55 protein-coding genes (2 of these 55 running past the window's edge) are annotated in these 57,210 nt (G+C 69.1%); 14 read left to right on the top strand and 41 right to left on the bottom strand.

Features of this window, described 5'->3' with window-relative positions; genetic code table 11:
* The 3 genes in view from DEU36_RS09830 to DEU36_RS09820 are tightly spaced (at most 54 nt apart) and all read right to left on the bottom strand, a layout consistent with a single transcriptional unit that may run on beyond the window.
* On the bottom strand, positions 1-51 hold the 5' end (the start) of the coding sequence (locus DEU36_RS09830) for a cation diffusion facilitator family transporter (protein ID WP_120263982.1). It extends 894 nt beyond the left edge of the window; only the first 51 of its 945 coding nucleotides appear in the window; it begins with the start codon at positions 49-51; its stop codon lies off the left edge, out of view.
* Entirely contained in the window at positions 51-449 is a 399-nt protein-coding gene (locus DEU36_RS09825) for a helix-turn-helix transcriptional regulator (protein WP_120263981.1), read from the bottom strand. The genes DEU36_RS09830 and DEU36_RS09825 overlap by 1 nt, the downstream gene beginning before the upstream one ends.
* A 54-nt stretch (positions 450-503) precedes the next feature.
* Positions 504-893, bottom strand: a complete 390-nt coding sequence (locus DEU36_RS09820; protein WP_120263980.1) for a DUF2256 and DUF3253 domain-containing protein — start codon at positions 891-893, stop codon at positions 504-506.
* Between the two features lie 92 nt (positions 894-985).
* Here DEU36_RS09820 and DEU36_RS09815 point away from each other — a divergent pair, with 92 nt between their 5' ends.
* The 7 genes from DEU36_RS09815 to DEU36_RS09785 all read left to right on the top strand — a co-directional run bounded on the left by DEU36_RS09815 (position 986) and on the right by DEU36_RS09785 (position 8,030).
* On the top strand, positions 986-1,936 hold the full coding sequence (locus tag DEU36_RS09815) for a RimK family alpha-L-glutamate ligase (RefSeq protein WP_120263979.1): 951 nt from the start codon (positions 986-988) through the stop codon (positions 1,934-1,936).
* A gap of 61 nt (positions 1,937-1,997) precedes the next feature.
* Positions 1,998-3,545: a cryptochrome/photolyase family protein gene (locus tag DEU36_RS09810; protein ID WP_120263978.1), complete on the top strand. Its 1,548-nt coding sequence runs from the start codon at positions 1,998-2,000 to the stop codon at positions 3,543-3,545.
* Between the two features lie 9 nt (positions 3,546-3,554).
* The gene (locus DEU36_RS09805) at positions 3,555-4,484 is read left to right on the top strand and encodes a hypothetical protein (protein WP_120263977.1); all 930 of its coding nucleotides are present in this window, start codon (positions 3,555-3,557) and stop codon (positions 4,482-4,484) included.
* Positions 4,485-4,550: 66 nt separating this feature from the next.
* A complete protein-coding gene (locus DEU36_RS09800) occupies positions 4,551-5,399 on the top strand; it encodes a UbiA family prenyltransferase (protein ID WP_120263976.1) in 849 nt (282 codons plus the stop codon).
* Positions 5,396-6,808, top strand: a complete 1,413-nt coding sequence (locus DEU36_RS09795; RefSeq protein WP_120263975.1) for an NAD(P)/FAD-dependent oxidoreductase — start codon at positions 5,396-5,398, stop codon at positions 6,806-6,808. Before DEU36_RS09800 ends, DEU36_RS09795 begins: the two co-directional genes overlap by 4 nt.
* A 35-nt stretch (positions 6,809-6,843) precedes the next feature.
* Complete coding sequence (locus DEU36_RS09790) at positions 6,844-7,179, top strand: hypothetical protein (protein WP_120263974.1); 336 nt, start codon at positions 6,844-6,846, stop codon at positions 7,177-7,179.
* 44 nt (positions 7,180-7,223) lie between these two features.
* Positions 7,224-8,030 (top strand): type II CAAX prenyl endopeptidase Rce1 family protein, encoded by an 807-nt coding sequence (locus DEU36_RS09785; RefSeq protein WP_120264481.1) that lies wholly within the window; start codon positions 7,224-7,226, stop codon positions 8,028-8,030.
* Position 8,031: 1 nt separating this feature from the next.
* Here DEU36_RS09785 and DEU36_RS09780 read toward each other — a convergent pair whose 3' ends face one another.
* From DEU36_RS09780 to dnaB, 6 genes are all read right to left on the bottom strand, one after another.
* Entirely contained in the window at positions 8,032-8,226 is a 195-nt protein-coding gene (locus DEU36_RS09780) for a hypothetical protein (RefSeq protein WP_120263973.1), read from the bottom strand.
* Between the two features lie 55 nt (positions 8,227-8,281).
* Positions 8,282-9,616, bottom strand: coding sequence for an APC family permease (locus DEU36_RS09775; RefSeq protein ID WP_120263972.1), 1,335 nt, complete (start codon positions 9,614-9,616; stop codon positions 8,282-8,284).
* A 182-nt stretch (positions 9,617-9,798) separates the two neighbouring features.
* Positions 9,799-10,827 (bottom strand): AbaSI family restriction endonuclease, encoded by a 1,029-nt coding sequence (locus DEU36_RS09770; protein ID WP_120263971.1) that lies wholly within the window; start codon positions 10,825-10,827, stop codon positions 9,799-9,801.
* A 32-nt stretch (positions 10,828-10,859) separates the two neighbouring features.
* Complete coding sequence (locus tag DEU36_RS09765; RefSeq protein WP_259455298.1) at positions 10,860-11,762, bottom strand: ATP-grasp fold amidoligase family protein; 903 nt, start codon at positions 11,760-11,762, stop codon at positions 10,860-10,862.
* On the bottom strand, positions 11,759-12,106 hold the full coding sequence (locus DEU36_RS09760; protein ID WP_120263969.1) for a hypothetical protein: 348 nt from the start codon (positions 12,104-12,106) through the stop codon (positions 11,759-11,761). Before DEU36_RS09760 ends, DEU36_RS09765 begins: the two co-directional genes overlap by 4 nt.
* 73 nt (positions 12,107-12,179) lie before the next feature.
* Positions 12,180-13,550 carry a replicative DNA helicase gene (gene dnaB, locus DEU36_RS09755; protein ID WP_036304736.1) on the bottom strand — a complete coding sequence of 457 codons (1,371 nt, stop codon included), beginning with the start codon at positions 13,548-13,550 and terminating at the stop codon, positions 12,180-12,182.
* A 462-nt stretch (positions 13,551-14,012) separates the two neighbouring features.
* Between dnaB and DEU36_RS09750 the strand changes: the two genes are divergently transcribed.
* The gene (locus DEU36_RS09750) at positions 14,013-15,131 is read left to right on the top strand and encodes a hypothetical protein (protein ID WP_120263968.1); all 1,119 of its coding nucleotides are present in this window, start codon (positions 14,013-14,015) and stop codon (positions 15,129-15,131) included.
* Between the two features lie 80 nt (positions 15,132-15,211).
* Complete coding sequence (locus DEU36_RS09745) at positions 15,212-16,840, top strand: chaplin family protein (RefSeq protein WP_120263967.1); 1,629 nt, start codon at positions 15,212-15,214, stop codon at positions 16,838-16,840.
* 396 nt (positions 16,841-17,236) lie between these two features.
* Here the strand turns inward: DEU36_RS09745 and rplI are convergent, their stop codons facing one another.
* Genes rplI through rpsF form a run of 4 tightly spaced genes read right to left on the bottom strand, consistent with a single transcriptional unit; the run spans position 17,237 to position 18,910 of the window.
* A complete protein-coding gene (gene rplI / locus DEU36_RS09740) occupies positions 17,237-17,689 on the bottom strand; it encodes a 50S ribosomal protein L9 (RefSeq protein ID WP_120263966.1) in 453 nt (150 codons plus the stop codon).
* Between the two features lie 11 nt (positions 17,690-17,700).
* Complete coding sequence (gene rpsR / locus DEU36_RS09735) at positions 17,701-17,955, bottom strand: 30S ribosomal protein S18 (protein ID WP_023953545.1); 255 nt, start codon at positions 17,953-17,955, stop codon at positions 17,701-17,703.
* A 59-nt stretch (positions 17,956-18,014) separates the two neighbouring features.
* A complete protein-coding gene (locus tag DEU36_RS09730) occupies positions 18,015-18,548 on the bottom strand; it encodes a single-stranded DNA-binding protein (RefSeq protein ID WP_120263965.1) in 534 nt (177 codons plus the stop codon).
* Between the two features lie 5 nt (positions 18,549-18,553).
* Positions 18,554-18,910 (bottom strand): 30S ribosomal protein S6, encoded by a 357-nt coding sequence (gene rpsF, locus DEU36_RS09725; RefSeq protein ID WP_036305492.1) that lies wholly within the window; start codon positions 18,908-18,910, stop codon positions 18,554-18,556.
* Between the two features lie 175 nt (positions 18,911-19,085).
* On the opposite strand from rpsF, the gene DEU36_RS09720 reads away from it, so the two are divergent.
* From DEU36_RS09720 to DEU36_RS09710, 3 genes are all read left to right on the top strand, one after another.
* Positions 19,086-20,072: a hypothetical protein gene (locus DEU36_RS09720; RefSeq protein ID WP_120263964.1), complete on the top strand. Its 987-nt coding sequence runs from the start codon at positions 19,086-19,088 to the stop codon at positions 20,070-20,072.
* On the top strand, positions 20,069-21,292 hold the full coding sequence (locus DEU36_RS09715; RefSeq protein WP_120263963.1) for a hypothetical protein: 1,224 nt from the start codon (positions 20,069-20,071) through the stop codon (positions 21,290-21,292). The genes DEU36_RS09720 and DEU36_RS09715 overlap by 4 nt, the downstream gene beginning before the upstream one ends.
* A 243-nt stretch (positions 21,293-21,535) precedes the next feature.
* Positions 21,536-21,934: a VOC family protein gene (locus DEU36_RS09710; RefSeq protein WP_120263962.1), complete on the top strand. Its 399-nt coding sequence runs from the start codon at positions 21,536-21,538 to the stop codon at positions 21,932-21,934.
* Between the two features lie 27 nt (positions 21,935-21,961).
* Here the strand turns inward: DEU36_RS09710 and DEU36_RS09705 are convergent, their stop codons facing one another.
* The 8 genes from DEU36_RS09705 to DEU36_RS09670 all read right to left on the bottom strand — a co-directional run bounded on the left by DEU36_RS09705 (position 21,962) and on the right by DEU36_RS09670 (position 30,068).
* Positions 21,962-22,636: a helix-turn-helix domain-containing protein gene (locus DEU36_RS09705; RefSeq protein ID WP_120263961.1), complete on the bottom strand. Its 675-nt coding sequence runs from the start codon at positions 22,634-22,636 to the stop codon at positions 21,962-21,964.
* Between the two features lie 108 nt (positions 22,637-22,744).
* A complete protein-coding gene (locus tag DEU36_RS09700) occupies positions 22,745-23,464 on the bottom strand; it encodes an SDR family oxidoreductase (protein ID WP_120263960.1) in 720 nt (239 codons plus the stop codon).
* Positions 23,461-24,255 carry an SDR family NAD(P)-dependent oxidoreductase gene (locus DEU36_RS09695; RefSeq protein ID WP_120263959.1) on the bottom strand — a complete coding sequence of 265 codons (795 nt, stop codon included), beginning with the start codon at positions 24,253-24,255 and terminating at the stop codon, positions 23,461-23,463. The genes DEU36_RS09700 and DEU36_RS09695 overlap by 4 nt, the downstream gene beginning before the upstream one ends.
* 27 nt (positions 24,256-24,282) lie before the next feature.
* On the bottom strand, positions 24,283-24,906 hold the full coding sequence (locus DEU36_RS09690) for a hypothetical protein (RefSeq protein WP_120263958.1): 624 nt from the start codon (positions 24,904-24,906) through the stop codon (positions 24,283-24,285).
* A complete protein-coding gene (locus DEU36_RS09685) occupies positions 24,903-25,826 on the bottom strand; it encodes a carbohydrate ABC transporter permease (protein ID WP_120263957.1) in 924 nt (307 codons plus the stop codon). Before DEU36_RS09685 ends, DEU36_RS09690 begins: the two co-directional genes overlap by 4 nt.
* Positions 25,823-26,764 carry a carbohydrate ABC transporter permease gene (locus tag DEU36_RS09680; RefSeq protein WP_120263956.1) on the bottom strand — a complete coding sequence of 314 codons (942 nt, stop codon included), beginning with the start codon at positions 26,762-26,764 and terminating at the stop codon, positions 25,823-25,825. The genes DEU36_RS09685 and DEU36_RS09680 overlap by 4 nt, the downstream gene beginning before the upstream one ends.
* Positions 26,765-26,825: 61 nt before the next feature.
* On the bottom strand, positions 26,826-28,136 hold the full coding sequence (locus DEU36_RS09675; protein WP_120263955.1) for an ABC transporter substrate-binding protein: 1,311 nt from the start codon (positions 28,134-28,136) through the stop codon (positions 26,826-26,828).
* A gap of 72 nt (positions 28,137-28,208) precedes the next feature.
* The gene (locus DEU36_RS09670; protein WP_259455297.1) at positions 28,209-30,068 is read right to left on the bottom strand and encodes a glycoside hydrolase family 2 protein; all 1,860 of its coding nucleotides are present in this window, start codon (positions 30,066-30,068) and stop codon (positions 28,209-28,211) included.
* Between the two features lie 159 nt (positions 30,069-30,227).
* On the opposite strand from DEU36_RS09670, the gene DEU36_RS09665 reads away from it, so the two are divergent.
* Entirely contained in the window at positions 30,228-31,220 is a 993-nt protein-coding gene (locus DEU36_RS09665; RefSeq protein WP_120263953.1) for a LacI family DNA-binding transcriptional regulator, read from the top strand.
* 81 nt (positions 31,221-31,301) lie between these two features.
* Here the strand turns inward: DEU36_RS09665 and DEU36_RS09660 are convergent, their stop codons facing one another.
* From DEU36_RS09660 to DEU36_RS09575, 17 genes are all read right to left on the bottom strand, one after another.
* Positions 31,302-32,153: a CoA ester lyase gene (locus DEU36_RS09660; RefSeq protein WP_120263952.1), complete on the bottom strand. Its 852-nt coding sequence runs from the start codon at positions 32,151-32,153 to the stop codon at positions 31,302-31,304.
* Entirely contained in the window at positions 32,150-33,337 is a 1,188-nt protein-coding gene (locus DEU36_RS09655) for a CaiB/BaiF CoA-transferase family protein (protein ID WP_183045336.1), read from the bottom strand. The genes DEU36_RS09660 and DEU36_RS09655 overlap by 4 nt, the downstream gene beginning before the upstream one ends.
* Positions 33,334-35,280 (bottom strand): SUMF1/EgtB/PvdO family nonheme iron enzyme, encoded by a 1,947-nt coding sequence (locus DEU36_RS09650; RefSeq protein WP_120263951.1) that lies wholly within the window; start codon positions 35,278-35,280, stop codon positions 33,334-33,336. The genes DEU36_RS09655 and DEU36_RS09650 overlap by 4 nt, the downstream gene beginning before the upstream one ends.
* The gene (locus DEU36_RS09645; protein WP_120263950.1) at positions 35,277-36,209 is read right to left on the bottom strand and encodes a ribokinase; all 933 of its coding nucleotides are present in this window, start codon (positions 36,207-36,209) and stop codon (positions 35,277-35,279) included. Before DEU36_RS09645 ends, DEU36_RS09650 begins: the two co-directional genes overlap by 4 nt.
* Complete coding sequence (locus DEU36_RS09640; RefSeq protein WP_120263949.1) at positions 36,206-37,579, bottom strand: ADP-ribosylglycohydrolase family protein; 1,374 nt, start codon at positions 37,577-37,579, stop codon at positions 36,206-36,208. The genes DEU36_RS09645 and DEU36_RS09640 overlap by 4 nt, the downstream gene beginning before the upstream one ends.
* Positions 37,576-38,745, bottom strand: a complete 1,170-nt coding sequence (locus DEU36_RS09635) for an ADP-ribosylglycohydrolase family protein (RefSeq protein ID WP_120263948.1) — start codon at positions 38,743-38,745, stop codon at positions 37,576-37,578. The genes DEU36_RS09640 and DEU36_RS09635 overlap by 4 nt, the downstream gene beginning before the upstream one ends.
* Before the next feature lie 66 nt (positions 38,746-38,811).
* Positions 38,812-40,101, bottom strand: coding sequence for an ABC transporter substrate-binding protein (locus DEU36_RS09630; protein WP_120263947.1), 1,290 nt, complete (start codon positions 40,099-40,101; stop codon positions 38,812-38,814).
* A 43-nt stretch (positions 40,102-40,144) separates the two neighbouring features.
* Positions 40,145-40,984, bottom strand: coding sequence for a carbohydrate ABC transporter permease (locus tag DEU36_RS09625; RefSeq protein WP_220118278.1), 840 nt, complete (start codon positions 40,982-40,984; stop codon positions 40,145-40,147).
* Positions 40,981-41,925 (bottom strand): carbohydrate ABC transporter permease, encoded by a 945-nt coding sequence (locus DEU36_RS09620; RefSeq protein ID WP_120263946.1) that lies wholly within the window; start codon positions 41,923-41,925, stop codon positions 40,981-40,983. The genes DEU36_RS09625 and DEU36_RS09620 overlap by 4 nt, the downstream gene beginning before the upstream one ends.
* Positions 41,922-42,971 (bottom strand): LacI family DNA-binding transcriptional regulator, encoded by a 1,050-nt coding sequence (locus DEU36_RS09615; RefSeq protein ID WP_120263945.1) that lies wholly within the window; start codon positions 42,969-42,971, stop codon positions 41,922-41,924. Before DEU36_RS09615 ends, DEU36_RS09620 begins: the two co-directional genes overlap by 4 nt.
* Before the next feature lie 201 nt (positions 42,972-43,172).
* Positions 43,173-43,619 (bottom strand): TMEM175 family protein, encoded by a 447-nt coding sequence (locus DEU36_RS09610; protein WP_259455356.1) that lies wholly within the window; start codon positions 43,617-43,619, stop codon positions 43,173-43,175.
* Between the two features lie 16 nt (positions 43,620-43,635).
* The gene (locus DEU36_RS09605) at positions 43,636-44,778 is read right to left on the bottom strand and encodes an ABC transporter permease (RefSeq protein WP_120263943.1); all 1,143 of its coding nucleotides are present in this window, start codon (positions 44,776-44,778) and stop codon (positions 43,636-43,638) included.
* A complete protein-coding gene (locus tag DEU36_RS09600) occupies positions 44,775-45,464 on the bottom strand; it encodes an ABC transporter ATP-binding protein (protein WP_120263942.1) in 690 nt (229 codons plus the stop codon). The genes DEU36_RS09605 and DEU36_RS09600 overlap by 4 nt, the downstream gene beginning before the upstream one ends.
* The gene (locus DEU36_RS09595; RefSeq protein WP_147374377.1) at positions 45,461-46,126 is read right to left on the bottom strand and encodes a hypothetical protein; all 666 of its coding nucleotides are present in this window, start codon (positions 46,124-46,126) and stop codon (positions 45,461-45,463) included. The genes DEU36_RS09600 and DEU36_RS09595 overlap by 4 nt, the downstream gene beginning before the upstream one ends.
* A 191-nt stretch (positions 46,127-46,317) precedes the next feature.
* Positions 46,318-46,803: a hypothetical protein gene (locus DEU36_RS09590; protein WP_147374376.1), complete on the bottom strand. Its 486-nt coding sequence runs from the start codon at positions 46,801-46,803 to the stop codon at positions 46,318-46,320.
* An 898-nt stretch (positions 46,804-47,701) separates the two neighbouring features.
* Positions 47,702-48,112, bottom strand: coding sequence for a DUF779 domain-containing protein (locus tag DEU36_RS09580; protein ID WP_120263939.1), 411 nt, complete (start codon positions 48,110-48,112; stop codon positions 47,702-47,704).
* A 19-nt stretch (positions 48,113-48,131) separates the two neighbouring features.
* A complete protein-coding gene (locus tag DEU36_RS09575; RefSeq protein ID WP_120263938.1) occupies positions 48,132-49,679 on the bottom strand; it encodes an aldehyde dehydrogenase family protein in 1,548 nt (515 codons plus the stop codon).
* A 290-nt stretch (positions 49,680-49,969) separates the two neighbouring features.
* Between DEU36_RS09575 and DEU36_RS09570 the strand changes: the two genes are divergently transcribed.
* Positions 49,970-54,247: a family 43 glycosylhydrolase gene (locus DEU36_RS09570; protein WP_183045335.1), complete on the top strand. Its 4,278-nt coding sequence runs from the start codon at positions 49,970-49,972 to the stop codon at positions 54,245-54,247.
* A 64-nt stretch (positions 54,248-54,311) separates the two neighbouring features.
* Here DEU36_RS09570 and DEU36_RS09565 read toward each other — a convergent pair whose 3' ends face one another.
* The 3 genes from DEU36_RS09565 to malQ form a co-directional block, all read right to left on the bottom strand.
* Positions 54,312-54,827: a DUF2231 domain-containing protein gene (locus tag DEU36_RS09565; RefSeq protein ID WP_094260757.1), complete on the bottom strand. Its 516-nt coding sequence runs from the start codon at positions 54,825-54,827 to the stop codon at positions 54,312-54,314.
* Between the two features lie 13 nt (positions 54,828-54,840).
* Positions 54,841-55,350: a DUF2231 domain-containing protein gene (locus tag DEU36_RS09560; protein ID WP_120263937.1), complete on the bottom strand. Its 510-nt coding sequence runs from the start codon at positions 55,348-55,350 to the stop codon at positions 54,841-54,843.
* Positions 55,351-55,435: 85 nt separating this feature from the next.
* Positions 55,436-57,210, bottom strand: partial view of a 4-alpha-glucanotransferase gene (malQ, locus tag DEU36_RS09555; RefSeq protein ID WP_120264478.1) — the 3' portion only. It continues 382 nt past the right edge of the window; only the last 1,775 of its 2,157 coding nucleotides appear in the window; its start codon lies off the right edge, out of view — the gene reads right to left on this strand; it ends in the stop codon at positions 55,436-55,438.

Here is a 57,210-nt window from a genome sequence, read left to right as displayed (position 1 = left end):
CTGTCCCGCCTGGGCCGCGTCCACGGGGCCGTGGTCGTGTCCGGCGCCCATCAGCTGGCCTCGGCCTCGGGGGCGACGGAGCGGGGCCGCCGGAGGTGCCCGCACAGCGTCGCGCTCGTCCCCGTCGCGCCCAGCAACGCCTCCGCCGCGTTGATGAGTCGCGCGGTCGCCTCGGGCTCGGCGAGCGCGTACCACGACGATCTCCCGTCGGGCCGCACCGAGACGAGCCCGCACTCGAGCAGGAAGGCGACGTGCTTGCTCACGGTCGACTGTGCGAGCCCCACGTGCTCGACGAGATCGCGCAACCGGTGCTCGCCGTACGACAGATGCTGCAGCACGGCGAGCCGGGTCGGGTCGGCGAGCGCCTGGAAGAGGTGCGCGTAGACCTCGGTCGCGCGCGCGTCCAACTCCACCGGGACACGACCCTCGAGAGCTTCATTCATCGCCATAAAGCGATGATATCGCGTGGAACCGATATGAGATAGAAGTTCGGCGCGCCGGCGTCAGCGGGCGCGACGGATGCGGATCGGTCCCTTCGCCGTCGATGGGTCCACCACGATGCCGCGCTGCGTGATCTCGACCTCGCCGTCGGCGACGAGCCGCCGCGCGGCGCGACGCGCAGGCTCCATCAGGTCGCGCCACTCCTCGCCGCCGACGGCGCGCGCGGCCTCGGACGGACAGATCGTCGCGTCCGCCGAGCGGGCGCTCAGCAGCTCCAGGATCTTCTCGCTCAGCTGCGCGTCGACGGGACGGATGCCGCGACGGCGGCAGGCATCCGAGCAGTAGCGGACCTCGTCCCAGTTCTTTGCCCACTTCGCACGCCACTGCATCTCGCGCCCGCACGACGCACACGTCTTCGGCGGCGGGGTCGCGGCGGCGGCAGCTCGGGGCATGCGTCCAGTCTGCGCGCGTTCCGGGCGTGGACGCGCGCTGTTGACAGACGCCGGGTGCGCCCGGGCCCGCCTCTCCGGCTTAGCCTGGCGGGATGTCGTTGTCGCCGAAGGTGTACGTGATCCACGAGAACCCCGAGTGGTGGGCGCCCTTCGCGGCCGCGTTCGCCGCCGAGGACGTCCCCGCCGAGCAGTGGCTGCTCACCGACGGCTCGATCGACCTGTCGGCCGAGCCGCCGCAGGGGGTCTTCTGGTCGCGGCTGTCGGCATCCGCGCACACCCGCGATCACGCGCAGTCGAAGGAGTACGGCCGCGCAGTGCTGCGCTGGCTCGAGTCGTGGGGCCGCCCCGTGATCGGCGGCAGCCACGTCCTCGAGTTCGAGGTCAGCAAGGTCGCCCAGCACGCCGCCCTGCGGTCGAGCGGCATCGACGTCCCGCGCACCGTCGCCGTCTTCGGCACCGGTGACCTGAAGGAGCGCGCACGCGAGTTCCCGGTGCCGTTCATCAGCAAACACAACCAGGGCGGCAAGGGTCTCGGCGTCCGCCGCTGGGACTCCCACGACGAGTTCGACGCCTGGGTCGACGGCCCCGAGTTCGAGGCATCCCCCGACGGCATCACGCTCATCCAGGAGTTCCTGTTCGCCCGTGAGCCGTTCGTCACCCGCGCCGAATACGTCGGCGGCGAGTTCGTCTACGCCGTGCGCGTCGACACGAGCGCGGGCAGCTTCGAGCTCTGCCCCGCCGATGCGTGCGTCGTCGACCCCGCCGCGGGCACGGACGCCGCCCCGGCCTATCCGCCCTTCGCGCTGCGCGGCGAGATCACCGCCGACCACCCGCTGGTCGCGCAGCACCGCGACTTCCTCCGCGCCGTCGACATCCGCATCGCCGGGATCGAGTTCGTCGAGACGATCGACGGGCGACTCGTCACCTACGACCTCAACACGAACACGAACTACAACCCCGACGTCGAGGCCTCGGCTCACGCATCCGGGCCGGGCGAGATCGCCCGGTACCTCGGCGGACTGCTCGGCGAAGCACGCAACTAGCGCAGGCCCGCCTCACGCACAACCGATAGGCCGCACCCGAGGCCCTTCCTACGCTGACACCGTGCTCCGAAACCTCGTGATCGTCCTGGGCGACCAGCTCGACCCCGACGCGAGCGCCTTCGACGACTTCGACCCCGCGCAGGATGCCGTCTGGATGGCGGAGGTCGCCGAGGAGTCCACGCATGTCTGGAGCTCGAAGCCCCGCACCGCGGTGTTCCTCGCGGCGATGCGCCACTTCGCCGAGGACCAGCGCGACGCCGGGCACGCCCTGCACTACACGGAGCTCGACGCGCGGGGGAACTCGGGCACTTTCGCCGGCCAGCTCGCCGCCGACCTGGAAAAGCTGAAGCCCGAGGCGCTCGTGATGACCGAGCCCGGCGAATGGCGGGTGCGGGAAGCGCTGGAGCAGACGGCGGGAGCCGCCGGCATCCCTCTCGACATCCGCATCGACCGGCACTTCTTCTCGACCATCGCCGAGTTCGCCGAGCACGCCGAGGGCCGGGCGACCCTGCGGATGGAGTACTTCTATCGCGAGATGCGCAAGCGGCACGGCATCCTCATGACCGGGCGCGGGCAGCCCGTCGGCGGCGAATGGAACTACGACGCCGACAACCGCAAGGCGTTCCCGAAGCAGGGTCCCGGCCTCGTGCCGCCCCGCGCGACCTTCGCGCCCGATGAGATCACGCGCGAGGTGATCGCGCTCGTCGAGACCGAATTCGCCGAGCACCCCGGTTCGCTCGACACGTTCGCGTGGCCGGTCACTCGCGCGCAGGCGCTCGAAGCGCTCGACCTTTTCATCGACGAGCGGCTGCCGGGCTTCGGCGACGCTCAGGACGCGATGTGGCCGGGCGAACCCTGGCTGTGGCACGCGCACCTGTCGTCGTCGATGAACCTGAAGCTGCTGCATCCACGCGAGGTCGTCGCGGCCGCTGAGGAGGCGTACCGGGCGCAGCGTGCGCCTCTTGCGGCGGTCGAGGGATTCATCCGGCAGATCCTCGGCTGGCGCGAGTACGTGCGCGGGATCTACTGGACGCAGATGCCCGGCTACCTCCAGCGGAACGCTTTCGAGGCGTTCGAGCCGCTACCCGACTGGTACTGGACCGGCGACACCCCGATGGCGTGTCTCGCCGATGCCGTCGGCACGACGCTCGAGAACGGGTACGCGCACCACATCCAGCGCCTCATGGTCACCGGGCTCTACGCGATGCTGCTCGGCGTCGACCCGCGCGAGGTGCACGCCTGGTACCTCGCCGTGTACGTCGACGCGGTCGAATGGGCCGAGCTCCCGAACACGCTCGGCATGAGCCAGTACGCCGACGGCGGGCTCATGGGAAGCAAGCCCTACGCAGCGACCGGCAAGTACATCGACCGGATGAGCCCGTACTGCAAGACGTGCCCGTTCGATCCCGCGAAGCGCATCGGCGACGACGCCTGCCCCTTCACCACTCTCTACTGGGACTACCTCATCCGCCACGAGGAGCCGCTCGCCGAGAACCACCGCATGGCGCTGCAGGTGAAGAACCTGGCGCGCCTCGACGACGACGAGATCACCGCGATCCGCGACCGAGCTGACGCCATCCGGCGGGGCGACGTGGCGGCGTCTCGATAGTCTGCGCGGATGAGCAGCATCGACCGCCCGCCACTGTCCGGCGCCGCCTGGGTTCTCGTCGGGGCCGGGGGCGCGGTCGTGGGTCTGCTGCCCTGGCTGATCACCGGCGCGCGGCTGCCGCTGCAGAATCTCGCCGCAGACCAGACCGACCTGACGACGCCGTTCTCGCTGCTGCCGTTCAGCCAGTACTACCTCACGACGATCGTCTCGCTGCTCGTCGTCGGCGGCGCCGTCGCCGGCCTCGCAGCGCGCATCCTGCGCCACCGCCGCTCCCGCCGAGCGACAGGCTGGCTCACGCTCGGGGTGGCCGTGATCCAGGTCATCGCGATCGCGCAGTCGTCGGTCGTGACGGTGTCGATGCTCGAGGATTCGAGCCGCCGCGTCGTGTACGCGGCGGCCGTGATCGCCGTCATGGTCGTCTCGCTCCTGATGAGCGTGCTCGTGCTGCTTCTCGCCGCGCGTGCCCCGGTCCCCGGCGCTGCGATCGCTCTGTCGCTCGCGGCGCTCACCGTTCCCGGATGGATCGGGCTCCCGCTGCAGAGCTATCTGTCGCTCGCGAACGACCCGGTCACCTCAGCTGTCCTGCTGCTGCTCCGGTGGCTGCCGGCCGTTCTCGTCGGCGCCGTGATCGCGTGGTGCGGGTTCCGCACGGCCGGGCGCGTCGCGGCCGTCGTCGTGAGCCTGGCCGCGCTGTGGATCGGACCGGCCTTCTTCACCGCCGTCTCGTCCGCCGCGGGCACGCGCGTGCTGGCGCCCTACCCCGCCGAGATGGCCGACTACGGCATCGGAGTCTTCGCCATGGCGCTGACCGCTGTCGAGCTCGTCGTGCCGCCGCTCATCGTGGCGGCGTGCATCGGTGCTGTCGGCGCACTGGTTCTGACCGCTCTTCGTCGCCGACCCCGCAGCGAGAGCAGCGGCGCCGTGGCCGATCATCGCTGAGGTACCGTGAGGCGTGAGCATCCGCGTGAACGACGATACGAAGCGCCTCGACCGGACGAATCTCGGATGACGCCGATCGCGCGCCTCGTCCACATCTCGCGGCCCGTCCTGTGGATCAACACGATCGGCACCGGCGCGCTCGGCATGTGGCTGACCGGCCAGCTGATCGACCTCGCCGCCATCCCCCTCCTGATCTGGCTCACACTGCCGTTCAACCTGCTGATCTACGGCGTGAACGACATCTTCGACCAGGACACCGACGCGCTGAACCCGCGAAAGGGCTCGATCGAGGGCGCGCGTATCGATCCGCGCGAGGTGAAGCTCATCGCGTGGGCGGTGGCGATCACCAACATCCCGTTCCTCGTCTACTTCGTCATCGCGCTGCCGGTAGCCGCCGTCGGGCTGATCCTGCTGTACGCGGGTGTCTTCGTCTTCTACTCCGCCCCGCCGTTGCGATTCAAGGCGCGACCCTTCCTCGACTCGCTGAGCAACGCCGCCTACGGCCTGCCGTTGCTGATCCTGCCGGTCGCCCTCGAGGCACCGCCGGTCTGGCCGGCCGTCGTGGGGCTGCTCGCCTGGAGCGTCGCGAAGCACGCCTACGACGCCGTGCAAGACATCGAGGAAGACCGTGAGGCGGGCATCACCACCACCGCTGTCCTGCTCGGTCCGCGCGGCACGGCCCTGTGGAGCGGCGCGTGGTGGCTGGTCTCGACGGTGCTGTTCGCGCTCGTCAGCCTGCCCGTCGCCCTGGTCAACCTCGCTCTCGCGGGAACACTCGTCGTGTGGATGCTGGTGCGTCCGACGCCTGCCACCGGCCGCACGCTGTATCCCCTGTCCATCGCGTTCCCGTACATCGCGGGATCGGTCGCCAGCGGGCTGCTGCTCGCCGCCATCTTCCTCGGGATCTATCCATGAGTCGTATCGTCGTCGTCGGCGCAGGCCTCGGCGGGCTCGCGGCATCCGCCCTTCTCGCCCACGCCGGCCATCGGGTGACCCTGCTCGAAGCGGCCGAGACGGTCGGCGGCAAGAGTCGGCGCATCGAGCTCGACGGCGAGCGCATCGACACCGGTCCGTCGCTCGTGACCTTCCCCTCCGTCTGGGACGAGCTGCTGCGCCGCCTGGACGCGGGGTCGCGAACGGGCGCGGATGTCGCGGGCCTCGACCTCGTCCGTCTCGATGAGGTCGGCCGCTACTACTACCGCGGCGAAGAGGTCTCGCTGCCCGTGCCGGAGGGGCATCCCTGGCACCCCGCGTGGAAGCGGTTCAGCGACGAGCATGCGCCCCTCGCGGGCGACGTGGCCGCGCTGCTCGTCGCCGACCCGCTCGATCGCTCGTCGCTGCCTGCACTGCGGCGGCTGCTCGCCGTGTACGGCCGGCGCCTCAGCACCCGCGCCTACCTCGACAGCCTCACCTGGATGCCCGAGGGGCTGCGCGAGATCATCGCGATCCACACCCTCAACGCCGGCGTCTCTCCCGACCGCACTCCCGCGCTGTACGCGAGCATGCCCGCCGTCATGGCCGCCGATGGGGTGTGGGTGCCGCGCGGCGGCGTGTTCGAGATCGTCATCGCGTTGCAGCGACTGGCGGATGCCGCGGGCGTCGAGATCCGCACCAGTGAGCGCGTCACGCGCATCGAGCGCGGGCGGGTCACGACCGAGCGCGGCGTGCACGAGGCGGATGTCGTCGTGAGCGGTCTCGACGCCTCGCGGCTCGACGTGCTGCTCGGCCGTCGTCGGCTCGCTCCCGGTTCGCCGTCGCTGTCGTGCTCGGCCGTCGCGATCTACGGCGTGCTCGAGAGGCCCCTGCCCGAGCGGATCTCCGCGCACAGCGTCATCCTGCCTACGAAGCCCGATGCCCTGCACCGCAGTCTCGCCGCTGGCGACGAGCCCGCCGACACGATGGCATTCGTCAACCATTACCGCGCCGGCGAGATCTACCCGAACGACCGCAGCACGCTCGCCGTCCTGCTGACGAGCCCCGCCGACGGACAGGGCTACTCGCTCGATCACCCGTTCGTGACGCGGGAGATCGAACGCATCTCACGCGTCATGGGCCTCGACGAGCCGCTCACCGACGGGATGACCGAGACGACCGTCCTCGACCCGCGCTACTTCGGCACATTCGGCGAACCGCACGGCGCCCTCTACGGGGCGTCGCGACCGCTGTGGATGAGCGGTCCGCTGCACCAGCCCGCGCAGCACGACCTCCGCGCGCCCTGGCTCTGGCGTGTCGGCGCGTCGGTGCATCCGGGCGGCGGGATCCCCGCCGTTCTCGGCGGCGCGATGATCGTCGCCTCGAAGCTGCTGAAGCGGCATCCGGCCTGAGCAGGCGAACGCACCCGTTGCGTCAGGATGGGGTCGTGCGTATCGCGGCAAGCATCGTCCTCACCCTGGCTGCGACCGTGGCGGGCCTTTCGGGACTTCTCATGCTCGGCCTGGCGGGCCTCTACTGGGAAGGCGGCTTCGTCCTTCGAGAGTTCTCCGACTCCGACGATCTCGAACGAACGGTAGGCGTCGCGATGGGGATCGCGGGCCTGGCGGGATGGGCCGGTCTCTCGGCTACCGCCGCATTCGTCGGCCTTCGCGGTCGATATCCGTCTCGCGCGGGGTCGGTGGCTGTGTGCGCTTCCCTTGCGTTCAACGCGGCTGTCCTGCTGGGAGCGATGGTGTTCGTCCTGACGTCGAACCACCCGTGATCCGCTCGGCAGTGCGCGCAGCCGCGGGGCTCTACGGTGGTGGCATGAGGGATGTCCGGATTGCGCGGCAATTCGTCGCGCTCACCTTCGTCATCGCCTACGGATTCGCGGGTGCGCTGATCGTGGCCGCGACGTTCGGGTACCGGGTGAACAACGTCGTCACGACATTGCCGGAGTTCGCCGCGAACGTGCCTTTCGCCCTCTACATCCTTTCGCCGGCGATCGCGTCGTACATCGTGTTGCGTCGCAACGGACGGGTATCCCACCTCGGGGAATGGTTGCGATGGGTGTTCGCCGCGCGTGGACCGCTGCGAGGGTACGTCCTCATCGCGCTCACGCTGACCGTGTACTTCATCCTGCACGTCGCCGTGTCGGGACCGTCAGCGACCGCCGTGCCCTGGTACATGTTCTTCCTGTCCATCCCCGGCAACCTCATCATCGGAGGCATGGAGGAGTCGGGCTGGATGACGTCGCTCCAGCCCGCGGTCGACCACCGATGGGGATACCTGCTTTCCTCCTTCATCGTCGGCCTCATCTGGCTCGCTTGGCACGTGCCGCTCTTCTTCATCCCCGGCACGAATCATCAATCGGGAGCCATCGACTTCGCGATGTTCGCGCTGCAGATCATGGCGTTCCGCTTCTTCTATGGCGCCGTTCTCCGGGTATCGAGCGCGAATGCGGTTTTTCTGTGCATCGTCGCGCACACCGCATTCAACGCGATGAGTTTCACCGTCGGAGTTCCGCCGGCGACCTGGCCGGGCACCCTCGTCGCGAATGCCGCCGTCGTGGCCATCGCGCTGGCATCGGTCGCCCTGTTCGGCCGGAAAGCCGAGGACACAGTTCGAACCTGATTCAGTCCGCGGCGCTCGTACCGCTGCGCTTCTCGCCGCGATGCTCGACTGCACTGATCAGGAACGGGATGGCGACGGCAGCCGAGGTGATGAGCAGCCCTCCGGTGAACACGAGGCCGGGGAACTCGGCGACGTTGAAGGCGGCACCCATCAGGTAGATGCCCCCGAGGAACAGAACCAGGAACAGCACGATCACGCTGACGTCCTCCTTCTCGTGGAGATCATGAGCCTACTAAAGATATGCCCACGAATCATCTTGGCGATGTCTTCTCCTGCTCGCCACGACCCCGCGCCCAGCGCGCCACGAAGAACAGCACGATGCCGCCGGCGATGAGGATGGCGCCGAAGATCCACACCCGCAGCGTCTGCTGGCTGAGCAGCAGCAGGCACGACGCGATGCCCAACACGGGAACGAACGTCCATACGCGGAAGTGATCATGCTCGACGCGGTCACGGCGCAGAACGAGCACGGAGATGTTCGCGCTCAGGAAGACGAAGAGCAGCAGCAGGACGACCGTCTCGGCCAACAGCGCGAGGTCGCCGACGAGCGTCAGCAGCATCGCGACGAGCGTCGTGGCGAGGATCGCCACCCATGGCGTCTGCCTCCCGGGCAGCACCCGCGACAGAGCGCGCGGCAGCAGCCCCTGCTCAGCCATGCCGTACGTGAGACGGCTCGCCATGATCATCGTGAGCAGGGCGCCGTTGGCGACGGCGATCAGCGCGATGAGGCTGAACAGCCATGACGGGATGGCGACGCCGCTCGCCTCGACGACGGCGAGGAGGGGACCGCTCGAACTCGACAGCTCTTCGGGCGGCAACGCGATGCTGCTCGCGAGACCGACCAGCACGTAGACGAGCCCCGCCGCGCCGAGGGCCGCGAACAGCGCGCGGGGGTACATTCTCGACGGTTCCTTGACCTCCTCGATCATGTTCGCCGACGTCTCGAAGCCCACGAAGGAGTAGTACGCGATGATCGCTCCGGCGAGGACCGCCGTCGCGACTCCGGTGCCATCGGGCACCTGGGTCACGCGCGAGACGTCCCCGCCGCCCCCGGCGAGGAGGACACCGACCACGACGACGACGATCACCAGCCCCGACACCTCGATGGCCGTCATGACGAAGTTCGCGCCCATCGACTCCCGGATGCCGCGGGCATTGAGCGCCGCGAGCACGGCGAGGAACACGATGGCGACCGGCACCACGGGAACCTCGACGAACATCTGCAGATACTGACCGGCGAAGGCGATCGACAGCCCCGCCGCGCTCACGACGCCCGCGGCCAGCATGCAGAAGCCGACGAGGAACGACACGAGCTTGTTCTTGAACGCCCGCTCGGCGAAGACGGCGGCGCCGCCGGCGCGCGGGTACTTCGTCACCAGCTCGGCGTACGACCCGGCCGTGAGCAGCGCGAGCACGAGGGCTGCGAGCAGCGGTGCCCACAGCATCCCGCCGACGCGCTCCGACAGCACCCCCATGAGCGCGTACACACCCGCCCCCAGAACGTCACCGAGGATGAAGGCGAACAGCAGCGGTCCGCCGATTCCCCGCCGAAGGCGGGTGGGCGCGGGGATGTCGGTCTTGCTCATTCCGCGAACGCTAGGTCGCGGCACCGCGAAACCCGTAGCGGCTTGACAAGCGTCTGCGATCCGGCGGCGCGAGCGGAATACTCGGGGCGTGACGAACGAGCATCACGCCCCCGATCGTGTCAGCGACGAGGCGATCGCCGATCTGCGCGAACGCCCGAGCCGTCGGCGGCTGCAGCGGCCCCTCATCTTCCGATGAGGGGGAAGCGGGTCTCGGATCGGCGGTAGACGCGCACGGCGCCGTCCACGGAGTGGGGCCGGAAGAGTCCGACGAAGCGGTAGCCGCTGCGCCCGGTGACGGGGTCTTTGACCTTGAGGAAGGTGATCCGCGGATGATCCGCCGCAGCGCGGCCGGCTTTCGCCCTCTCCGCGTCACTTCGCCGGTCATGCTCCCGCAACTCCTGTCCGTCGGGAGAGATGGTGTTGCCCCATGCGGCTCGGGCTCCGGAAACACGCACCTCTGAGGGGCACCACAGCTTGACATCGGACAGATCGTTCGACGACCGCCGCGTCGCCGCGAGCGATCGCGGAGTGAAGTAGCCGCGGGTGCGGGTGAGGCCGGAAGAGTAGCCGGCGCCGAGCAGAACGTTGCAGATCTCGCCGATGGTCGAGAACACCACGGCATCCTCCACCGCGAACTCCGTGCGCTCGCGGTAGAAGAGCTCCGGCTCATCGCGGGCGTCCAGCTCGTTCCAGCTCACGAAGCCGCTTCGCGAGCGCGCCTCTCGCGAAGCGGCTTCGATCTCTGCCACCTGCGCGTCGATGGCCTTCTCGAACGCCTCGAGGCTGAGCGTGTGGGCGGGTGCGGATACGGCCGGACCCTTTCCGGCCGCCTTCGGCGCCTCCGGAACCGGAACGCGGAGAATTCGGCAGCCGGCGTCGGCGGAGATGGCCGTGATGGTGGCGAAGACATCGGGGTCTTCCACAGGATCCAACGTCGCACGCACGCTGCTCTCGCGCAGGGTGTCGTCCGCCTTCTGACGGAGATGATGCAGCTCATCGCATTCCACGGCGATGTTGAGTTGGGGAAAGAAGAGGTCGAGGTAGAAGAGCCCTCCGTCGCTCGCGCGGACCGTCTGCTGCGACACCGGCTTGATGTGCGCGCGGGTCTCGGCCGAGAGCCGGTTCCACACGGCGCCGAGCACGTAGTTCTCGTAGTCTTTGCGCTTGGTGCGCGACAACGTCCGCGCGAGATACAGCAGACGATCGGTCATGGTCGAGAGCGTATCGGCGTCGCGGGCACCGCTCAGCGGTAGCGCCGCGGCACGGTCCAGGGTCGTCCGAACTCGGCGTTGTACGACTCCGGCTCGAACGGGCTGTCGCCGCCGGCCGGGAAGCTCGTGAGTTCGCCGAACACGACGCGACCGGCGACGTCGTACAGATCGACGCGCACGAAGTCCGTGCCCTCGCCGAGGCGCTCGGCGATGTCGATCATCTCGTCGAGATGCGCGGGTCGCGAGCGCTCGGGATCAGCCCAGGGCGGGCCGCCGCTCATCGGGATGCGGGTCCAATCGGGTCGGAAGAAGTCCTGCGTGCGCGCGCCGAAGCGTCCGCCGTCGACCTGGATGAAGTGGCATCGTCCGTGGAAGACGAAGAGCTTGTAGTCGTCCGGGACGCCGCCATCGCCACCGACCAAGAACTCTTCGACGATGACGCGGCGCGGCACCTGCCCGTAGACCCACTCGCGGTTCGGCCCCTGGCCGTAGAGCTTCTCGAGCCAGCCCGCGGCGATCGCAGCGATCTCGTGCGGGTTCGCCTGTTCCGGCCGCACGTGCCGGTAGACCCACCCCCAGCGCGCCTCGGGGAGGCGGGCGTCGGCCGGCGCGGTCGGCGAGACGACGAGTGCGGCACCGCTGCCGTGCGTCGGCTTCACGACGTACGACTCGGGCCAATCGAGGTTCAGCAGTCGCTGCGGGCCGTCGACGATCGCGTACACCCGGGGCAGGTACTGCTCGCCGACGAGCGAAGCGACATGATCACGGACGGCAGCCTTGTCGGCGAAAGTGACGATGAGGCTACGGCGGTCGCGCAGCATCTTGTAGCGCACCTTCTCGCGGAACGTCGTCGGGTTGCGGGTGCGCCACAGGCGCAGCATCCGTACCAGCCGACTGCGCTCGCGCCAGCGGACGTGAGGCGTTCGGACGGTCACGACTCGTCGAGGTCGTCTTCCTCGTGACCGAGCGATTTCGCCTCGAGGAACGAACAGAGCTCGGCTGCGACAGTGAACTCGGCGGCCAGCGCGTGCATCTGGAAGCTGCTCAGGATCGTGAAGTCGGGTTGCGGCTCGATGGTGATCCGCCAGCGCGCGTCACCGATCTCGATGGGTTCCATGAACACCGACACGGACGAGTTCGCGAGCGGCACGACGACGAGCCCGGTATCGGATCCCTCGGAACCGTCCTGAACGAGGACACGGATCAGTTCACCGGCTCCGCGCTGATCGTGGAACTCGTCGAGCCAACGCTCGAGCGTCTCTTTACTGCGGAACGGCATCAGACTCCCAACGGGCCGCGGCGGGATGCGCGCGATTCCGCGCATTGGACTATAACGGTCGTCGGCTGACCGTTCAGTCCATCCCGACCGCCATGTCCGTGAAGCGCGAGAAGTGGCCCTGGAACGCCACAGTCACCGTGTCGGTCGGACCGTTACGGTGCTTCGCGACGATCAGGTCGGCCTCACCGGCGCGAGGGCTGTCCTTCTCGTACGCTGCTTCACGGTGCAGCAGGATGACGATGTCGGCGTCCTGCTCGATCGAGCCCGACTCACGCAGGTCGCTGATCGCGGGTTTCTTATCGGCACGCTGCTCGGCACCACGGTTCAGCTGCGACAGTGCGATGACGGGAACCTGCAGCTCCTTCGCGAGCAGCTTCAGCGCGCGCGAGAACTCCGAGACCTCCTGCTGACGCGACTCGACGCGCTTACCGCTCGTCATCAGCTGCAGATAGTCGATCACGACCATCTTGAGCCCCACGCGCTGCTTGAGCCGGCGGCACTTCGCCCGGATCTCGACGAGCGTCATGTTGGGGCTGTCGTCGATGTAGAGGGGGGCATCGTTGATGCGGCCGCGGGTGGCAGCGACCGTGGTCCAGTCGCGCGAGTCGAGCGTTCCCTTACGCATCGACTGCAGCGGCACGGCACCCTCGGCGCTCATGAGGCGCATCGCGATCTCACTGCGACCCATCTCGAGCGAGAAGAAGATCGTCGGCGAGTTGTTCTTGATCGCCGCCGCACGGGCGAAGTCGAGCGCGAGCGTCGACTTACCCATGGCGGGTCGTGCCGCCACGACGATCATCTGACCGGGATGCAGGCCGTTGGTCAGCTGGTCGAGACCCGAGAAGCCGGTCGGGATGCCGGTCATCTGACCGTCACGGCCACGCGCGGCCTCGATGTCGTCGATGGCCGCGGTGACGGCGACCTCGAGGGGGACGTAGTCTTCGGCCTTCTCGGCACCGGTCACCGAGTAGATCTCGGCCTGCGCATTGTTGACGAGGTCGACCGCGTCGCCCTGACCGTTGTAGCCCATCTGGACGATGCGAGTTCCAGCCTCGACGAGGCGGCGCAGCAGCGCGCGCTCGTTGACGATCGTCGCGTAGTAGCCGGCGTTCGCCGCGGTGGGAACGATCGAGGTGAGGGTGTGGAGGTAGTCGGCGCCGCCGGCCCGCTGCAGTTCGCCGTTCTTGATGAGCTCGTCGGTGACGGCGACGACGTCGGTCGGCTCGCCGTGGGAGTACAGCGAGAGCAGCGCCTCGTAGATGAGTTCGTGCTTGGGCACGTAGAAGTCGGTGCCTCGGAGCGTCTCGATGACGTCGGCGACGGCATCCTTCGACAGCAGCATTCCGCCGAGCGTGCTCTGCTCGGCCAGCATGTCGTGCGGCGGGGTGCGATCGGGTTCGCGCCGTCCGCCGAGCCTGTCGTCAGAGATGTCCGCGATCGACATCCGCACCCCCGCATCCTGGCCTGTGACCGAGCCGGAGTACACGGTATGGAGGGCGTCCGACACCCGCAAACCGACCTGTGGATAACTCTGTGGAGAGGATGCGGGAAACGCCGCGACGGTTGTGAAGAAGTCCTGTGGAAAACGCCCGGGGATACGTGGAAACTTCGTAATTAATAGCCTCTTGATCAGGGTTTTTAGTTTCCCCAGCCTGTGGATGGCGATCCCAGTTGAAGTCTGACTTGAAGGTTGTTCATCTGGGGACTCGCTTGTGTAAAACGACCGCCTTGTCAAGTCGGCCCGAGCGCTCCGGCGAGTCCGCCTCAGCGAAAGCTCATGATGAACTCAGGGAAACCTAGACACGACGGATCGACAGGAGTATGTTTTTGCGCCAAGCAGTACCCGAAGGCACGGGTTGTCCCGTGCCAACGATGACGACGCTCTCGGGGGAGGTGATCGCTCGTCATGGAACAGCACCGCCGCGCTCCGCGCTGGGTGCCGATTCTCGGCACCGGCCTCGGCCTCGCCTTCGCTTGGACGGCGCTCTCTCTCGCGTTCGCGCCCACGACCTACGCCGCCGATGACGAGAGCAGCCCGCTGCAGGGCATCGTGTCAGCCGTCACCGCGCCCGTCGATCGGGCGGTGGACGATATCGTCGCGCCCGTGCTCGACACGGTCGTCCAGCCCGTCGCGCGCGTCGCGGAACCCGTCGTGCAGGCCGTCGCCCCCGTCGTCTCGTCGGCGCCGCCCGTCGTGGCGCCGGTCGTCGAGCCCGTCGTTCGCGATGTGGTCGAGCCCGTCGTGCAGAACGTCGTCGCCCCGGCAGTTCAACCGGTCGCCGACGTCATCGAGCCGGTCGCGAGCACGGTCGCCCCGGTCGTGGAGAAGGTGTCGGATGTCGCTGCGCCCGTCACCGAGGCGGTCGCGCCCGCCGTGGCTCCGGTGGTCGCCTCGCTGTCGCCGCTGACCGAGACCGTCGGCGCCCCACTGGCTCCTGTGCTCGGCATGGTCGAAGGTGCTCTGGCGCCCGTCACGTCGGCACTCACTCCCGTGACCGACGCCCTGATGCCGGTCACCGACGCACTGTCGCCCGCCATCATCCCGATCACGGATGCCGTCCTGCCCGGCGGTCACCAGCCGATGATTCCGCTGATTCCCGGCAACGACCTCGAGCCCGGAGTCGCGACCGGTTCGCCCGTGAACGCGGTCGCCACGGCCGCGGACGGCATCCTCGAGGCTGCGGCGACGCCGACCTCAGGGGGCGATCGGTCGGGCATTCTCGCGACGCTCGTGGCGTCGGCGCACGCGCTCGCGCCCGCATCCGAGGCCGTCGGGGCCGCCATTGGCGCCGCGCCGTCCATCGGCGAGCAGGTACTCGCGCTCGACATCCCGATGTCCGGCGGACTTCCCGTCAACGTTCCCGGCTCGGCTTCCGCCGGCGCGGCGGGTGCCGCAGGCGGTGTCACCGCAGCCCTCTTCGCGTTCGGAGCGACGGCCGTTCTGCTGCCCCGCCTTCGCGGACGCCTCATGGACTCGACGGGCCCGATCTCGCCCGTCTACCCCACTGACGTCTCTCCTGACTGACGAGCGGTCGGCCGCATCAACGCGGCACGACCCCCGGCGCTTCGCGCCATTCATTCGTCAGTCTCAAGGAGAGAACAATCATGAACACCATCGTCTCGCGTGCCGTCTGGGGCACGCTCCTCGCCGGGGGGATCACGATCCTCGGCGCATCGGTCGCCCACGCGGCCGACACCTCGGGAGAGGACGGGCTGCTCTCGGGCACCCAGGGCCTCATCTCCGTCGACGTGCCGATCACGGTCAGCGGGACCTCCCTCGCCGTCCTCGGTGACGCTGACAGCTCGGCCTCGGGGGCGAGCGCACCGCAGTCGGCACCGGCCCCCAGCGGCTCGACGAGCGGCGCGGATGGCGTCGGCTCGGGGTCGCAGGCGCTCATCAGCGTCTCGGTGCCGGTGACGGTCGAGGGCACCTCTGTCTCCGTCATCGGTGACAGCACGTCATCGGCGGACGGCGGCAGCGGGTCGGCCGAACCGGCTCCCGCACCCGCGCAGCCCGCCCCGGCACCGGCTGCCGAAACCGACGGGACAGATGGCGTCGCCTCCGGCACTCAGGTCGTCGCCCCGGTGAACGCGCCGATCGACCTCAGCGGCACCGCCGTCTCGGTCATCGGCGACGCCACCACCGACACCACCACCAGCGGCGCGAGCGGCGGCACCACGGGCACGGGAACCACGGGCACCTCGCCCGAGGCAACCACCGACGGCACCGACGGGATCCTCGGCGGCACCCAGGTACTCGCCCCCATCACCGCACCGATCGACCTCAGCGGCACCGCCGTCTCGGTCATCGGCGACGCCACCACCGACACCACCACCAGCGGTGCGACCGGCGGCAACGGCGGCACCACGGGCACCACGCCCGCGGCGACCACCAACGGCACCGACGGGATCCTCGGCGGCACCCAGGTACTCGCCCCCATCACCGCACCGATCGACCTGACCGGCACCGCCGTCTCCGTCATCGGCGACGCCACCACCGACACCACCACCAGCGGCGCGACCGGCGGCACCACGGGCACCGGAACCACGGGCACCTCGCCCGAGGCAACCACCAACGGCACCGACGGGATCCTCGGCGGCACCCAGGTACTCGCCCCCATCACCGCACCGATCGACCTCAGCGGCACCGCCGTCTCGGTCATCGGCGACGCCACCACCGACACCACCACCAGCGGCAACGGCGGTGCGGGTTCCACGCCGGGCGCATCGACCAGCGGCTCGGACGGCATCCTCGGCGGCACCCAGCTGGTGCTTCCGATCACGGCGCCGATCTCACTGACCGGAACCGCGATCTCGGTGATCGGCGACTCGACGACCGAGGTCGTCACCCCGGCCGGCCCGGGCACCGACCCCGGAACTGACCCGGGCACCGACCCCGGAACTGACCCGGGCACCGACCCGGGAACCGACCCGGGAACCGACCCCGGCACCGAACCGGGAACCGACCCCGGCACCGACCCGGGCACGACGCCCGGCACCGACCCGGGCACGACGCCCGGCACGGATGGCACCGACGGAACCCCGGCGGTCTCGACGACGTCGAGCATGAACGGCACCACCGTGGTCGGCACGTCGGCCTCGGCGGCGTCGGCTCGGCCGCTGGCGCTCGCCAAGACCGGTGGTGAGACCCCGGTGGCACTCGGCCTCGGCGCCCTGGCGCTCACGCTGATGGGGCTCGTCCTCGTCGCGCTGCGCCGTCGCTCCACCGTCTGACACACCGCCAGCTCGGACACAGCGGATGCCGCGGGCCCACAGCCTGCGGCATCCGCTCCGGCCTGCCCTCGGGCGGATGCCGCGCTCACGGCGCCGCGCCGCGATGCAAGGGATCGTCACCGACACGCGGGGCCACGGCATCCCTCACCGGGGTGTCGGACCAGAACCATTGCATCCGCGCGCGCCGGGTCGTCCGGGCCGTTCGGGTCGTCCGGCTCCCGGTGGTGCAGCGGGCCGGGATGCAACGGATCGACACCGACACCCCGGCTCACGCCATCCGTTGACGGGGTGTCGCGTCTGAAACCTTGCACGCGCGCACGCGCGGCGACACCCACCCGGAAACGACGGATGCCGCGAACCCGAAGGTCCGCGGCATCCGTACGGGTGCGCCAGGTATTACTTGGCGGCGACCACCTGCAGGGTGATCACAGCGGTGAGGTCGTCACGCAGGCGAATGGTCGCCTCGTGCTCGCCCACGGCCTTGATCGGCGAGGTGATGTGGATCTTGCGCTTGTCGAGGTCGCCCAGACCAGCAGCCTTGACGGCGTCTGCCACGTCGGCGGGCTTGACCGCACCGAACAGACGACCTTCAGCGCCGGCCTTGACCGCCAGCTTGACCTTGTTCGACTCGAGGTTGTTCTTGAGGGCCACGGCCTCTTCGTGGTCGTGGATCGCGCGGGCTTCGCGGGCGGCGCGGATGGACGCCACCTGCTTCTCGCCACCGCGGGTCCAGGCCACGGCGTAGCCCTGGGGGACGAGGTAGTTACGGGCGTACCCGTTCTTGACCTCGATGACGTCACCGGCGCTTCCGAGCCCGGCGACCTCGTTCGTGAGAATCAGCTTTGCCATGTCGGTGCTCCTTACCGGCCAGCGCCGGCGTAAGGCAGGAGCGCCATTTCGCGCGCGTTCTTGATCGCCTTGGCGATCAGACGCTGCTCCTGCACCGAGACACCGGTGATACGACGGGCGCGGATCTTCCCACGCTCCGAGATGAACTTGCGGAGCGTCGAAACGTCCTTGTAGTCGATGACGCCGACGCGGATCGCCTTCGCGGGGGCCGCGTTCTTCGCGCCCTTCCGCGGCTTGCGGCGGTCGCCGGTTGCCTTTCCAGCCATTGTTTTTCCTTACGAGAGTGATGATCGGATGCCGCTGCACGCAGCACCCGGAATCCGATTCAGAACGGGGTGTCGTCGCCGTAGGAGGCGCCGCTGGTACCCGGTGCGCTCCACGCGTCGGGAGCCGAAGAACCCGGGGTCGCCCACGGCTCCTCCTGCACCTGCTGCTGGGGGCGCGACTGCTGACCGCCGCCGAAGCTTCCGCCGCCGCCACCACCACCAGAGCCGGATGCCGCGCGCGTGACCTGTGCGGTCGCGTAGCGCAGCGAGGGGCCGATCTCGTCGACCTCCAGCTCGATAGCGGTGCGGTTCTGGCCCTCACGGTCCTGGTAGGAGCGCTGACGCAGGCGGCCGGTCGCGACGACCCGCATGCCCTTGGTCAGCGAACCCGCCACGTGCTCGGCGAAGTCGCGCCACACGGACGCGCGGAGGAACAGCGCTTCGCCGTCCTTCCACTCGTTCGCCTGGCGGTCGAAGGTGCGAGGAGTCGAGGCGATCGTGAAGTTCGCCACCGGCAGGCCGTTCTGCGTGTAACGCAGCTCGGGGTCTGCCGTGAGGTTGCCCACGACGGTGATGACGGTCTCGCCGGCCATGAGCCTTAAGCCTTCGCAGCCTTAGCGGGGGCGGCAGCCTTGCGAGCAGCCTTCGCCTCGGAGCGCGCCTTCTCGGCGGCGACCTGTGCGATGGCCTCCTCGGCGCGCAGGACCTTGGTGCGCATGATCGACTCGCTCAGCTTCAGCTGGCGGTCGAGCTCCTGCGTGGTCTCGCTCGTCGCGGTGAAGTTGACGACGGCGTAGATGCCCTCGTTCTTCTTCTGGATCTCGTACGCCAGGCGGCGACGGCCCCAGATGTCGATGTTCTCGATGGTTCCGCCGTCATTCGTGATGACCTTGAGGAACTTGTCAAGGTTGGGAGCAACCTGACGCTCATCGATCTCGGGCTGGAGAATCACCATGAGCTCGTACTGGTACGTGTGCGTCACTGACCCACCTCCTTCGGACTAGAACGGCTCCCGGGCGTTTCCCGGAAGCAGGAGGGTGTGTAGCACGTGCCCGACCGAAGTCGGACAACCACAACAGCTTACCTGATCGCGCGTGATCCCGCGGACCGGTGCCCGATAGCGTGGGTGCATGGAATGGACCGCGGACGTCTCGACCGGCGAGTGGCTGCGCGAACGCATCGACGATCCGTGGCGGGGGACGTTCCACGACGTCGTGCCCCGGGGCTTCGAGGCGTACGCGCGCGTCCTGCATCCGCCATCCGTTCAGTGCCGCACGAACGGCGACCCGCTTCCCCCGTTCGACGAGTGGGTCGAGATGCCGTGGCAGGAGTCGCAGCGGGTCACCGCAGACCTCGTCACCGGTCCCACCACGTGGGCCGAGACCGCCGCCGCGTTCGAGACGACGCTGCATCCGCTGGCGCAGTGGGATTCGATCGTGCGCTCGCCCGAGTTCGGCTCGAACCAGCGCAGCGCGCCGGACGGCCGCTGGTTCGCAGCACCCGGGATGGGTGATCTCGACCCGCACCACCTGGCGGTTCTCGCCCACGAGCTGATCAGGCACACGTCGACACCGGATGACGTGGCCGCAGGCCTCTGGGAGGGCCGCGGCGGCCTGCTCGGCCACCTGGGCCGGCATCCCTCGCGCGCGTTCTTCCAGATGGGCGACCCGGACGATGCCACCCTGGCCCGCCACAACCGCATGCTCGGCTCGTCGTTCTCGGACCGCTTCAACAACGTCTTCCGCAAGCCCACCTGGCAAGAGGGCATCCTGTCGCGGGAGATTTCCGAGGGGCCGCGGCTGAGGCTGCCGGAGCGCTCGTTCGTGCTGTTCCGCGGTGCTGTCGGGGAGTTCGCCGACGACGACTGGGAGCTGCGGATGCCCTGGCGGGACGCCGCCGCTGAGGCGGCGGGTGCAGCACCGATGGCGCAGAGCCCGAGTCTGCTCTGGCCCGCGGACCGCGCCTGGGTGATGGTCTCGGAAGTCGACTTCGACTCGACGATCGTCGGCGGCTCGCGGGAGCTCGTGAACGCGATCTGCCGCTCTCCTCAGCTCGAAGCCCTGCCCCTTCCGGCCGATGCATCCCTGTACTGGGGCGCAGACGAGGTGAATCGATGAGCGTGCCGTTCGATCCCCGGCCCCTGCTCGAGCCGGTCTCTCCGGCTACTGCGCGCGCCTTCCGCAAGCAGCTGGCCGACAGCGGCCGGCTGCCGGGCGGGTCGGGCACCGTCGGCGTGATCATCGCGGTCGTCGTCATCGCCTTCGTCGTGCTCGTGTTCGGCGGGGTACTCTCCGCCATCATCGGCGGCCTGGTGTTCGCGATCGGGACGCAGTCGGGGTCGGGTGCGGTGTTGTCGTTGACGAGCGTCATCCCCCTCGTCATCCTCATCGCGCTCGCGGCGCTCATCCCGTTCTTCATCCGTCGGCAGCGCGCTGCGCAAGCCGCGGTCTGGTACCGACTCGACCGCTTCGCGCGCGCCAACGGCATGAGCTTCGAGCCCCAGCGACCCCAGCCCCGGCTGCCGGGCATGATCTTCTCGCAGGGGTCGGGGCGGATGGCATCCAACCTCGTCCGCGGCGACCAGCCGCATTTCGTCGAGTTCGCGAACTACCGCTACACGACCGGCTCGGGCAAGAACCAGCAGACGCACACCTGGGGATACGTCGCCGTGCACCTGTCGACTCCCCTACCCCACATCGTGCTCGACGCGCTCGGCAACAACGGACTGTTCGGCTCGAACCTGCCCGTCACGTTCGACCGCGATCAGCACCTGAGCCTCGAGGGCGACTTCGACCGCTACTTCCGTCTCTACTGCCCGCGCGGCTACGAGCGCGACGCGCTGTACCTCTTCACGCCCGACATCATGGCGCGGTTCGTCGACAACGCCGCCGCGCTGGATGTCGAGATCGTCGACGACTGGCTCTTCTTCTACGGCAAGCGCGACTTCTCGACCCTCGACCCGGCGACGTGGTCGTGGCTGTTCGGTGCCGTCGCGGCGATGATCGACAAGTTCGCACAGTGGGAGCGGTGGCGCGACGACCGGCTCGGGATGGCGGCGTCCGGCGCGGGCGCACCCGCGGTACCCGGCTCCCCCGGCCCGGTGACGCCCGGTCCAGCGGAGCCGGGCACGGGCCCGGCGGTCGGAACCGTACCCGCGCTGCCGGTCACCCCGCCGCCGGGACTGCTGCGCCCGCCGCCCGGTGTCGCCGCACCGGGCCAGCGCCTGAAGAAGAGCGTTCCGTGGATGGCGGTGGTCGTCGTGCTGGTGATCGTCACAGTCGGAGCGATCGGACCCGTCATCGCGTTCATCGGCGGACTCTTCGCCGCCATGCGCTGACCTGCCGGCGCCGGTCGGGCCTGCGCGGCTGTCACGACGCTCGGGCGGGCTGATCCCGGTGCGGGGGTTCGCGATTGCCCGTGCCGCCAACAGGCTGAACGGCCCTATCCGCCGTCCGATCGCCTCGCGACTCTCATCCAGCCTGCCTACGGCACGCACGAGGGCCGCCACAGGGCCGCGAGGCGCGCGGCGGTGGCCGTTCCGTTCATGACGAGGCGGACGGGCCCGCCCTACGGTGAGGCCATGACACTCACACTCGGATTCATCGGCATCGTCACGAGCGACATGGCGGCGTCACTCGCCTTCTACCGAGCCCTGGGCGTGCCTATCGATGCGGGCCAGGACGATCGGCCCCACGTCGACGCCACGCTCGACGACGGAACGTCCCTGGCATGGGACACCATCGACACCATCCGCTCGTTCGATCCGGCCTACACTCCCGCGTCGGGCGGTCACCGCATCGCGCTCGCCTTCGACAAGGGCACGCCGGCCGAGGTCGACGCGGCGTTCGCGGCGATGGTCGCGTCCGGGTTCACCGGGCACGTGGCGCCGTGGGATGCCGTCTGGGGCCAGCGCTACGCGACGCTGCTCGATCCCGACGGCAACTCGGTCGACCTCTACGCCTCACTCGACGCGAGCTGACGGGCCTCACTCGACGCGAACTGCGACCTACGACGCGAACTGCGCGGGGCTTCGGCCGACCAAGCGCTGGAACTCGCGGGAGAGGTGCGGCTGGTCGGCGAATCCGGCCGCGGCGGCAGCATCCGCGATCGATGAGCCGGACCGCAGCACCCGTTGTGCGCGGCGAGCCCGCTCCAGCCGCACCAGGGCGGCGTAGCCGTAGCCGAACGTCGCAAGCATCCGCCGGCGGAACGTGCGTTCCGATATCTGGAGCGACGCGGCAGCATCCCGGGCCGAGACGGCGTCGTACGCCGAGCGGCGAGCGCCGTGGATCCAGCGTGGGCTCTCGTCGCCGAGCGCAGCGATCCGCGACACGGCATCCTTTCGCCCCGACCGATCCGCCGCTCGCAGCATCGTCTCCCGCAGACGGCGCGCGTGACCGGCCGCGGCGAGGTCGTCGAGCGGAACGAGCTGATCGGCGATCGTGGCGAGGTCGATCCGCAGCACGTGGGCGGCGTGACCGGGCGCGAGCCGGACACCGGTCGACCCGTCCGTGCCGTCGGGCGCGGTCTCGAGCCAGCGTGTCGACGGGCCGGCGACGTCGACCCGCCCGTCGCGGAGGATGAGGTCGACGCATCCGTCCGCGGGGATGACGGCACGCCCGGCGCTGTGGGCCGAGCGCCAGAGAGTCGCCGCGCCCGACAACCGCACCTCGGAGTACATGGGCCCAGTCTCGCGCCTCGAGCCGGTCGATGTCCCACTTGAGCCGGGAATCCGCCCTGGATACCCGGCCGAACGGGGACCTCGGCTCAGCCGCGCGCCCTCGCGCCCTCAGACCGGACTGATCACCAGTTCGTCGATGCGCACGTGCGGGGGCGCATCGACGACGAAGCGCACTGTTCGGCCGATGTCCTCGGGAGTCAGCATCCGCCGGCGCGCTTCGGCATCGGGTACCTCGGGGCGCAGGCTCAGGAAGTCCGTGTCGACGTCGCCCGGGCACAGGTGGCACACCCGGATGCCGGCGGCGGCTTCCTGCGCGTTCAGGGTCTCGCAGACAGCGGCGAGCGCGCGCTTGCTGGCGCTGTACGCGACACCTGCGACGGGCGAGAAGCGCCAGGCCGCGATGGACGACACCACGACGACGCAGGCCGAACCAGAAGACCGCAGGGCGGGTAGGGCTGCATCGATCACCTGGATGACGCCGTGGAGGTTCGTGCCGATGACCTGTTCGACCTCGCCGACCGACTGCGTGGCCCACGTCCGCCGTGGCGAGTTCAGTCCCGCGGCGAGAACGAGTTCGTCGATGCGTCCCCACCGACCGAGAAGTTCGTCGCGAGCCGCCGTTACCGCCCCCGCGTCAGTGGCGTCGAACGGGAGCACGACGGCCTCTCCGCCCGCGTCCGCCACATCGCGCGCGGTCTGCGCCAGCACGTCCGGACGCCGGCCACTGAGCGCGAGACGTCGATCGGGGGCCAGGGCGAGCGCGGCGGCGCGCCCCATCCCGCTGCCGGCGCCGGTGATCCACGCGACGCGCCGTTCGGCGGCGGTCATGCCCGGGCCGCCATCTCGTATGCGCGTTGCGGGAACTGGGTCGCGAACTTGCCGCCGCTCACATCGAGCAGGGTGCCCGTGACGTAGCGCGAGGCATGGCTCGCGAGGAAGCAGACGGCGTCCGCCACCTCGCGCGGGTCGCCCCAGCGACGGAGGGTGAGGGTGTCGAGCAGCCGACTCTGCTCGTCGTGCGATTTGTCGGCGAAGCCGTTCATGTCGGTCGGGATCATCCCCGGGGCATACGCGTTCGCGGTGATCCCCCACGGGCCCAGTTCTCCCGCGAGGGTCCTCGTGAACTGGACGACAGCGGCCTTGGATGCCGCATACGCCGCACCGCCGACGCTGGGGATGACGGCGGCGAACGACGCCGCGTTGACGATCCGGCCCCCGCCCTGCCGCTTCATCGCGGGGATGACCGCCTGGCAGGTGCGGAACGTTCCCGTGACGTTGACGTCGAAGACGCGGTTCCAGGTCTCGGCGTCGGCATCCTCGATGAGACCGTCGCCCAGGATGCCGGCGTTGTTCACGAGGACGTCGATGCGGCCGAACCGGCTCAGCACGGCATCCACGGCCTGCCGCACCGAGGCGGTCGAACGCACGTCGCATGCCGAGGAGGCGCCCTCGAGTCCTGCGGCGCGGCGCGCTTCGTCCGCCCAGGCGACCGCGTCCTCGGTGACGTCCGTCGGGACGACGACGGCGCGCTCGCGCATGAACGTCTCGGCGATGGCGCGGCCGATGCCGCGCCCCGCGCCGGTGACGACGACGACCTTGCCGTCGAGATCCCACTGCATCGTGCTCTCCTCCGATCGCGGCCGCGCCTACGCGGCTCTCCTCGATGATGTCGCAGCGCGGCGGCGCTCCGCAGCGACGAGCGACACGACGATCAGCCCGGGCGCGATCACGATGAGGGGCGGCAGCATCCAGACCACGGTCGCGCTCACCCCGAGGCCCACCAGCACCAGCGATGTTCCGATCGGGTCGTCGACCACGACGCCGCGCCCCTCCCGCCAGAGGTCGATCCACCGCGCGCCCGGCGTCCAGAGCGCCGCGGTTCGCAGCATCGCGACGAACACGACCACCGCCAGCCCGCCGCTGACGACCGCGAACGTCACCCCTCCGGGAAGTGCGCCCAGCGCCGCGCCGACCGCGTTCAGGACGAGGAGCGCGATGACCACGGCGCAGGCCGTGCCGAACCACCACCCCGAACGCACCGCCTGGAGCCCTCGGACGGCGAAGAGCCGGATCGAGTCGGGCTCGTCGTCGAGGTGAGCGCGGAAGTGCCGCACCCCCGCACCGAACGCCGGGGCGAGTGTCACCAGGGGAAGCGAGAGGAGAGCGACCCCGATGCCCACCACGAACATCTCGCCGAACCCCGCGACACCCGAGCCGCCGAAGACCGCGCGGCTCTCGGGCGATCCGCCTCTCTTGTGCGACGAGGTCATCCCTTGATCCCCTCTGTCGCGACGCCCGCCACCAGGTATCGCTGGAAAGCGAGGAAGAAGAGGACCACCGGCACCAACGCGAGGATCGCCATCGCCATCTGCGCGCCGTAGTCGCTCGTCGACGTCTGGTCGACGTAGAGGCGCAGGGCCAGCGGCATCGTGTACATCCCCGGGTCCTTCAAGTAGAGCAGCGGACCGAAGAAGTCGTTCCACGACCAGATGAACGCGAAGATCGAGCTCGTGACGAGGGCGGGGCGCATGAGCGGCAGGATGACGGCCGTGAACGTTCGCGCGTGACCGGCACCGTCGATGCGGGCGGCCTCGTCGAGGTCGCGGGGAAGACCGCGGATGAACTGGATCATGAGGAACACGAAGAAGGCATCGGCCGCGAGGAACTTGCCCAGCAGCAGCGGCCAGTAGGTGTTGATCATGTCGAGCTGGTTGAACACGATGTACTGCGGAATGATCACGACGTGGAACGGCAGGAGCATCGTCGCGATCATGCACAGGAAGAACACCTTGCTGCCGCGGAAGCGAATGCGGGCGAACGCGTACGCCGTGACCGAGCAGGAGAGGACGACTCCGACGACCGAAGCGACGGCGAGCACGAGCGAGTTCACGACGAACGTCCAGAACGAGACCCCGCCGATCCCGGCCAACGCTGTGGCGTAGTTCTCGAGCGAGAAGGTCTCCGGCACGAGACTCACCGATCCGATGATCTCGTTGCCCGGTTTGAACGACGACATCACCATCCAGGCCGCCGGATAGAGGATGACGACGAGCACGGCGATCGCGAGCACGTGGAAGACCACCGCGCTCCCCCGCGTGCGCCAACGCCGCCCTCCCGCGAGATCGCGACCGCGACGCCGCGACGACGGGTCGGTGGTGATGAGCTCCGTCTGGGTGATCGTGTTGGTCATCGTTCGTCCCCCGCATAGTGAACCCACGCCCGGGATGTGCGGAACAGCATGAGCGTGACCAGCCCGACGGCGATCACGAGCACCCAGGCCATCGCCGAGGCGTATCCCATCTGGAAGTCGCGGAAGCCCCGGAGGTAGAGATAGAGCGTGTAGAAGAGCGTCGACCCCGCCGGGCCACCGCTGCCGTTGGAGATGATGTAGGCCGAGTTGAACACCTGGAAGGCGTGAATCGTCTCGAGGAGCAGGTTGAAGAACAGCACCGGCGACAGCATCGGGATCGTGATCGACAGGAAGCGCCGCACCGGGCCCGCGCCGTCGACGGACGCCGCCTCGTACAGCTCCGGGGGTACCTGCTTCAGACCAGCGAGGAAGATCACCATCGGGGCGCCGAACTGCCACACCGTCAGCAGGATGAGCAGCGGGAGCGTGCGCGCCGGATCGCCGACCCATCCGCCCTCCGAAGCCGGCGGTCCCCCGAAGAACGAGCCGATCTGGGCGACGATGCCGTCGTCGATGAACATCGCCTTCCACACGATCGCGATCGAGACGCTCCCGCCGATCAGCGAGGGCAGGTAGAACGCCGACCGGTAGAACCCCTGCCCACGGCGCGGTGCGTTCAGCAGCAGCGCGACCCCGAGCGCCGCAGCGAGCTTCAACGGTGTGCCGACCAGCACATAGATGCCGGTGACTTTCACCGCCTGCAGGAAGTTGGGGTCGGTGAACATACGCGTGTAGTTGTCGATGCCGATGAACTCGGGATCGTTGAACAGGTTGTAGTCCGTGAACGACAGCACCAGCGACGCGATCATCGGGCCGGCGGTGAGGGCGAAGAACCCGATGAGCCATGGGCTCAGGAAGAGATAGCCGGCGCGCGTCTCACGCCGGGCCCGCACGGTCGAGCCCGCACGAACCGGGACGACGGCTGCAGGAGCAGTCATGGGTTGTTCCTTTCTCCTGCGGACCGGCGCCTCGGCCGTGCGGCAGGGTCGTGCGGAGCGGTCAGGAGCCGAGTACCAGCGAGATCTCGGAGAAGAGCTCCTGCGCCAACTGCTTCGTCGTCAGATCGCCGTATCGCAGCTGCTCGTGCAGCTCTCCCCACTTGGCCTCGATGGTGCCGTAGCCCGCGGGCAGGATCGGATAGCTGGCGGTCAGCTCATCGTCGATGGACGCCAGGTAGTCGAGGTTGACGGTGTCGGCCGCGGTCTGGTCGATCGCCTCGCGCCCGGCTTCGGTGGGCGGGGTGCCGAGCGAGGTGCCGAAGATCTCGGCGACCTCGGGAGATGTGGTGAGGAAGTCCACGAACGCGGCGGCAGCCTGCTTCTGGTCGGAGTTCTTCGCCACGCTCAGCAGCATGCTCGGCTTGGGCGCGAGCACGTGCTCGTCCTGGCCCTTCTCGAGCGGCGGCTGCACCATGCCGATGTTCTCGGTGCCGGCATCCGTCATTCCCTGCAGCACCGTCGTCGAGAAGTTGAACCAGATCGCGGTCTCGCCGGCGAGGAAGCCACCGCTGGGTGAGAGCGCGACACTGCGCTCGACGGGGTAGAAGTCGCCGTCCTCGCGAAGGTCGGCGGCGCCGTCGAGATATTCGATCACATCGTTCTCGTCGAACGCAGGCGAGCCGTCCTCTTCGAAGACCGGGCTGCCGTCCTGCATGAGGTGGTAGATGAAGTTCGGAAGGCCGCCCGTGTAGTCCTCTGCCCCGTAGATCCGGGGTTCGGATGACGCGCCTGCCGCGTTGACCTCGAGGACGAAGTCGTTGAACTCGTCCCAGGTCATGTCGTCGGTCGGATAGTCGATGCCGAACGAGTCGAGGATGTCCTTGTTGTACATCATCGACCAGGCGTTCGTCCCCAGCGGGACCCCGACGAGTTGGTCGTCGACGGTGCCGGATCCCAGCACCTGGTCGTTGATGCCCTCGAGCGGCAGCAGTGAGTCGCGGTAGGGCGAGAGGTCGGCGAGCAGACCCTTGCTGGCGTATTCGCCGAGATAGCCGGCATCCATCATCACCACGTCGGGAAGCGACTTTCCTGCCGCCTCGGTGTTACGAGCGGTCCAGTAGTCGCCCCAGGCGTTGAAGTTCCGCACGACCTCGACGTTCGGGTACTGCTCGTTGAAGAGCGCCACGACCTCTTCGAAGCGAGCGGCGCGGTCTTCGTTCCCCCACCACGAGAAGCTGATCTTGGCTGCGGTCTCGTCGTCGAAGGTGATGTCCTCGGGAGCGGCGTTCGAACCGCTGCCGGCGCCGCAACCGGCGAGCAGAAGGGCGGCGGCTCCGACGAGAGCGAACGATGCGGGCAGTCTCTTCAACATGTTTTCTCCTCATTGAGCGGGCATGAGCCCGGGTTAGGTGTGGGATGTGGCCGGCCGGACGCCGGCGGACGTTCAGCCGGTCTCGGCTCCTCGGATGAGGGAGCGAATGGTCTGGATGGGCAGCTTGGGCTCGCGCGATTCGGTGAGCAGGCCGTTTCGCTCCTGCATGGTGTCGGTGAGCTGGGTCCAGCACCAACCGGCGAGCCCGTCGGGTCGGCCGCCGGTGCCTCTCGTGCCCGACTGCACCGCGCGGAGGATGTCCGCGACCATCCGGCCGTACTCCTCTGCGCCGCGCGCCTCGGAGTAGCCCCAGGAGTCGTCCGGGCTCGCATCGGCCGCCCACTTCACGCCGCCGAACTCGGTGAGCATGATCGGCTGCCCACTGTCCGTCGTACCCGGCAGACGCACGCGGCGACCGGCTGGGCCGATGCCCGAGACGAGGTCGTGCAGCACCTGGTCGTCCACGTCGTAACGGCGGGCGAGGACGCCGCCGTCGGCTTCGTAGTCGTGCAGGGTCCACAGGTCGGAGGTGCCGAGCTCCCACCCGTCGTTGGAGATGACGGGCCTGGTGGGGTCGAGCGCTTTGGTCAGGTGGAACAGCGCTTCGGCGAAGGCCCGCTGATCGGCGCGCGAGGCGATGTGCTGCACACCCCAGCTCTCGTTGAGCGGCACCCACGTGATGATGCTGGGGTGCGCCCGGTCGCGAAGCACCGCCTCCGTCCATTCCGCGGTCGTCCGCTGCACGGCCTGTTCGTCGAACGTGTACGTCGCCGCCATCTCGCCCCAGACGAGCAGTCCGAGCCGGTCCGCCCAGTACAGGAAGCGGTCGTCCTCGACCTTCTGGTGCACGCGCACCGAATTGAAGCCGAGCTCGGCGATCAGCTCGGCCTCGCGTCGCAGGGCGTCGGGTGAGGGCGCGGCGAGGTGCGACTCGGGCCAGTACCCCTGGCTGAGAACCGACCGCAGCGTCACGGGCCGGTCGTTCAGCAGCAGGGCGCCCCGGTTCCAGGCCACGCTGCGCAGGCCCAGATAGCTCGCCACGGCGTCGGTTCGTCCGCCGTCGTCGGTCAGGTCGATCCAGGCGTCGAGGAGGGTGGGCCGGTCGGGGCTCCAGAGGAGTCGCTCGTAGTTCTGACCGTTGCGCTGTCCGTCGAGGGGGATCGTCAGCGTCGCTCGCGTGCCGCTCGTCCGCATCGTCGCGGCGGCGAGCTCCCGACCCTCGTGCGCGATGCGAACGCTCGCGATCGCGTGTCCGGGCCGGCTGAGCCGGAGTTCGAGGGTCACCGTTCCGTCGGTGAGGTCGCTGGTCCAGTTGAGCCCGGTGATGTGCTGCGGCGCGACGGACTCGAGCCACACCGATTGCCAGATCCCGGTCGTGCGGTGGTACCAGATCGAGTGGGGCTGCTCTTCCCAGTCCTGCTTCCCCCGAGGCTGCGCGAGGTCGTGCGGGTCGTCCTCGGCGCGCACGACGATGACGTGCTCCCGCGCGTCGCCGTCGAGCGCGTCCGTGATGTCGAGGGCGAACGGGGTGTGCCCGCCCTCGTGCTCGCCGACCAGCTGACCGTCGATCCAGACGGCGGCCCGGTAGTCGACGGCACCGAAGCGCAGGATCGCACGCTGGCTCGGCTGATGACCGGCGGCGGCGAGGTCGGCTTCGGACAGAGTCCTGCGGTACCAGACGATCGGGTGGAAGCCCGTCTCGCCGACGCCCGAGGCCGGCGACTCCGGCGGGAACGGAACGAGGATGCTGCTGCGCAGCTCACGGCCGTCGAACCACCGGTCGGCGACACCGCGATCGTCGTCATCGTGAGCGAACCCCCACATCCCGTCGAGAAGAAGGAACGAGTTACGCACGAGCTGCGGGCGCGGCCGCGCCGGTTCCAGCGCGCTCGCACGCGTCGTGTCGGGCTCTCGACCGGCATCCTGCTCCACTGCGATGACTCCCTCTGCCGGCTCCGATGCCGGCCTCGTCGTGGATCCGCCCGAAGCGGATCGGTGGAAACCGCTTTCCGTTCCACGTTGAACTAAACAGTAGTTCCACGCTGAACTAGAGTCAACAGCGACCCTCGGAACCATCTGACAGGAGCCCGTATGACCCGCGTCACACTCGCCGACGTCGCCGCCCGCGTCGGCGTGAGCGCGAAGTCCGTCTCCAACGTCGTCAACGGGACGGGGTGGGTGGGCGACGAGATGCGGCAGCGCATCCTCGCGGCGATCGACGAGCTCGGGTACCGGCCCAACCTCGCCGCACGCCAGCTGCGGAACGGGCGCAGCGGACTGATCGCGCTGGTGCTCCCCGATCTGCGTGAGCCCTACTTCGCCGAGTTCGCGTCCCAGTTCGTATCCACAGCGCAGACTCGCGCGCTCACCGTTCTCATCGCGCAGACGGGCGGCGCCCGACCGGCGGAGCTGGCGATGATGGCCGGGGAGGGCTTCCCCGCGCTCGACGGGATCGTGATGAGTCCGCTCGCCCTCACTCCCGACGATGTGCGCGACCGGCCGAGCGGCCCTCCGCTCGTACTGATCGGCGAGCAGGCGGAGGAGCTCCTGAATCCGTCCGTGCATCACGTCGGCATCGACAACGTCTCGGCGGCGGCAGCGGCCACCACGCACCTCATCGAGCAGGGGCGATGTCGCATCGCCGCGGTAGGCGTGCAGGAAGCCGGCCCCACCGCCACCTCCCGGCTGCGATTCGAAGGGTACCGGCGAGCGCTGACCGCAGCGGGCATCGCCGACGACCCGGCGCTGTACGCCTCGGTCGCCCAGTTCAATCGCGCCGAAGGATCGACCGCCGTCGCACGCCTCATCGCGAGCGGCACCGACTTCGACGCGCTGTTCTGCTTCAGCGACAGCCTCGCCCTCGGCGCGCTGTACACCCTCGGCACCCACGGCGTCTCCGTGCCGGATCGCGTGCAGGTCATGGGCTTCGACGACATCGAGGAGGGGCGCTTCCACATCCCGGGGTTCTCGACCGTCGACCACGGCGTCGAAGAGGCGGCGGCATCCATCCTCGACATCCTGAGCGACCCCGCCCGCCAGACCGGCGTGCACCACCAGGTGCCGTACCGCCTCATCACCCGCTGATCCCGCCAGCGGCGAGGTGGCGAGGGTGCGCATCCGCACGGTCCGAAGCGGCCCGCACCGTGCAGATGCGCGCTCTCGGCGTCAGCGAGACGGAGAGCCGGCGTCGAGGATGCGGTGGGCAGCCCTGACCATGGCGATGTCGACGAAGGTGCCGTCCTCCAGCACGAACGCGCCCGTGCCGTCCGCGGACGCAGTACGCACCCGGTCGACGATGCGCTGTGCCCGCTCAACCTCGTCGGAGGTGGGGGTGAAGGCCCGCCGGATCACCTCGATCTGCCGCGGATGGATGGCGGTGCGCCCCGCGTAGCCGAGCGCGCGGCCGGCGCGACAGCTCGCCTCCAGGCCCGCGAGGTCGGCGACGTCCGCCCAGACCGCCATGAGCGGAAGCGGCAGCCCCGCCGCAGCCGCGGCGTTCACGACCCGCGCGCGCGACCACGCGAGTCCGGGCTCGCCGTCCCGCCCCGCCGGCACACCGATCTCCGCTCGCAGATCGGCCTCGCCGACCGCGAGCGATGCGACCCCGGCCTGCGCGATCTCGAACGCCCGCTCGATCGACAGGGCCGACTCGAGCAGCGCGTGGACCTCGCGCCCCGGTGCCGCGGCGCGGACCGCCGCGACGTCATCCGCCGACTCGGTCTTGGGAAGACGGATGCCGAAGGCCGCGGGCAGATCCGCGACAGCGGCGACATCCTCGTCGTGCATCTGCGCACCCCGAGCGTTCACCCGTACCTGCACCACGGGGGCAGAAGCCCCGCGCGACGTCCACGCCTCGGCGAAGTCGGCGAGCGCCGCCCGCGCCGCGGCCTTGCGCGAGGGCGCCACGGCGTCTTCGAGGTCGACGATGACGGCGTCGGCTCCGGCATCCAGCGCTTTCGCGAAGCGTTCCAGGCGGTCGGCGGGCGCGTACAGCGCGACCATGATCGCGCGTGTCATGCGATCGATCCTTCCGCGCGCATGCGGGCGATGTCATCGGCTGTGTAACCGAGCGTCGCCAGCACCTCGGCGGTATCGGCACCGTGGGCGCGGCCGGTGAACGCGATGGTCGACTCGTCACGCGACATCCGGAAAAGCGGTCCCTGCATGGCCATGTCGCCGAGGTCGGGATCGTGGATGCGGTGAACCGTGCCCAACGCCTGGAACTGCGGGTCCGCGACGATGTCCGACGGGTCGTATACCGGGGCGACGGCGGCCTGTGCGGCCTCGAACGCCTCGACGACCTCGTCGCGCGTGCGTCCGGCGATCCAGCTGCCGACAGCCTCGTCGAGCTCGTCGGCGTGCTGCGCCCGGCTCGATCCGCTCGCGAACCACGACTCGGCGGCGAGGTCGGGACGGCCCACGAGGGTCATGACCCGCTCCGCGATCGACTGTGCGCTCGTCGACACGGCGACCCACGAGCCGTCGGCCGTGCGGTACGTGTTGCGGGGCGCGTTGTTCGCCGATCGATTTCCGGTGCGGGGTTGCACGGTCGCGAGCTGATCCCAGCGCGTGATCTGCGGGCCGAGCATCGCGAGGATGGGCTCGATGATCGCCACATCGACCACCTGCCCGCGCCCGTCTCGCTCGCGGGCGTGCAGAGCGGTCATGATCGCGTAGGCGGTGGCGAGCGAGGCGATGCCGTCGGCGAGTCCGAACGGGGGAAGGGTCGGCGGGCCGTCGGGCTCGCCCGTCGCGGCGGCGAACCCGCTCATCGCCTCGGCGAGCGTGCCGAAGCCCGGACGGCTGCGGTACGGGCCGATCTGACCGAACCCGGTGACGCGGGCGAGCACGAGCCCGGGATTCTCCGCCGACAGCTCGTCGTAACCGAGCCCCCAACGCTCGAGGGTTCCGGGGCGGAAGTTCTCGACGACGACGTCCGCGGTGCGGGCGAGGCGCAGGAACGCTTCCCGCCCGTCGGTCGTGTGCAGGTCGATCGCGACGGTCCGCTTGTTGCGGCCGAGCGTCTTCCACCAGAGGTTCTGCCCGTCCTTGCTCGGCCCGTGACCACGCGCGGGATCCGGGCGGGTCGGATGCTCGACCTTGACGAGCTCGGCCCCCATGTCTCCGAGGTGCATCGCGGCCATGGGACCTGCGAACAGCGTCGAGGCGTCGATGACGCGCAGTCCGTCGAGCGGGGTCACGGGCGTTCCTCCCAGCAGACGCGGAATCCGATCGAGGGCGACGCGTCCTGGCCGAGGCCGGGCAACAGCAGCTTGAGCGCGAACTCCGGCCGCTGCACACCGCCGTCGACGTACCAGTCCGACCCCTCGCTGCGGTGCGCGCTGCCGCCCTTGAGCATGACGAAGCGGGTGCGGCCGTCGGAATGCTCCGACTCCGTCCAGTTCCACACCTCCGGCTGGCGCCGCCGGAACGACGGGTCGGATGCTGCGAGCTGCCACTCGTCTTCGGTGGGAAGGCGCCCACCCGCCCAGGCGGCGTACTCCCGAGCCCGTGCGAACGTCATGCCCGTCGCGGGGCGCTCGGCGTCACGGGCATCCGTGTGCTCGCCGATCGCAGCGAGGAACCGCGCGTACTCGGCCTCGGTCACCTCGGACGCCCCGACCCTCACCGGATGCCGCACCTCGGCGACTCGTTCGAGCGTCCGCTGATCGTGCAGGCGCGGCGGCAGCGGCTTCCACTCGTCGACGTACGGTGCTCCGTCGTACATCCCGGTCTCGCGCGCACGGAATCGCACCGTGAGCACGTGCGACCCGGGAGCCACCGTCACCGTCGGCTCCTCCTCGCGCGCGCCGGTGTCGCGCACCGGCCCCGTCCAGGCCGGAGCAGTGAGGCGCCGAGCGCGGCGATGCGGGAACGAGGCGTCCGCCACGGGAGGCTCGTCGCGCAGCGTGGCTTTCACCTCAGCCACGACCGCAGGCACGGCGGCATCCGCGGCCAATCGCACCACGGCGGCGACGCCGCCGGAAGGCACCGTCACCGACGAGACCTGATCGCCGGGCTCGTGCAGCGGCACCCACCGGCCCCGCGTCTCGAGTCCGAAGTCGACGTCGGTCCCCGACGTGTTGACGAGGCACAGCAGGGTCACGCCGTCGAGCTCGAACGCCGACCCGAAGACCGGTGCGTCGTGCACCGCCAGCGGCGTCCACTCCCCCTCGACGAGCCAGCGGTGCATCCCGCGCTGCACGGGCAGCATGCGCCGCAGGGTCGCCGCGTCACGGTCGTTCCAGCCGACCCAGACGCCGAAGACGACCTCCCACACCATCACGCCGACGCCGTTGAGCCACGCCGACCGCAGCTCTTCGGCATGGTCGCGGTGCCATCGTCGGATGTGGTGCTGCATGTGTCGGCGCTCGAACCAGCGGGCGCGCAGCACACCGGGCACGTCCGAGTCGGCGAACCACTGCGCCCACGACAGGGTGTGGTCGGCGATCCGCTCGGTCGCGAGCTTCGACTCGCCTTCGAGCCCGATGCCCGGGCGGGCGGCATCGAGCGCCGCGACGAGGTCGGGATCGGCCTTGCGGAGCGTATCGAGGAAGACCCCGTCGGCACCGAGGCGCCGCACCGTGGCGGCGAGCTCGACGGCGTCATCTCCCGAGCGCCGCGTGCCGACATCCCACGGGTTGTAGTCGACGAAGACGGCCGCACCGGCGGCGCGCAGAGTCTCGGCGGCTTCGACGAGACCCGGCACGGCGTAGAAGTCCCACTGGTTGCGGTCGTCGATGCCGATGACGGGATAGGCGTGCCACAGCACGATCCCGTCGAGGCCGCCGAACCGCCGCCGCGCGTCGGCGAGGAAGCGCTCGGGGGTGAAGCGCTGCTCGTCGAAGTCGAAGAACAGCTCGTCCCAGAGCCAAACCTGGGCGACGGTGAAGCACCGGCTCGCCCACGCCGACTCCGGCTGGTCGTAGCGGGTCGGCGCACCGTGACGTTCGCGCGCGCCCTCGCGCCACGCCGTCAGCTGTGCGCGCCACGCCTCGACGTCGGCGGGATCGGTCGGCGCGACGAAGATCTTCGCGTCGTCGAGGACGACGGCCGCGTCTCCCGACCGGACGTCGACGCCGAGGGGCACCGGCGTCGGGCGGTCGATCTCACGGGGGACGAGGGGGTCGAATCCACCGCTCACGGCTGACTCTCCTTTCGCAGGGCGGCGACCTCGTCGACGGTGGGCACGGCGTCCTGCGCGCCCGGGCGCGTGACGGCCAGAGCGGATGCCGCGGCCCCGGCCCGCGCGGCATCGACGAGCAGATCCAGGTCGACAGCGTCGGGGCGGCGCCCGGAGGCGGTGAGCGCCGCAGCCAGCACGCCGCAGAAGGTATCGCCGGCGCCCGTCGTGTCGACCGGCGTCACGACATGCGCCGGAACCTCGGCGCGCTCGGCACCGCAGACGACGAGGCTTCCGCGCGCGCCCAGTGTGACGACGAGTCCGGGCACCGCACGCGCGAGCGCGGTGACCGCCTCGTCGAGATCGTCGATGCCCGCCGCCTCGAGGGCCTCGTGCTCGTTCACGACCAGCACGTCGGTGGCCGCGAGCAGTGCGTCGCGGGCGGACGCGAAGGGCGCGGACGGCGCGGCGTTCAGCACATGCCAGGCACCCTCGCGCCGGGCCGCTGCGGCGTCGCGGACCAGAGCCACCGGGATCTCGAGCTGCGTGAGCAGAACCGACGCCGACGCGACGACGGCCCGCTGCACGTCGGTGAGGACGTCGCGGGCGGCGTTCGCACCGGCGGCGACGACGATCGCGTTCTCCCCCGATGCGTCGACCGAGATGAGCGCCGTTCCGGTCACCTCGTCGACCTGCGCGACCCCCGAGACGTCGATCTCGTCGGATGCAAGCGCCGAACGCAGGGTCTCGCCCGCGGCATCCGTTCCCACTGCCCCGACGAAAGCGACCGCAGCTCCACCGGCACGGCGGGCGGCGACGGCCTGATTGGCGCCCTTGCCTCCGCCCGTGCGGACGAGCGACGACGCCAGCAGCGTCTCGCCGGGAGCAGGGATGCGGGCGACGCGGGCAACGATGTCCTGGTTGATGCTGCCGACGACGACGACGCTCACGAGGTCCCCTCCGCGAGGGCGGTCGTCCGCTCGGCGAGCTCGCGGATCGACCGCTCGGGACCGCCGGGCATCGAGGTTGCGATGCTGTCGCGCAGCGGCTCGGTCCAGGCGCGCCCGATGCCGTCCGGACCGACCAGGCCGCCCACGACGGACCCGACCGTGGCCCCGACCGAGTCGGTGTCCCAGCCGCCCGCGACGGCGAGCGCGACGGCGGCGCCGAAGTCATGACCGTGCGCCTGCAGCGCGCACGCGGTGAGCGCGGCGTTGTTCAGGGTGTGCACCCAGTGCATCCCCTCATACTCGGCGTGCAGGACGTCGAGCGCACCGGCAGCCGTGAGCTCGCCCGCGCCGAGCGCGCGACCGGTCTCGCGCCCGAGCCGTACGGCCGCGGCAAGGCGCGAGTCCGGCGGCACGACGGTGTCTGCGGCATCCAGCACATCGTCCATCGAGTCCGCGACGAGGGATGCCGCGCAGAGGGCGGCCGCCCACATGGCGCCGTACAGGCCGTTGCGGGTGTGGCTGAGTCGCGCATCGATCCATGCGGAGCGCGCCGCGGCCCGTACGTCGCCGGGGTGCGCCCACCCGTGCACGTCGGCTCGGATGAGGGCGCCGATCCACTCGCGAAACGGGTTGCGGTGCGTCGCGGTCTCGGGCACCGGGTGTGCGTCGAGGATGTTGCGGTACGCGGCACGTTCCGCTGTGAACACGCGCCCCGCCGGCAGCGCGGCGAGCCAGGCCTCGGCGACGTGATCGGTCGTCAGCGCGGAGCCGTGCTTCTCGAGCAGGTCGAGGGCGAGGATCGGGAAGTTCAGGTCGTCGTCCTCGGGCATCCCGGCGATGTTCTCGACGAGCGAGGTCGGCGCGGACCGGCGGTTCCATGGCCAGCGCTCGGCGACATCAGTAGGAAGACCGCGCGCGGTGAAATAGCCGCCGATCGGCCAGTTTCCGGTGGCGCGAGCGATCTGCTCGATTCCCGCGCGGGGGATCTTCTCGACGGGCTTGCCGAGCAGGCATCCGGCCGACCGCCCGAGCCACGCGCCGTGCACGCGGTCGAACACGGCGCCGCCGGCGTCACCGGTCAGCGCGGACGACTCCGGAAGGAGCGCTGCGATCTCATCCCACCCGTCGGGCTCATCCGCGCTCGGGCGCTGCAGCGACTGCAGCTCGTCGAGCACGCGACGCGCCTCCGCCCGCAGCTCGGGTGAGGCCGGCGTCGCGCTGGCTCCGGAGGGAGCGAGCGCCGTCGCCCCGCCCGCCTCGGCCCATCGGTGCTCGATCGACGACAGCTCGGCGTCGGGCACACCCTGCTCGCGCAGCGCGGCGAACTCGGCCGGCACGAGGTCTTCGGGCTGAGCCCAGGTCAGTCTCACGCGTCGGCCCCCACCGACAGCAACGACGACAGCGACTCCGCACGGGCGGCGGCACGCTCGGCATCAGCGCGGGCGACATCGCGCACGACCTCCACCATCGTCGTCACGACGCCGTCGAGATCGAGGCGGCTCGCGGTCACGACCTCGCTCAGCCACTCCTCGGGAACGGCGGCGCTGCCGTGCAGCCCGCCGCAGATCGCACCCGCCATCGTGGCGATCGAGTCGGCGTCACGGCCGTAGTTGACGGCATCCAGCACGGCGGCACGCAGGTCGCCGTCGTGAGCGACGACGAAGCCGAGCGCGACGGGAAGCTCTTCGATGGCCTTCGTCCGCGAGGGAAGACGCGCATCCATCGCCGGCGACCGGTACGCCTCGCCCACCGTGTCGAAAGGCCTGACCGCCTCGCGGACGACGCGACCGAGCTCGCGCGGGTCGTCCGATCCGCCGGCGGCACGGAAGGCGTCGACGGCATCGAACACGGCACGGATGGCGGCGGCGGTGCCGTCATGCGCGACGTCCAGGACCGCGTTTCGAACGTCGTCGACCGTCGCTCCGGGAGTGGCGGATGCCGCGACCGCGGCGGCGAACACACCGGCCGCTTCGCGACCGTACGACCACTGGTGGGCGCCGGCGATATCGATCGCTTCAGCGTAGGCGCCGCGCGGATCGCCGATGTGCACGAGGCCGACGGGGGCCATGTACATCGTCGCGCCGCAGTTGACGACGTTGCCGACGCCCGCCTCGCGGGGGTCGGCGTGCCCGTAGTGCAGCTTCATGACGAGCCACTTCTCGGCGAGGAACACGCGCTGCAGGATGAGCGCCTCGTCTTCGAGCTCGGGGATCCAGCGGCGCTCGCCCATCATGAGGGGCACGAGATCGCTCGCGATGTCGTACGCGTCGAGGTGCCGGCGCTGCTTGGCGTACACCTCGATGAGGGCGTGGGTCATGAGGGTGTCGTCTGTGACGTGCCCATCGCCCTTGTGGTACGGCGCGATGGGGCGAGCCGTGCGCCAGTCGGGCAGGAAGGGACCGACGATCCCCTCGACACGTCCACCGTGCCGCTCTTCGATCTGCTCGGGGGTCCAGCCCTCCGTCGCACCGCCGAGCGCATCGCCCACGGCGGCTCCCGCCAGTACTGCTGCCACCCGATCGTGCAACACGTCCATTACGTCCCTCTCTTCGTTCGAGCGTGTGGGCGGGGGCGGATCGGATCGACCCGCCCCCGCGAGTCGTCAACCGGCGACGTCGGCCCAGCCGTCACTGAGCTGCGCGGCGAGCTGGTCGCGGTCGATCTGGTTCGCCAGGTACTGCTGGAACGCCGGCGTCGCGATCGTGTCCTTCCACTCGGTGTACTTCGACACCTTCAGGAACGGCGGGCCGACCAGGCCCTCACCCGACGCGAGCACCTGCTTCCAGGCGGCGTCGTCACCGGCGAGCTCGGCGACCTGCGTGCGTGCGGCACCCGACGAGGGGATGAGCGCGTCGGCGTAGGCGATCTTCGCGAGGTTCTCGCCGTCCATGAAGAAGTTCAGGAACTGCGCCGACTCCTCCACGTGCTCCGAGTCGATGTTCACCGAGTAGGTCTGCGGGTTCGCGGCCTGGACGGCGCCGGCCGATCCCTCGAGCGGCGGAAGCGCGACCCAGTTGAGACCCTCGGGAGCATCCGCGGCGATGTTCGTCGCCTGGAACGAGCCCTGCACGGTCAGCGCGACCTTGCCGCCGTAGAACGACGGAAGCACGTCCGATCCCGACTGGGTGAGCGAGGTCGGGTCGATCGATCGGTCGGTGTAGGCCATCTCGTGGATGCGCTCGGGAACGGCGAGCTCGTCGTCGCCGACCTCGATCGTCACGTCGTCGCCCTCGCCGTCGAAGTAGCCGCCGTCGAAGCCCATCGACAGGCTCATCATCGTGGCGGTCGGAGAACCGAGACCCCAGCCCAGGCCGTAGTGGTCGGCCGTGGTCGTCGCTCGCGCGATCTCCTGGAGCTGATCCCACGTCATCGTGTCGCCCGTCGGCACCTCGACACCGGCCTCGGCCAGCAGATCGGCGTTCGCGAACGCCATATACGACTGCAGGGTCGAGGGGTAGGCGACGATCTGACCGTCGTGGGTCACCGACTCCCAGATGCCGTCGGAGATGTCCGACTTCAGCTCGGGATCGATGAGGTCGGTCAGGTCGGCGAGGTAGCCGTCGGCCGCGAACGACACGATCGAGCTCGCCTCGAAGTGGATGATGTCGGGCGCGGTGCCGCCCGAGAACTGGGTGATCAGCTTGTCGTAGGCGCCGTCCCAGCCGGCCTGGATGATCTTGACCTGGACGTCGTCGTGCTCGGCGTTCCAGGCGTCGACGATCTCGCTGATGGCCGCTTGTGTCGCAGGCTGGTCCGAGAGCGACTGGAACTGGAGGGTGACGACGTCGCCGTCTCCCCCGCTGTTGTTCGCGCTGCCCTGCTGGCATCCTGCGAGCGCGACGGCTGCGATGCCCACGAATGCGACGGCGCCGATGCCGCGGATTCTTCTCATGGTGTGGCCTTTCTGGTTTTCGGGTTTCGTCGTCACGGGGAGGTCAGCCCTTGACGGCACCGGCGAGCATGCCGCCGGTGAGCTTCTTCTGCAGGATCCCGAAGATGATGAGCGACGGGATCGTGGCGAGGATGGCGCCGGCGGCCAGCGGCCCCAGCTGGGTCTGCCCTTCGGCCCCGAGGAACGAGCGCAGCGCGATCGGCAGCGTGTACAGCTCCGGGCTCTGGATGAGCACGAGCGCGAGGAAGAACTCGTTCCAGGCCGAGACGAAGGTGAACATCGCCGTCGCGACCAGGCCCGGCACCAGCAGCGGCAGGATCACGGTGCGGAGGATGGTGAAGCGGCCGGCGCCGTCCATCTCGGCCGCTTCTTCGAGCTCCGGCGGGATCGCCGCGACGTATCCCTGCAGCATCCAGAGCGTGAACGGCATCGTGAAGGTGACGTAGACGAGGATGAGGCCGAAAAGGGTGTCGTTCAGCTGCAGGCTCCGCAGCACGAGGAACAGCGGGATGATGATGAGGATCGTCGGGAACACCTGGCTGACGAGGATCCAGACCGTGCCGGCCGCTCGCAGCCGCCCCTTCAGCCGGGCGAGCGCGTAGGCCATGGGCATCGACAGGAGCACCGCGACGATCATCGTGACGATCGAGACGAGTACCGAGTTGCCGGCCGCGGTGATCAGGTTCTGTCGCTCGAGCGCGGCGATGTAGTTGCCGAAGTCCCACTGCTGCGGGATGAGGTTCACCGCGAGCGAGTTCAGCTCACGCGTCGACTTGAACGACGCCGACAGCAGCCACAGCAGCGGAAAGCCGAGGAAGATCAGGTATCCCGCGAGGGCCAGGTACATCAGGACGGTCGCGTACAGGGGGCGCTTGGTGGTCACTTTCCTGCCCCCTTGTTCTGACGGAACTGATTGATCAGGTACAGCGAGAGGATCACCAGGATCGCGACGACGAGGACGTTGCCCATCGCCGAGGCATATCCGATCTCGCGGTTGCGGAACGCCTCGAGGTAGGTGAACAGCGGCGGGATCATGGTGCGGCCGCCCGGGCCACCCTCGGTCAGCACGTAGATGAGGCCGAACGAGTTGAACTGCCAGATGAAGTCGAGCGCCGTGACCGCGATGATCACCGGGCGCAGGGCGGGCAGTGTGACGTGCCAGAACCGGCGCCCGGCTCCGGCGCCGTCGACGGCGGCGGCCTCGTGCTGCTCTGGTGCGATCGACTGCATGCCGGCCAACAGCAGCACGGTCGTCTGCGGGATGCCGGCCCAGACGCCGACGACGATGACGGCGGGCAGGGCGGTCGAGAAGTCGCCCAGCCAGTTGACGCCCGGGATGCCGAGCCAGCCGAGAACGCCGTTGAGCGGGCCCGAGTTGGGGTTGTAGATCATGCGCCAGACGATCGCGATGACCACGGGCGGCATCGCCCACGGGATCAGCGCGAGCACGCGCGTCAGGCCTTTGAGTCGCAGGTTGCTGTTGAGCAGCAGAGCGAGCCCCATCGCACTCACCAGGGTGAGGAAGGCGACCGACCCGGCCCACACGATGCCGATGCCGAACGACTGCCAGAATCGACGGTCTCCGGCGAGCTCGATGAAGTTGTCGAGCCCGATGAACGAGACCTCGGCGTTGCGCGCGAGGGTGGCGTCGGTGAACCCGAGGAGCACTCCGCTGACGAGCGGGATGACTGAGAAGATGATGATCGGCAGCAGGGCGGGGGCGACGAGCGCGATCGCCTCTTTGCGCTGGGCGCGGGCGCGCGGTCCGATCTGCCGGACGCGGGGCGGGCGCGAGGACGTCTTCGTCTCTGCGAGCGTGGTCATCCGTGTGCCTTCTCTTCATCGATGGGCTCGGGGCGGCGGAGCGCCGCGGGGACGGATGCCGACGTCGATCCGCGCACGACCAGCGCGGGCGGAACCGTGACGGTGCGGGCCGGCCGGGTGTCGTCGGCGATCCGTGCGAGAAGCATCTCGGCGGCGGCACGGCCGCGCTCCTTGGCGCCGAGGTCGACGCTCGTGAGCCCGGGGCGGACGACCTCGGCGAGCTCGGTGTTGTCGAGGCCGGTGACGGCGAGGTCGACGGGAACGCGCAGGCCGAGGTCCTCGGCGGCGCGGAGGACCCCGACGCCGATCAGGTCGTTCGCCGCGACCACGGCCGTCGGACGGTCGGGCCGGTCGAGAAGCGGCAGCGCCGCGTCGTAGCCGGCTGCGATCGTGAAGTCGGCGGCGTCAACGTGCCGCGTCCGCAGGTCGTCGTACTGGCCCACCGCCGCGATGAAACCGTCGCGGCGCATGACGCCGGGGGTGGTGTCGGTCGGGCCGTTGACGAACGCGATGTCACGGCGACCCTCGTCGACGAGGTGGTCGACGACGAGGCGCATCGCGGTCGGCGAGTCGGCACGCACGGTGTCGAACTCGGCGGAGGCCGGCAGCCGTCCGAGGACGACGAACGGGATCGGCGCCGCGGCGAGCGCCGTGAGCAGCTCATCGGTGACGCGCAGCGGCGACAGGATGAGCCCGTCGACGTATCCGCGACCGAGGTCGCGGACGACATCCACAGAAGATGACGATGTGCCGGTCGATGACAGCAGCAGGCGGTAGCCGGATGCCGAGACCACCTGCTCGACCGCTGCCATCATCTCGACGTACACCGGGTTGCCGATGTCGGCGACGGCGAAGCCCAGCTGCAGCGTGCGACCCCGCTTGAGCGATTGCGCCGTGGCATCGGCCACGTAGCCGAGCTCGCGTGCCGCGTCGCGTACCTTCGCCGCGGTCTCCGGACTCGCGACGAGCCCGTTCAGCGCACGCGACGCGCTCGCGACGGAGACGCCGGCGCGGGCGGCGACCTGCGTGATCGTGACGCGGACCATGGCTCTCCCTCGAGCGGTTGTAAACGTTTCCAACGCTGGACGTTGTAAACGTTCTCACCCCCGCCCGCCCCCTGTCAACCCCCCGGTCTCCGCCTGCCCCCTCCCTCTCGCCGCCGCGAGAGCGCACATCCGCACGGTCATCGGGGGTCCGCACCGTGCGGATGCGCACCCTCGCGTCCGGTGGCGACCGGAAGGGCGGGGTCAGCGCAGCATCCGGGCCATCAGCTTCTGCGCCGTGCCGGTGAGGAACATGACGAACAGTCCGAGGTAGCCGACCGCGGGGAAGACGAGCGCGATCGCCAGCGCCACCAGGAACAGCACGATCATCGACAGATCGATCGACATCCCGAGCCGCAGGTCGTCCCGGGATGCGCCGTGCAGGTCAGGATGCCGTGCCAGGTAGATCCGCGTGACGAGCAGCATCCCGCTCGTGGTGACGAGTGTGCCGATGTAGAGCACCTTCTGCAGCGCATCGTCGGCGACCTGGCCGGTGAGCGCGGTGACCACCGGCATCCAGACGATCGTGAGCATCCACGCGACCATGATCCACATGAGCGCCGGGGTGATGCGCTTCACCGACACGAAGAGCCGGTGGTGCAGCATCCAGAACATCGCGATGAGCACGAAGCTGATGAGGAAGCTCTGCAGCGGGGCTTCTCCCCACTCACTCGCGCATGACGCCGGACAGATCCCGCCCGTAGCTCAACAGCGCAGGGACGATGCTCGAGACGATCGCTGTCGCGCTGGCCACGATGAGACAGATCAGCGCGTAGTGCCACTGATAGGGCGGTGGGGTCACGCCCAGCTGAGCATCAAAGGCGCCGACGACCGCCGGGAACAGGGCATACGATCCGGCAACCGCGATCACCGCCGCAGCACCCGCGAGGATTTGCGACTCGACGATGACGATGAGTGCGAGCTGCGAGCGGCTCGCACCCATCGCCCGTCGAAGCGTGAACTCGCGAGCACGCGACCGTGCGGTCGCCAGCCCGACATTCGCTATCCCCACAACCGTTGACGCGAGGCTGAGAAGCCCCAGCACGAAGAGCACACGGGTTGTGGTTCCGATCTCGTCGGCCAAGAGGTCGACCTGGTCGGTGCGGGCGATGTCGCGGAGGGTGAAGGATGCTCCCACCGCCCCGAGTTGGCGTGCGGCCATCCTCACCTCGTCCTCGCTCAGCGTCGGGCTGTGGAGCCGTATTGAAACGGCGGATGGGCTCACGTTCCATCGCGAGTACTCGTCGAGGTGGATGTAGACCTGGGGTGTGGAACGTCCATCCCGAACAACACCCATGCGAGAGAAGGTCACTCTCTGGTCTTGAGTACCGATCTCGTAGAGCTTCGCACCGCCCAGCGCATCGCGCGCCGCCTCGTTCAGCGCGACCCGCGGTGCGAGAACAACGGCGTCGATCAACCACGACCCCTCTACGAGCGGGAACGGCAGGATGTCGCGAAGCTCGGGCTCCGTGAACACCACCGCCACGTCGTTCATAACAGCGCCATCCGACCAGACACCGACGTCGAGGTCCTCGATACTCGCCGCCCCGGTCGCGGCGAGGCGGCGCTCCAGCTGATCGGCCGCACGCCCGGCTTCGCCGTCGCCCGGCGGAACCGCAATCGTCGCCTGATAGGTCGACGCGTTCCCTCCGAGCAGAACTGCGCGCTGGGTCACCGCGTCGCGCATCACCTGGTCGGCGGTGAGAACCGCCACGAAGCCGACCATGCCGAGTGTCAGAGCAAGCACAACGAGGATGCTCTTCACGGGCGCGCCCCGCAGACCCTGAAGGGCGACGATCAGCGTCCTCACGATGCCCGCGCCTCTTCGCGAAGAGTTCCGCCGTCCAGCCGATAGGTCCTGTCGGTTCTCGCGGCGACCTCTGGATCGTGGGTCACCACGATCAATGCTGCGCCGGCTTGCGCCACCCGCGAGAGCATCTCATCGAGCACGCGTCGCCCCGTCACCTCATCGAGAGCTCCCGTGGGTTCGTCGGCCAGGATCAGATCCGGGTCGATCGCCAGAGCGCGAGCGATCGCGATGCGCTGCCGTTCGCCGCCGCTGACCTGCGGCGAACGCCTGCGGCTCAGATGGCCCACCTCGAGCAGGTCGAGCATCTCGCTGGCGCGAGCCCGCGTTCGGCTGAGGCGCATGGTGCGGCTGTGGATAAGGGGCATCTCGACGTTCTCGATGGCGGACAGATGAGAGACGAGACCGGCATTCTGCAGGACGAACCCGACGTTCTGCGCTCGCAGACGGGCTCGCTTCCGCTCCGAGATCGTGGCGACATCGACGCCCCCGAGTTCGTAGTGGGTGCCGCCGTCGAACGGGGCAAGCAGACCGAGACCGGCAAGGAGGGTGCTCTTGCCGCTTCCCGACCGACCGATGATGGCAATGCTCTCGCCGCGTACGACGTCGAGATCAACTCCCTTCAGAAGTCGCGCGCCTCCTGGCAGCGTCCGATTCCCGTCTCGGAGCCGCACGACCGTTGCTGTCACCGATTCCTCAACAGGCTGGGGCTGGGAATGAGGACCTGCTCACCGACGCTCAGCCCGCTTGTCACCTCGATGAACGCACCATCGGTGATGCCGAGGGTGACGTCCCGAGTCGCTCCCGTCGCCGCCTCGTAGACGATGCCACGATCGCGCGTGCCCGCTATCGCTTCGATTGGGAGGGCCGGTACGTCCGACCTCTCGTCGAGGGCGATCGCGAGCAGGCCTTCGCTTCCGACGACACCGGGCGTCTCGATCGGTACTCGGCACGTGAGCTGGTATGTTCCTGCATCTGCCGTCGGGCGTGAGTCGTTGAGCCTGCAGTCGAACGGCCCGGTCGAGCCATCCAGCTGGGCTCTCACCGACAAGGGCTGGCGGTTCGCGAGGCGTAGGACTTGCGGCGGGGTCAGCTGCGCGGTGATCGTCAGCGCCGAATCCGTCACGCTCAGTAGAGGCGTGCCCACACCGACGTCCACGTCCAGGGGAACCGACGGCTCCACGGACGTGACGGTTTCAGCCAGAACGATCTCGGTCGGCGTAGAACCGTCTGACGGCACAAAGGTGAATACCGATGATCGAGGTTCACCGACATCGGGACCGTCGTCGGGGGTTCGATTGGATGCTTCCGCTCGTCTCGACTCGAGCTTGCCGATCGCGGGCGCTGTCACCGAGTAGACCGAACCGGCCGCGACGACGACGGGCAGAGTAAGGACGTCGCTGATCGTGCGAGTCTCTACCGCGACACTCACCGTTTCACCCTCCGCCATCGCCGAGACGTCGCCGATCTCCGCCTGCTCGGGAGCGCATGACGACAAAGCGACGACGGACATCAGGACGACGAACCAGACGAGGCCTCGCTTCACCGACCCACCTCGCTCCGGTAGTGGCCGCAGTCCGCCTCATAGAACGCGCGGAGATCCGTCAGATCGCCGAGTTCAGCGGCATCTAGCGTTGCACCCCACACGTCGCCGGGATCGTCCCAGTATCGGAGGGCCCAGTCGGTGCGGGGAAACTCCCTCAACTCGGCAAGCGCGGTGGCGCGCGCAACCGGATCAGCGGAGCTGAGATAGACGTCTTGCCAGGCGCACGACCAGAAGAAGTAGGCACCAGCCGCAGCATTTCCTTCGCCGATGTTGTCGCCGTCGAGAGCCGGCGGCGTTTCCGGCAGAGAAACCCCCTCAGGAAGTTCCTGCGTGAATTCTCGCGCGATCTTCTGGTAGCTGCTGACATACTCGGCGTTCGTGAGGACGCCGCTTCGGGCCTCGGGCTCTTCCGAACTACAGCCGGAGACGGCCATGACGCCGATCAACGCCATGGCCGCCCCCAAGGATTTGCGGCGCATCACAGGTTCAGCTTGGCCTCGAAGCTCGGCGGCCAGAGGACACATCCTCCATTTGCATTGGTGTTAACGCGCGCGTTCACGGCGTAGCTGCCGGACGGAATCGTGGTGTTCCCACTGGTCGTGCGATATCGATGCACTTCGCGACTCGCGGGGGAAAATTCAAGGCTACCCGTCGTCTGCGCCCCCGACGGCACACGGAGGCCCGTTCTGAGCGCCCAGTTGTCCTTCCACCAGTCGTGCCTCGTGAGCTGGATGCTCGCGCCGCCAGCGGAGTGCGGCCGGAATGTGTCTCCCTCGAACAGGGAACCGGCGCAGTTCAGCTGCGCATTGATACTGTACTCCGCTGCGCTCGCGGGCACGGCAGCGGTGAGAACGATTGCGGCCGATGCCGCAATCGAGCCCGTAATGAGCCGTAGCCTGCGCCTACTCTGTCTGCTCTTCACTTGTCTTCCTCTCGTGAAAGCGGCTTCATCGCTTCCCCGAGCATAAACAGAGCGCACCAAAAGACGCATCAACCGAAAGGATGAATCAACGCGCTGCTACAGCCTGCGCTTACGTCGCACAAATACCCTCAAGGTGACGCCTGCGTGGCCATGCGACTTCCGGTTCCCCCTCCTTCGCGATGTGCATCCCTATCACCGAAGCGCTGTCCAATCCAGGAGAGGCAGCCGCTGCGAACCTTCACCCGATCGCGACGGCAACCCAGGTCGACCACATCCTTCGAGCTGCCGCGTGCACCGCACGAGTTTCCGAGTTGCGAACCGGCGCTGCCGAGATCGGCTCTTTGACTCGTGTGGCCAGCGAGCCGGTGCCGGCTGCCCTGGCGGGTCTTCCTGGCTCTCGCGGCTCATGGCCGACCTCGACGTAGCCGTCCGAGGCCGGGCCTAATGCGCCGGCGCCGTCATACCGAAGACGACGGCGATGCCGGCGCCAGCCCGAACGCCACCAGCTCGGCCTCGTCGAGCATGCGGGAGCGGATGATGAACCGCATCCCGGTCGGTCCCTCGACGCTGAAGCCGGCGCCGCGACCCGGCACGGCGTCGATCGTGATGTGCGTGTACTTCCAGTACTCGAACTGCGCGAGCGAGATGAACACCTCGATCGGGTCGTCGAGGCCGACGTCGAGATCCCCGAGCTTCACATCGGCGGGGCCGGTCAGGAACATCCCGACGGGGTAGCACATGGGGGCGGAGCCGTCGCAGCATCCGCCCGACTGGTGGAACATCAACGGCCCGTGCTGGGCGGTGAGGTCGCGCAGCAGGGCCGCGGCGGCGTCGGTCACCGCGACCCTGCTGTACGTGTCGTTCGACATGTCGATGAGTGGATGCGGCTCAGAAGAAGCCCATCGCGCCTTCGGCGTACGACACGAGGAGGTTCTTCGTCTGCTGGTAGTGGTCGAGCATCTTGAGATGGTTCTCGCGGCCGATGCCCGACTGCTTGTAGCCGCCGAAGGCGGCGTGGGCGGGGTACTGGTGATAGGTGTTCGTCCACACGCGGCCGGCCTCGATCGCACGGCCTGCGCGGTAGGCGGTGTCACCCGAGCGGCTCCAGACGCCCGCGCCGAGCCCGTAGAGGGTGTCGTTCGCGATGCCGATCGCGTCGTCGAAGTCGTCGAAGCTCGTCACCGAGACGACCGGGCCGAAGATCTCCTCCTGGAAGATGCGCATGTCGTTCGTGCCCTCGAAGACCGTCGGCGCGACGTAGTACCCACCGCTCAGCTCACCGCCGAGGTCGACCCGCTCGCCGCCGGCGAGCAGCTTCGCTCCCCCGGCCTTGCCGATGTCGATGTACGACAGGATCTTCTCGAGCTGATCATTGGATGCCTGCGCGCCGATCATCGTCGCGGGGTCGAGCGGGTTGCCCTGCACGATCTTGCCGACGCGGTCGAGACCGTCGCCGAGGAACGAGTCGTACACCGAGCGCTGGATCAGCGCCCGCGACGGGCACGTGCACACCTCACCCTGGTTCAGGGCGAAGAACGTGAAGCCCTCGAGCGCCTTGTCGTAGTAGTCGTCGCGCTCGCGGGCGACATCCTCGAAGAACACGTTGGCGCTCTTGCCCCCGAGTTCGAGAGTGACGGGGATGAGGTTCTGCGAGGCGTACTGCATGATCAGGCGCCCCGTCGTCGTCTCGCCCGTGAACGCGACCTTGCGGATGCGGCGGTGCTGCGCGAGCGGGGCGCCCGCCTCGATGCCGAAGCCGTTGACGATGTTGACGACGCCGGCGGGCAGCAGGTCGCCGATCAGCTCGAACAGGAACAGGATCGACGCGGGTGTCTGTTCGGCGGGCTTCAGCACGACGCAGTTGCCCGCGGCGAGCGCTGGGGCCAGCTTCCACGTCGCCATGAGGATCGGGAAGTTCCACGGGATGATCTGCCCCACCACACCGAGGGGCTCGTGGAAGTGGTACGCGACGGTGTCTTCGTCGATCTGGCTGAGCGAGCCCTCCTGGGCCCGCAGAACGCCGGCGAAGTAGCGGAAGTGGTCGATCGCCAGCGGGATGTCGGCGGCGAGCGTCTCGCGAACGGGCTTGCCGTTCTCCCACGTCTCGGCCACCGCGATCTTCTCGAGGTGCTGCTCCATGCGGTCGGCGATCTTGTTCAGGATCACGGCACGCTCGGCGGGCGTGGTCTTCTTCCACGACGCGAACGCCTGCCACGCGACGTCGACGGCCCGGTCGATGTCTTCGACGGTGCCGCGACCCACCTCGCAGAACGGCTTTCCGGTGACGGGCGTGATGTTCTCGAAGTACTGCCCCTTCACGGGGTCGACGAACTCGCCGCCGATGTAGTGCCCGTAGCGGGCGCGGTACTCCGCGACGGCTCCGCGTTGACCCGGAGCGGCGTAGACGCTCGAGACGCCTTCTTCGACGATGGTCATGTCATCTCCTCGACTCCCCGCAGCGCCGATGCTGCGGTGGTGTCGGGCACGCTACGCGCCGCTACGTTGCATCGCGTTGCACGGGCCCGGTGGCTCGTCCCGCAGCGGCGAGGATGCGCATCCGCACGGTCGTCGGCGGCTGGCACCGTGCGGATGCGCGTCCTCGGCACGAGCAGGCGGACGTGGGGCGGGGAGGATGCCGCGCACTAGCGCCGCGGCAATTGTGAGCGCTAACATTCGAGCGTCGTCGGTGTTGACGACCATGCAACGTCGCATATGAGAGGTTCCCCGTGCCCGCATCCGCTCGCTCGGCGCCCTGGCGCCACCACCGCCCATGGACGCTCGCCGTCCCGATCGTCGCCGCACTCGTCGCGGCGCCGGCCGTCATCCCATCCGCTGTTCAGGCGGCCGAGCCGGGCTCCGGGCTGGTCGTCGCCTATCCGCTCGACGAGACGTCGGGAACCGTTGCGCACGACGCGTCGGGCAACGGCCGTGACGCGTCGTTCGTCGGTGGCCCGACCCTCGGCGGCGCGGACGGCGTGCGCCTCGACGGCGACGACGACTATGTGCACCTTCCCGATGATGTGATGGCCGGTCTGTCGTCCGTCACGGTGAGCACCGAGGTGCTGGTGCGTCCCGAGCAATCGGGCGACTACTTCATCTGGGGCCTGGGCAACACGACGGACTGGTTCGGCGACGGCTACCTCTTCGCCACCGGCAACCCGGCGCGCGCGGGGATCGCGAGTGGCAACTGGTCCACTGAGCAGGAGACTCGCGGCTCGGCGAACCTCGAGCGCGGCGTCTGGACGACGATGACCTACACGCTCGATGCCGACACGACGACGGCTCGCCTGTACCTCGACGGCGTTCAGGTCGCCGAGAACACGAACACCACGACCACTCCGGGTGAACTGGGCGGCGGAACGACGACGGCGAACTACCTCGGCCGGTCGACCTACACGCCCGACAAGCGGCTCGCCGGCAGCCTTCGCGACTTCCGCGTGTACGACCGCGCGCTGTCGGCCGACGAGGTCGCGGGTCTGGTCGAGACCCCCGACGACCGGCAGGCCGCGCAGGCGGCGCTCGACGCCCTCACCGTCACGAACATCGACGACGTCCGCGGCAACTTGGCGCTCCCGCCGAGCTCGCAGGGACTCGATGTGTCGTGGTCGTCCGCCGACACGACCGTCATCACCGCCGACGGCGTGGTCACGAGACCCGCTGATGACACGACCGTGGCGCTCACGGCATCCGTCACGAAAGGGAATGTGACGCTCACCCGCTCCTTCTCGGCGTCGGTGCGCAAGGCCGCGAACATCGGGGCGCTCGAGGGATACACGTTCGCCTACTTCACGGGGAACTCCGTCGAGGGCGAGAACATCTACTTCGCCGCCAGCAACGGCAATGACGCACTGTCGTGGACCGAGCTCAACGGCGGCCAGCCGACGCTCACTTCCACGCAGGGCGAGCGGGGCCTGCGTGACCCGTTCCTGATCCGTTCGCCCGAAGGCGACACCTTCTACCTGATCGCCACCGACCTCTCCATCGGCAGGAACGGCGACTGGGGCCGCGCCCAGACGCAGGGCTCGAAGTACCTCGAAGTGTGGGAGTCGCACGACCTCATCACCTGGAGCGAGCAGCGTCACGTCCGCGTCGCCCCCGACAACGCGGGCAACACGTGGGCGCCCGAGGCGTACTACGACGAGACGCTCGGCGAGTACGTGGTGTTCTGGGCCTCGTCGCTGTTCGGCGAGGACGACCCGAACCACACGGGGAGCTTCTACCAGACCATGATGTACGCCACGACGCGTGACTTCACGACGTTCAGCGAGCCGAAGGTCTGGCAGGACTTCGGAGCGTCGCGCATCGATTCCACGGTCCTCGAAGACAACGGCACCTACTACCGATTCACCAAGGACGAAGCCAGCACGACCGGATGCCGTGACATCATCCAGGAGTCGTCGAGCAGCCTCACCGCCGTCGACGATCGCAACACCCCCGGCTGGAGCGCCGCCGACCCCGCATGGAAGCTGATCGACAGCTGCATCGGTCGCGATGCCGGCCTCGGTGCCGTGGAGGGCCCGACCATCTTCCGGGCCAACCCCGGCGACACCTCGGGCTCGAACTACTACCTCTTCGTCGACGAGTACGGCGGACGCGGCTACATCCCGCTGGGGACGGACGATCTCGACGCGCCGGACTGGCAGGTGCCCGCGAGCTACCGTCTGCCGGCGAGCCCGCGCCACGGCACGGTGATGCCCGTGACCGCGGCTGAGCTGGCGGCGCTGCGCGCGAACCTCCCTCAGCCCCTCACGGCGAACGAGCAGGGCGAGCTGCTGCGCTACGACTTCACGGATGCCGCCGGCACGGTGCTGCACGACCGTTCCGGGGCCGGGCGCAACGCCCAGGTGCGCGGCGGCGCGGCGTTCGCCGACGGCGCGCTCACGTTCGACGGCACCGACGACTACGTCGACCTGCCCGACAACGTGCTCGTCGGCGTCGACGACATCACGGTCGAAGCAGAACTGCGGATCGACCCGGCCCAGCGCACTCCGTACTTCCTCTACGGTTTCGGCAACACCGGCGGCGACGGGGCCGGCAACGGCTACCTCTTCTCCACCGGTGACCAGTACCGCGCGGCGCTGACCACGGGCAACTGGAGCGGCGAGCAGAACGTCACGTCCGGCGCGGCACTCCCCCGTGACCGCTGGGTGCACCTCACGTACACGCTGAGCGGGAGCACGGCTCGCCTGTACCTCGACGGCCAGCAGGTCGCTGAGAACACGAACGTGACGGTGCGCCCCGGCGACATCGGCGGCGGGAGCACGCTCGCGAACTACCTGGGCAAGTCGGTCTACAACGCCGACAATCTCTTCCGCGGTCAGATGCGGGAGTTCGCTCTCTACAACCGCGCGCTCACTGCCGAAGAGATCGTGCAGAACTCGGGCAACACGAGTGCACTCGGGGCGATCAGCCTGCAGGATGCCGACGCACTCAAGGTCGCGCCGATCGTCGACACCGACGCCCGCACGGTGCTGTTCCCCGTGCAGCGCGGCACGGATCTGTCGCAGCTGCGTCCGGTCTTCACCACGGCATCCGGCACGACGGCCACGCCCCCGTCGGGCACCGCACGCGACCTGCGCACCCCCGCCACTGTCACGCTCACGACAACGGGAGAGCCCGATGTCGTCTGGACGCTGGAGGCCATCGAGATGAAGAGCCCGGTGCTGCCGGGACTGTACGCCGACCCGAACATCGCCGTGTTCGGTGACACCTATTACATCTACGCGACCACTGACGGCACCCCGGGCTGGGGCGGCAACACCTTCTACGTCTGGACCTCGAAGAATCTCGTCGACTGGACGCGGTCGGACGAGCCCATCCTGAAGCTCGACGGCGCGAACGGAAACGTTCCGTGGGCCACCGGAAACGCGTGGGCCCCGACGATCATCGAGAAGGGCGGGAGGTACTACTTCTACTTCAGCGGTCATGAGCCGACCGCGAACCGGAAGATGATCGGCGTTGCCGTCGCTGACAGTCCTGTAGGCCCGTTCACCGCGCAGGCGGAGCCGATGATCACCAACGACGAGGCCGTCAACAGTGGCCAGGCGATCGACCCGGCCGCGTTCACCGACCCCGAGACGGGGAAGTCGTACCTCTTCTGGGGCAACGGGCGACCCGTCTACGGCGAGCTCTCCGACGACATGCTGAGTGTCAAGGCCGAGACGATCAAGCCGATCGACGGACTGGTGGACTTCCGTGAGGGGCTCTTCCTGAACTACCGCGACGGCACGTACCACCTGACGTATTCGATCGACGACACCGGTTCCGAGAACTACCGCGTCGGCTACGCCACATCGACGAGCATCGACGGACCCTGGACGTATCGCGGCATCCTCTTGCAGAAAGACCCGTCGCAGGGCATCCTCGGCACCGGCCACAGCTCGATCATCAACGTCCCCGGCACCGACGAGTGGTACATCGCGTACCACCGGTTCGCGATCCCCGGCGGCAACGGCACCAACCGCGAGACGACGATCGATCGGGTCGAGATCGGTGCCGACGGGCTTTTCCAGACCGTGACGCCGACCCTCGCGAGCGTCGACCCGCGCGACGTGCCCGGGGCGACCGAACCCAACCCGACCGAGCCCAACCCGACCGAGCCCGGCACCACGGCGCCGGTCGTCTCGGTGTCGGCCACAACGGTCGAGCGCGGACAGGCCGTGCGGGTGACGGTCACCGGCCTCGAGGCCCGCGAGCAGGTCGCCGCCGAACTCCGGAGCGACCCGATCCGGGTCACCGGCATCCCCACCGCCGATGCGAACGGGCGCGTCGCGTTCGATGTCCGGATCCCCGGTGATCTGCCCACGGGAGGTCACACGATCGTGGTCTTCGGGGCCGACGGTCAGGTGATCGGCAACGTGGCGATCACCGTGGTCGCCTCCGGGCAGCTCGCCGTCACCGGTGCTGAGGCGCCGCTCGGCGGCGCGTTGCTGGCAGCTCTCCTGCTCGTCGCGGGAGGCGTGCTGTGGTCGATTCGGCCCGCGCGCCGCGACCGGGCCGCCTGACACCGACATCCGACGCCGACGGGCGGCGGCCTTCCCTGAAGGTCGCCGCCCGTTTCACACGCCCTCAGCGCCGGCTGCGTCGCGTGACGAACCCTTCGGCCTGCTTCGATTCGTGCGCGACCCGCACGCCGTAGCGATAGGCGAGCTTGCCTCCGAGCCATCCGGACGCGCTGAGCGTCAGCAGACTCACGGCGCTGAAGATCACGCCCGCGATCGGGATGTCGTCGGTCGAGGTCCGCAGGAACAGCTGGAACAGGTACGCACCGCACACCACGAAGTTCAGCCCCATGTGGATCGTGGCGGTGCTCGACGACCGGGTGCGGTCGGGGATGCGGAGGTAGTCGAAGATCCCCAGCACGATGGCCACGAGACTGCCTACGAGGCCGATCCCGATGAGCACCCGCGAACCGACGGCGTAGGGGGTGGGGTCGGCCACGATCAGGCCGATGATGTCGAACACGAAGCTCGCGATCCACGCACCGATCGGGATCGTGACGGCGATCGGGTGGAACGGATGTCCGTAGGGGCCCGCCAGAGGGTTCGCGGGCCGCTTGTCAGGACGGGTGTCCAGGTCGGTCATGGTTTCTCCTCGGTCAGGGCAGCGGTTCCAGGCCCTCGGCCTGAGTGGTCTCGGTCGCGACGCGAACGCCGAAGGTGTGCGCGAGCTTCCCGCCGAGCCAACCCGAGACCGACAGCAGAGCGAGTCCGGCGAAGCTTGCGACCATCGCGAGGGTCGGCACCGCCTCCTCCTCGACGCGGAGGGCCAGGCTGCCGGCGAATACCGCCATCGCGATGAAGTTCAGGATCATGTGGGTCAGTCCCGTCGCCCGCGCGGGGGTGTCTCTCGGAATGCTGCTCCAGTCGATGAGCCCCAGCACCGCGGCGACGACGGCACCCAGCAGACCGATCGCGATGAGGATGCGGGCACCGAGCGCGAAGACCGCCGCGTCCGGACTCGTGACGGCGATGACGTCGAAGACCGATGCCGACACCCATGCGCCGATCGGCAGGATGATGGCGATCGCGTGGAACGGATGCCCGTAGGGCCCCGCGATCAGCGACCGCGGGTACTTCGCCCGTGTGAGCGGTGCGGTGTCGACCATGGCGTCTCCTCTCGTTCGACGCCCTGACCGTACGGGCCGCCCCGGGTCGTACACGTAGCGGGTTGACAAGCCCGGCGCGTGACCTCTACGGGGTGCCGCGCAGCGCCCTCTCGAGTGCGTCGACTAGCGAGCGGTATTGCGGGAGCGACGCGAGGTCGTCGAGCATCACCGCATGGCCGTCCGCATCCGCGAGCGGCACCTGCCAGTTCGGGTACTCGTCGTCGGTGCCGGGCTGATTCTGCACGCGCTTCTCGCCGACGGCGTCGACGAGCGAGACGCCGAGCAGACGCGACGGAGATGCGGCGAGGAAGACGTGCAGGGCCTCGATGACATCCTGAACGCTCGCCCCGTCGCCGATCAGTCCGCGCGATCGCAGCTCCGCCAGCATCCGGTCGCGCTCGCGCTCGAAGTCGGCGCGCTCGTCGTCGACGGATCTCGTCAGCAGACCGAGGCGAGCTCGCAGCGCGACGTGCTCGCCTTCGAGGTACCCGGCCGTCGGCGGCAGATCGTGCGTGTTGACCGTGGCGAGCACGTCGGTGCGGTAACGCTCGGGGTCGAGGGGACCGCCGTCGTCGCTGCTTTCGAACCACAGCACCGAGGTGCCGAGGATGCCGCGCTCGGCGAGGTAGTCGCGCACCCAGGGCTCCACGAGCCCCAGGTCCTCTCCGATGATCACCGCACCGGCACGGGCGGCCTCGAGTGCGAGCACTCCGATCATCGCCTCGTGGTCGTAGCGGACGTACGTGCCCTCCCCCGGCCCGAGTCCCTGGGGGATCCACCACAGCCGGAAGAAGCCGAGAATGTGGTCGATGCGCAACGCGCCCGCGTGGCGCAGCAGCGACCGGAGCATGTCGCGCAGCGGCGCATAGGCATGATCGGCAAGAGCTCGCGGCAACCAGGGAGGCTGATTCCAGTTCTGACCCTGCTGGTTGTACATGTCGGGTGGTGCGCCCACGACGACGCCCGGCGCGTACAGCTCGCCCAGCGACCACGCGTCCGAACCGGCCGTCGAGACGCCGACCGCGAGGTCGTGCATGATCCCGATCCGCATCCCGGACGCCGCCGCTGCGGCAGCAGCATCCGCGAGCTGCTCGTCGACGACCCACTGCAACCAGATGTGGAACGCGATGCGGTCCGACAGTCGCTCGCGAAGCCTGTCGATCTCGGGGTCGTCGATCGCGATCCCGTCCGGGACCGTGCCGCCCGTCTCAGCCTCATGCTCCCGCACCGCGCACCACAGGGCGAAGTCGGCGAGGGCAGTCCCTTCGCGCCGGGCGAAGGCGTCGCGCTGAGCGCGCCGGGCGGGCGAGAGGTCGACGGCGTGGATGAGCGCGAGCGCCTCGCGCTTCGCGCGCCAGACGGAGTCGCGGTCGATGGCCTCCGCGTTCTCATTCGCAGACGCCGCGGTGCGACGCAGCCGGTCGAACCGATCGTCCGCGTCCTCGGAGAGGTATGCCGCTTCAGGAATGAGCTCGGGCCGGATGTACAGCGGTGCGAGGAAACGCCGTGAGGAGGGCAGGTACGGCGACGGCTCGATCGGAGTCGTGACATCCGCTGCGTGCACCGGATTGATCAGCAGGTAGTCCGCGCCCGATTCGCCCGCGATCGCGGCGAGGTCCGCAAGGTCAGCGAAGTCGCCCATGCCCCACGACCGACGCGAACGCACCGAGTACAGCTGAGCCATGAGACCCCATGACCGCCGTCCAGCCTCAGCCGATGGAAGCGGCAGGCGCTGCGGCGCGACGATGAGCGCTCCGCTTTCGAGGAGATCGCCTCCTCCGCCGTACTGCCGCGCCTCCACCGTGTGCCAGCCCAGCGGCACGTCTTCGGGTACCGGAACCCGTACCCGCCAACGCGTCT

Source organism: Microbacterium sp. AG238 (assembly GCF_003610405.1).
In the GTDB taxonomy this organism is placed as follows: domain Bacteria; phylum Actinomycetota; class Actinomycetes; order Actinomycetales; family Microbacteriaceae; genus Microbacterium.
Note: the sequence above shows the minus strand (reverse complement) of the source record. Positions and strands in the feature narration are given on the sequence as shown.

Bases quoted from the DNA above. Each gene is read 5' to 3' on its own strand.
- DEU36_RS09825 (WP_120263981.1), bottom strand. From the start codon at position 449: ATGGCGATGAATGAAGCTCTCGAGGGTCGTGTCCCGGTGGAGTTGGAC.
- DEU36_RS09820 (WP_120263980.1), bottom strand. From the start codon at position 893: ATGCCCCGAGCTGCCGCCGCCGCGACCCCGCCGCCGAAGACGTGTGCG.
- DEU36_RS09815 (WP_120263979.1), top strand. From the start codon at position 986: ATGTCGTTGTCGCCGAAGGTGTACGTGATCCACGAGAACCCCGAGTGG.
- DEU36_RS09805 (WP_120263977.1), top strand. From the start codon at position 3,555: ATGAGCAGCATCGACCGCCCGCCACTGTCCGGCGCCGCCTGGGTTCTC.
- DEU36_RS09800 (WP_120263976.1), top strand. From the start codon at position 4,551: ATGACGCCGATCGCGCGCCTCGTCCACATCTCGCGGCCCGTCCTGTGG.
- DEU36_RS09795 (WP_120263975.1), top strand. From the start codon at position 5,396: ATGAGTCGTATCGTCGTCGTCGGCGCAGGCCTCGGCGGGCTCGCGGCA.
- DEU36_RS09785 (WP_120264481.1), top strand. From the start codon at position 7,224: ATGAGGGATGTCCGGATTGCGCGGCAATTCGTCGCGCTCACCTTCGTC.
- DEU36_RS09775 (WP_120263972.1), bottom strand. From the start codon at position 9,616: ATGAGCAAGACCGACATCCCCGCGCCCACCCGCCTTCGGCGGGGAATC.
- DEU36_RS09770 (WP_120263971.1), bottom strand. From the start codon at position 10,827: ATGACCGATCGTCTGCTGTATCTCGCGCGGACGTTGTCGCGCACCAAG.
- DEU36_RS09760 (WP_120263969.1), bottom strand. From the start codon at position 12,106: ATGCCGTTCCGCAGTAAAGAGACGCTCGAGCGTTGGCTCGACGAGTTC.
- dnaB (WP_036304736.1), bottom strand. From the start codon at position 13,550: ATGTCGATCGCGGACATCTCTGACGACAGGCTCGGCGGACGGCGCGAA.
- DEU36_RS09750 (WP_120263968.1), top strand. From the start codon at position 14,013: ATGGAACAGCACCGCCGCGCTCCGCGCTGGGTGCCGATTCTCGGCACC.
- DEU36_RS09745 (WP_120263967.1), top strand. From the start codon at position 15,212: ATGAACACCATCGTCTCGCGTGCCGTCTGGGGCACGCTCCTCGCCGGG.
- rplI (WP_120263966.1), bottom strand. From the start codon at position 17,689: ATGGCAAAGCTGATTCTCACGAACGAGGTCGCCGGGCTCGGAAGCGCC.
- rpsR (WP_023953545.1), bottom strand. From the start codon at position 17,955: ATGGCTGGAAAGGCAACCGGCGACCGCCGCAAGCCGCGGAAGGGCGCG.
- DEU36_RS09730 (WP_120263965.1), bottom strand. From the start codon at position 18,548: ATGGCCGGCGAGACCGTCATCACCGTCGTGGGCAACCTCACGGCAGAC.
- rpsF (WP_036305492.1), bottom strand. From the start codon at position 18,910: ATGGTGATTCTCCAGCCCGAGATCGATGAGCGTCAGGTTGCTCCCAAC.
- DEU36_RS09720 (WP_120263964.1), top strand. From the start codon at position 19,086: ATGGAATGGACCGCGGACGTCTCGACCGGCGAGTGGCTGCGCGAACGC.
- DEU36_RS09715 (WP_120263963.1), top strand. From the start codon at position 20,069: ATGAGCGTGCCGTTCGATCCCCGGCCCCTGCTCGAGCCGGTCTCTCCG.
- DEU36_RS09710 (WP_120263962.1), top strand. From the start codon at position 21,536: ATGACACTCACACTCGGATTCATCGGCATCGTCACGAGCGACATGGCG.
- DEU36_RS09705 (WP_120263961.1), bottom strand. From the start codon at position 22,636: ATGTACTCCGAGGTGCGGTTGTCGGGCGCGGCGACTCTCTGGCGCTCG.
- DEU36_RS09700 (WP_120263960.1), bottom strand. From the start codon at position 23,464: ATGACCGCCGCCGAACGGCGCGTCGCGTGGATCACCGGCGCCGGCAGC.
- DEU36_RS09695 (WP_120263959.1), bottom strand. From the start codon at position 24,255: ATGCAGTGGGATCTCGACGGCAAGGTCGTCGTCGTCACCGGCGCGGGG.
- DEU36_RS09690 (WP_120263958.1), bottom strand. From the start codon at position 24,906: ATGACCTCGTCGCACAAGAGAGGCGGATCGCCCGAGAGCCGCGCGGTC.
- DEU36_RS09685 (WP_120263957.1), bottom strand. From the start codon at position 25,826: ATGACCAACACGATCACCCAGACGGAGCTCATCACCACCGACCCGTCG.
- DEU36_RS09680 (WP_120263956.1), bottom strand. From the start codon at position 26,764: ATGACTGCTCCTGCAGCCGTCGTCCCGGTTCGTGCGGGCTCGACCGTG.
- DEU36_RS09675 (WP_120263955.1), bottom strand. From the start codon at position 28,136: ATGTTGAAGAGACTGCCCGCATCGTTCGCTCTCGTCGGAGCCGCCGCC.
- DEU36_RS09665 (WP_120263953.1), top strand. From the start codon at position 30,228: ATGACCCGCGTCACACTCGCCGACGTCGCCGCCCGCGTCGGCGTGAGC.
- DEU36_RS09660 (WP_120263952.1), bottom strand. From the start codon at position 32,153: ATGACACGCGCGATCATGGTCGCGCTGTACGCGCCCGCCGACCGCCTG.
- DEU36_RS09635 (WP_120263948.1), bottom strand. From the start codon at position 38,745: ATGGACGTGTTGCACGATCGGGTGGCAGCAGTACTGGCGGGAGCCGCC.
- DEU36_RS09630 (WP_120263947.1), bottom strand. From the start codon at position 40,101: ATGAGAAGAATCCGCGGCATCGGCGCCGTCGCATTCGTGGGCATCGCA.
- DEU36_RS09620 (WP_120263946.1), bottom strand. From the start codon at position 41,925: ATGACCACGCTCGCAGAGACGAAGACGTCCTCGCGCCCGCCCCGCGTC.
- DEU36_RS09615 (WP_120263945.1), bottom strand. From the start codon at position 42,971: ATGGTCCGCGTCACGATCACGCAGGTCGCCGCCCGCGCCGGCGTCTCC.
- DEU36_RS09580 (WP_120263939.1), bottom strand. From the start codon at position 48,112: ATGTCGAACGACACGTACAGCAGGGTCGCGGTGACCGACGCCGCCGCG.
- DEU36_RS09575 (WP_120263938.1), bottom strand. From the start codon at position 49,679: ATGACCATCGTCGAAGAAGGCGTCTCGAGCGTCTACGCCGCTCCGGGT.
- DEU36_RS09565 (WP_094260757.1), bottom strand. From the start codon at position 54,827: ATGACCGACCTGGACACCCGTCCTGACAAGCGGCCCGCGAACCCTCTG.
- DEU36_RS09560 (WP_120263937.1), bottom strand. From the start codon at position 55,350: ATGGTCGACACCGCACCGCTCACACGGGCGAAGTACCCGCGGTCGCTG.